The 56,970-nt window shown below is 44.2% G+C and carries 59 protein-coding genes (1 of these 59 only partly in view); 30 read left to right on the top strand and 29 right to left on the bottom strand.

Going from position 1 to position 56,970, the window contains the following annotated elements; genetic code table 11:
* The 3 genes from uvrA to BLQ60_RS10020 form a co-directional block, all read left to right on the top strand.
* Positions 1-287 carry the final stretch of an excinuclease ABC subunit UvrA gene (gene uvrA / locus BLQ60_RS10030; protein ID WP_092619759.1) on the top strand. Its footprint begins 2,545 nt before the window's first position, so 287 of the gene's 2,832 nt are visible here — the last part of the coding sequence; the start codon falls outside the window, past its left edge; it ends in the stop codon at positions 285-287.
* A gap of 119 nt (positions 288-406) precedes the next feature.
* Complete coding sequence (locus BLQ60_RS10025) at positions 407-934, top strand: M23 family metallopeptidase (protein WP_092619756.1); 528 nt, start codon at positions 407-409, stop codon at positions 932-934.
* 39 nt (positions 935-973) lie between these two features.
* Complete coding sequence (locus tag BLQ60_RS10020; protein ID WP_092619753.1) at positions 974-1,231, top strand: hypothetical protein; 258 nt, start codon at positions 974-976, stop codon at positions 1,229-1,231.
* 26 nt (positions 1,232-1,257) lie between these two features.
* Here BLQ60_RS10020 and BLQ60_RS10015 read toward each other — a convergent pair whose 3' ends face one another.
* The 4 genes from BLQ60_RS10015 to BLQ60_RS14285 form a co-directional block, all read right to left on the bottom strand.
* On the bottom strand, positions 1,258-1,893 hold the full coding sequence (locus BLQ60_RS10015; RefSeq protein ID WP_092619750.1) for a hypothetical protein: 636 nt from the start codon (positions 1,891-1,893) through the stop codon (positions 1,258-1,260).
* On the bottom strand, positions 1,883-2,677 hold the full coding sequence (locus tag BLQ60_RS10010) for a DUF6502 family protein (protein ID WP_244516020.1): 795 nt from the start codon (positions 2,675-2,677) through the stop codon (positions 1,883-1,885). The genes BLQ60_RS10015 and BLQ60_RS10010 overlap by 11 nt, the downstream gene beginning before the upstream one ends.
* Before the next feature lie 77 nt (positions 2,678-2,754).
* Positions 2,755-3,282, bottom strand: a complete 528-nt coding sequence (locus BLQ60_RS14290) for a cupin-like domain-containing protein (protein WP_378235174.1) — start codon at positions 3,280-3,282, stop codon at positions 2,755-2,757.
* Complete coding sequence (locus BLQ60_RS14285) at positions 3,282-3,974, bottom strand: cupin-like domain-containing protein (RefSeq protein ID WP_378235175.1); 693 nt, start codon at positions 3,972-3,974, stop codon at positions 3,282-3,284. The genes BLQ60_RS14290 and BLQ60_RS14285 overlap by 1 nt, the downstream gene beginning before the upstream one ends.
* A gap of 106 nt (positions 3,975-4,080) precedes the next feature.
* Between BLQ60_RS14285 and BLQ60_RS14075 the strand changes: the two genes are divergently transcribed.
* Positions 4,081-5,754, top strand: coding sequence for a PT dipeptide repeat lipoprotein (locus tag BLQ60_RS14075; protein WP_171259096.1), 1,674 nt, complete (start codon positions 4,081-4,083; stop codon positions 5,752-5,754).
* A gap of 72 nt (positions 5,755-5,826) precedes the next feature.
* Here BLQ60_RS14075 and mutY read toward each other — a convergent pair whose 3' ends face one another.
* The 3 genes from mutY to BLQ60_RS09980 form a co-directional block, all read right to left on the bottom strand.
* On the bottom strand, positions 5,827-6,972 hold the full coding sequence (mutY, locus tag BLQ60_RS09990; protein ID WP_244516019.1) for an A/G-specific adenine glycosylase: 1,146 nt from the start codon (positions 6,970-6,972) through the stop codon (positions 5,827-5,829).
* A gap of 245 nt (positions 6,973-7,217) precedes the next feature.
* Entirely contained in the window at positions 7,218-7,436 is a 219-nt protein-coding gene (locus BLQ60_RS09985; protein WP_092619739.1) for a dodecin family protein, read from the bottom strand.
* Between the two features lie 284 nt (positions 7,437-7,720).
* On the bottom strand, positions 7,721-9,076 hold the full coding sequence (locus tag BLQ60_RS09980; protein WP_092619736.1) for a PGAP1-like alpha/beta domain-containing protein: 1,356 nt from the start codon (positions 9,074-9,076) through the stop codon (positions 7,721-7,723).
* 448 nt (positions 9,077-9,524) lie between these two features.
* On the opposite strand from BLQ60_RS09980, the gene parE reads away from it, so the two are divergent.
* Positions 9,525-11,405: a DNA topoisomerase IV subunit B gene (parE, locus tag BLQ60_RS09975; protein WP_092619733.1), complete on the top strand. Its 1,881-nt coding sequence runs from the start codon at positions 9,525-9,527 to the stop codon at positions 11,403-11,405.
* A 65-nt stretch (positions 11,406-11,470) separates the two neighbouring features.
* Here parE and BLQ60_RS09970 read toward each other — a convergent pair whose 3' ends face one another.
* Positions 11,471-12,058: an isochorismatase family protein gene (locus tag BLQ60_RS09970; protein ID WP_092619730.1), complete on the bottom strand. Its 588-nt coding sequence runs from the start codon at positions 12,056-12,058 to the stop codon at positions 11,471-11,473.
* 130 nt (positions 12,059-12,188) lie between these two features.
* On the opposite strand from BLQ60_RS09970, the gene BLQ60_RS09965 reads away from it, so the two are divergent.
* Positions 12,189-13,085, top strand: coding sequence for a LysR family transcriptional regulator (locus tag BLQ60_RS09965; RefSeq protein ID WP_092619727.1), 897 nt, complete (start codon positions 12,189-12,191; stop codon positions 13,083-13,085).
* Here BLQ60_RS09965 and BLQ60_RS09960 read toward each other — a convergent pair.
* A complete protein-coding gene (locus BLQ60_RS09960; protein ID WP_092619724.1) occupies positions 13,072-13,716 on the bottom strand; it encodes a hypothetical protein in 645 nt (214 codons plus the stop codon). The two genes, BLQ60_RS09965 and BLQ60_RS09960, sit on opposite strands and share 14 nt — an antisense overlap.
* A 129-nt stretch (positions 13,717-13,845) precedes the next feature.
* The gene (locus BLQ60_RS09955; RefSeq protein ID WP_092619721.1) at positions 13,846-14,733 is read right to left on the bottom strand and encodes a LysR family transcriptional regulator; all 888 of its coding nucleotides are present in this window, start codon (positions 14,731-14,733) and stop codon (positions 13,846-13,848) included.
* Between the two features lie 129 nt (positions 14,734-14,862).
* On the opposite strand from BLQ60_RS09955, the gene BLQ60_RS09950 reads away from it, so the two are divergent.
* From BLQ60_RS09950 to BLQ60_RS09925, 6 genes are all read left to right on the top strand, one after another.
* Entirely contained in the window at positions 14,863-15,636 is a 774-nt protein-coding gene (locus BLQ60_RS09950) for an SDR family oxidoreductase (protein ID WP_092619718.1), read from the top strand.
* A 99-nt stretch (positions 15,637-15,735) separates the two neighbouring features.
* A complete protein-coding gene (locus BLQ60_RS09945; RefSeq protein WP_092619715.1) occupies positions 15,736-16,005 on the top strand; it encodes a hypothetical protein in 270 nt (89 codons plus the stop codon).
* 140 nt (positions 16,006-16,145) lie between these two features.
* Positions 16,146-17,243, top strand: coding sequence for a right-handed parallel beta-helix repeat-containing protein (locus tag BLQ60_RS09940; RefSeq protein ID WP_092619712.1), 1,098 nt, complete (start codon positions 16,146-16,148; stop codon positions 17,241-17,243).
* Between the two features lie 49 nt (positions 17,244-17,292).
* Positions 17,293-17,889: a Crp/Fnr family transcriptional regulator gene (locus tag BLQ60_RS09935; protein WP_092619709.1), complete on the top strand. Its 597-nt coding sequence runs from the start codon at positions 17,293-17,295 to the stop codon at positions 17,887-17,889.
* 177 nt (positions 17,890-18,066) lie between these two features.
* Positions 18,067-19,065, top strand: coding sequence for an aldo/keto reductase (locus BLQ60_RS09930; RefSeq protein WP_092619706.1), 999 nt, complete (start codon positions 18,067-18,069; stop codon positions 19,063-19,065).
* Between the two features lie 156 nt (positions 19,066-19,221).
* Positions 19,222-19,617 (top strand): hypothetical protein, encoded by a 396-nt coding sequence (locus BLQ60_RS09925; RefSeq protein ID WP_092619703.1) that lies wholly within the window; start codon positions 19,222-19,224, stop codon positions 19,615-19,617.
* A 112-nt stretch (positions 19,618-19,729) separates the two neighbouring features.
* Here the strand turns inward: BLQ60_RS09925 and pyrE are convergent, their stop codons facing one another.
* Positions 19,730-20,377 carry an orotate phosphoribosyltransferase gene (gene pyrE / locus BLQ60_RS09920; protein WP_092619700.1) on the bottom strand — a complete coding sequence of 216 codons (648 nt, stop codon included), beginning with the start codon at positions 20,375-20,377 and terminating at the stop codon, positions 19,730-19,732.
* 52 nt (positions 20,378-20,429) lie between these two features.
* Here pyrE and BLQ60_RS09915 point away from each other — a divergent pair, with 52 nt between their 5' ends.
* The 6 genes from BLQ60_RS09915 to BLQ60_RS09890 all read left to right on the top strand — a co-directional run bounded on the left by BLQ60_RS09915 (position 20,430) and on the right by BLQ60_RS09890 (position 27,686).
* A complete protein-coding gene (locus BLQ60_RS09915; protein WP_092619697.1) occupies positions 20,430-21,251 on the top strand; it encodes an exodeoxyribonuclease III in 822 nt (273 codons plus the stop codon).
* Between the two features lie 179 nt (positions 21,252-21,430).
* On the top strand, positions 21,431-22,396 hold the full coding sequence (locus BLQ60_RS09910; protein WP_092619694.1) for a carboxylesterase family protein: 966 nt from the start codon (positions 21,431-21,433) through the stop codon (positions 22,394-22,396).
* A gap of 108 nt (positions 22,397-22,504) precedes the next feature.
* Positions 22,505-22,990: a hypothetical protein gene (locus BLQ60_RS09905; protein ID WP_092619691.1), complete on the top strand. Its 486-nt coding sequence runs from the start codon at positions 22,505-22,507 to the stop codon at positions 22,988-22,990.
* A gap of 300 nt (positions 22,991-23,290) precedes the next feature.
* Positions 23,291-24,550, top strand: a complete 1,260-nt coding sequence (locus BLQ60_RS09900) for a hypothetical protein (protein ID WP_378235179.1) — start codon at positions 23,291-23,293, stop codon at positions 24,548-24,550.
* A 136-nt stretch (positions 24,551-24,686) separates the two neighbouring features.
* On the top strand, positions 24,687-25,295 hold the full coding sequence (gene rrtA, locus BLQ60_RS09895; protein ID WP_092619688.1) for a rhombosortase: 609 nt from the start codon (positions 24,687-24,689) through the stop codon (positions 25,293-25,295).
* Between the two features lie 210 nt (positions 25,296-25,505).
* Positions 25,506-27,686 (top strand): TRAP transporter large permease subunit, encoded by a 2,181-nt coding sequence (locus BLQ60_RS09890; RefSeq protein ID WP_092619685.1) that lies wholly within the window; start codon positions 25,506-25,508, stop codon positions 27,684-27,686.
* A 75-nt stretch (positions 27,687-27,761) separates the two neighbouring features.
* Here the strand turns inward: BLQ60_RS09890 and BLQ60_RS09885 are convergent, their stop codons facing one another.
* The 4 genes from BLQ60_RS09885 to BLQ60_RS09870 form a co-directional block, all read right to left on the bottom strand.
* Entirely contained in the window at positions 27,762-28,640 is an 879-nt protein-coding gene (locus tag BLQ60_RS09885) for a DMT family transporter (RefSeq protein WP_092619682.1), read from the bottom strand.
* A 109-nt stretch (positions 28,641-28,749) separates the two neighbouring features.
* Entirely contained in the window at positions 28,750-29,229 is a 480-nt protein-coding gene (locus BLQ60_RS09880; protein ID WP_092619679.1) for a hypothetical protein, read from the bottom strand.
* A gap of 28 nt (positions 29,230-29,257) precedes the next feature.
* Complete coding sequence (locus tag BLQ60_RS09875; RefSeq protein WP_171259095.1) at positions 29,258-29,464, bottom strand: YheV family putative zinc ribbon protein; 207 nt, start codon at positions 29,462-29,464, stop codon at positions 29,258-29,260.
* 150 nt (positions 29,465-29,614) lie between these two features.
* Positions 29,615-31,639, bottom strand: coding sequence for a M3 family metallopeptidase (locus tag BLQ60_RS09870; RefSeq protein WP_092619674.1), 2,025 nt, complete (start codon positions 31,637-31,639; stop codon positions 29,615-29,617).
* A 254-nt stretch (positions 31,640-31,893) separates the two neighbouring features.
* Between BLQ60_RS09870 and mscL the strand changes: the two genes are divergently transcribed.
* Positions 31,894-32,331: a large conductance mechanosensitive channel protein MscL gene (gene mscL / locus BLQ60_RS09865; RefSeq protein WP_092619671.1), complete on the top strand. Its 438-nt coding sequence runs from the start codon at positions 31,894-31,896 to the stop codon at positions 32,329-32,331.
* 182 nt (positions 32,332-32,513) lie between these two features.
* A complete protein-coding gene (locus tag BLQ60_RS09860; protein WP_092619668.1) occupies positions 32,514-32,855 on the top strand; it encodes a gamma-glutamylcyclotransferase family protein in 342 nt (113 codons plus the stop codon).
* A gap of 24 nt (positions 32,856-32,879) precedes the next feature.
* Here BLQ60_RS09860 and BLQ60_RS09855 read toward each other — a convergent pair whose 3' ends face one another.
* A complete protein-coding gene (locus BLQ60_RS09855) occupies positions 32,880-33,170 on the bottom strand; it encodes a peptidylprolyl isomerase (RefSeq protein WP_092619665.1) in 291 nt (96 codons plus the stop codon).
* The gene (gene mutM, locus BLQ60_RS09850; protein WP_092619662.1) at positions 33,167-34,051 is read right to left on the bottom strand and encodes a bifunctional DNA-formamidopyrimidine glycosylase/DNA-(apurinic or apyrimidinic site) lyase; all 885 of its coding nucleotides are present in this window, start codon (positions 34,049-34,051) and stop codon (positions 33,167-33,169) included. Before mutM ends, BLQ60_RS09855 begins: the two co-directional genes overlap by 4 nt.
* Before the next feature lie 267 nt (positions 34,052-34,318).
* Here mutM and BLQ60_RS09845 point away from each other — a divergent pair, with 267 nt between their 5' ends.
* Positions 34,319-35,275 (top strand): AEC family transporter, encoded by a 957-nt coding sequence (locus BLQ60_RS09845; protein ID WP_092619659.1) that lies wholly within the window; start codon positions 34,319-34,321, stop codon positions 35,273-35,275.
* A gap of 104 nt (positions 35,276-35,379) precedes the next feature.
* Here BLQ60_RS09845 and BLQ60_RS09840 read toward each other — a convergent pair whose 3' ends face one another.
* The gene (locus tag BLQ60_RS09840) at positions 35,380-36,090 is read right to left on the bottom strand and encodes a DsbC family protein (RefSeq protein ID WP_092619656.1); all 711 of its coding nucleotides are present in this window, start codon (positions 36,088-36,090) and stop codon (positions 35,380-35,382) included.
* 209 nt (positions 36,091-36,299) lie between these two features.
* Here BLQ60_RS09840 and BLQ60_RS09835 point away from each other — a divergent pair, with 209 nt between their 5' ends.
* Entirely contained in the window at positions 36,300-37,190 is an 891-nt protein-coding gene (locus tag BLQ60_RS09835) for a pirin family protein (protein ID WP_092619653.1), read from the top strand.
* A gap of 112 nt (positions 37,191-37,302) precedes the next feature.
* Here BLQ60_RS09835 and BLQ60_RS09830 read toward each other — a convergent pair whose 3' ends face one another.
* On the bottom strand, positions 37,303-37,632 hold the full coding sequence (locus BLQ60_RS09830; RefSeq protein ID WP_143005211.1) for a hypothetical protein: 330 nt from the start codon (positions 37,630-37,632) through the stop codon (positions 37,303-37,305).
* A gap of 255 nt (positions 37,633-37,887) precedes the next feature.
* Between BLQ60_RS09830 and BLQ60_RS09825 the strand changes: the two genes are divergently transcribed.
* Entirely contained in the window at positions 37,888-38,385 is a 498-nt protein-coding gene (locus tag BLQ60_RS09825) for a lipocalin family protein (protein ID WP_092620009.1), read from the top strand.
* An 84-nt stretch (positions 38,386-38,469) separates the two neighbouring features.
* Here the strand turns inward: BLQ60_RS09825 and BLQ60_RS09820 are convergent, their stop codons facing one another.
* Both BLQ60_RS09820 and dkgB read right to left on the bottom strand, forming a co-directional pair.
* Positions 38,470-39,651, bottom strand: coding sequence for an MFS transporter (locus BLQ60_RS09820; RefSeq protein WP_092619647.1), 1,182 nt, complete (start codon positions 39,649-39,651; stop codon positions 38,470-38,472).
* Between the two features lie 53 nt (positions 39,652-39,704).
* Entirely contained in the window at positions 39,705-40,508 is an 804-nt protein-coding gene (gene dkgB / locus BLQ60_RS09815; RefSeq protein ID WP_092619644.1) for a 2,5-didehydrogluconate reductase DkgB, read from the bottom strand.
* Between the two features lie 133 nt (positions 40,509-40,641).
* Between dkgB and BLQ60_RS09810 the strand changes: the two genes are divergently transcribed.
* On the top strand, positions 40,642-41,538 hold the full coding sequence (locus BLQ60_RS09810; RefSeq protein ID WP_092619640.1) for a LysR family transcriptional regulator: 897 nt from the start codon (positions 40,642-40,644) through the stop codon (positions 41,536-41,538).
* Positions 41,539-41,579: 41 nt separating this feature from the next.
* On the opposite strand, the gene BLQ60_RS09805 is transcribed toward BLQ60_RS09810, so the two are convergent.
* Positions 41,580-42,596, bottom strand: coding sequence for a CorA family divalent cation transporter (locus tag BLQ60_RS09805; protein ID WP_092619637.1), 1,017 nt, complete (start codon positions 42,594-42,596; stop codon positions 41,580-41,582).
* Positions 42,597-42,751: 155 nt separating this feature from the next.
* Here BLQ60_RS09805 and BLQ60_RS09800 point away from each other — a divergent pair, with 155 nt between their 5' ends.
* The gene (locus BLQ60_RS09800) at positions 42,752-43,333 is read left to right on the top strand and encodes an LOG family protein (RefSeq protein WP_092619634.1); all 582 of its coding nucleotides are present in this window, start codon (positions 42,752-42,754) and stop codon (positions 43,331-43,333) included.
* A gap of 107 nt (positions 43,334-43,440) precedes the next feature.
* A complete protein-coding gene (locus BLQ60_RS09795; protein WP_092619631.1) occupies positions 43,441-43,857 on the top strand; it encodes an NUDIX hydrolase in 417 nt (138 codons plus the stop codon).
* A 550-nt stretch (positions 43,858-44,407) separates the two neighbouring features.
* Here the strand turns inward: BLQ60_RS09795 and BLQ60_RS09785 are convergent.
* The 5 genes from BLQ60_RS09785 to BLQ60_RS14070 all read right to left on the bottom strand — a co-directional run bounded on the left by BLQ60_RS09785 (position 44,408) and on the right by BLQ60_RS14070 (position 48,094).
* Positions 44,408-44,701, bottom strand: coding sequence for a type II toxin-antitoxin system RelE family toxin (locus BLQ60_RS09785; RefSeq protein WP_092619624.1), 294 nt, complete (start codon positions 44,699-44,701; stop codon positions 44,408-44,410).
* A complete protein-coding gene (locus BLQ60_RS09780) occupies positions 44,691-44,936 on the bottom strand; it encodes a type II toxin-antitoxin system RelB/DinJ family antitoxin (RefSeq protein ID WP_092619622.1) in 246 nt (81 codons plus the stop codon). Before BLQ60_RS09780 ends, BLQ60_RS09785 begins: the two co-directional genes overlap by 11 nt.
* A gap of 94 nt (positions 44,937-45,030) precedes the next feature.
* A complete protein-coding gene (locus BLQ60_RS09775) occupies positions 45,031-45,696 on the bottom strand; it encodes a ComF family protein (protein ID WP_092619619.1) in 666 nt (221 codons plus the stop codon).
* A complete protein-coding gene (gene recG, locus BLQ60_RS09770) occupies positions 45,683-47,743 on the bottom strand; it encodes an ATP-dependent DNA helicase RecG (protein ID WP_092619616.1) in 2,061 nt (686 codons plus the stop codon). The genes BLQ60_RS09775 and recG overlap by 14 nt, the downstream gene beginning before the upstream one ends.
* A 177-nt stretch (positions 47,744-47,920) precedes the next feature.
* Entirely contained in the window at positions 47,921-48,094 is a 174-nt protein-coding gene (locus BLQ60_RS14070; protein ID WP_171259094.1) for a hypothetical protein, read from the bottom strand.
* Here BLQ60_RS14070 and BLQ60_RS09765 point away from each other — a divergent pair.
* Complete coding sequence (locus BLQ60_RS09765) at positions 48,093-49,082, top strand: putative solute-binding protein (protein ID WP_143005210.1); 990 nt, start codon at positions 48,093-48,095, stop codon at positions 49,080-49,082. The two genes, BLQ60_RS14070 and BLQ60_RS09765, sit on opposite strands and share 2 nt — an antisense overlap.
* A gap of 145 nt (positions 49,083-49,227) precedes the next feature.
* Here the strand turns inward: BLQ60_RS09765 and plsB are convergent, their stop codons facing one another.
* Positions 49,228-51,810: a glycerol-3-phosphate 1-O-acyltransferase PlsB gene (plsB, locus tag BLQ60_RS09760; protein WP_092619610.1), complete on the bottom strand. Its 2,583-nt coding sequence runs from the start codon at positions 51,808-51,810 to the stop codon at positions 49,228-49,230.
* A 419-nt stretch (positions 51,811-52,229) separates the two neighbouring features.
* Between plsB and BLQ60_RS09755 the strand changes: the two genes are divergently transcribed.
* The gene (locus BLQ60_RS09755; RefSeq protein ID WP_092620006.1) at positions 52,230-54,317 is read left to right on the top strand and encodes a TonB-dependent receptor; all 2,088 of its coding nucleotides are present in this window, start codon (positions 52,230-52,232) and stop codon (positions 54,315-54,317) included.
* A gap of 320 nt (positions 54,318-54,637) precedes the next feature.
* The gene (locus tag BLQ60_RS09750) at positions 54,638-55,519 is read left to right on the top strand and encodes an acyl-CoA thioesterase (RefSeq protein ID WP_092619607.1); all 882 of its coding nucleotides are present in this window, start codon (positions 54,638-54,640) and stop codon (positions 55,517-55,519) included.
* Positions 55,520-55,692: 173 nt separating this feature from the next.
* On the opposite strand, the gene pcaU is transcribed toward BLQ60_RS09750, so the two are convergent.
* The gene (pcaU, locus tag BLQ60_RS09745; protein ID WP_092619604.1) at positions 55,693-56,517 is read right to left on the bottom strand and encodes an IclR family transcriptional regulator PcaU; all 825 of its coding nucleotides are present in this window, start codon (positions 56,515-56,517) and stop codon (positions 55,693-55,695) included.
* A 271-nt stretch (positions 56,518-56,788) separates the two neighbouring features.
* Between pcaU and BLQ60_RS09740 the strand changes: the two genes are divergently transcribed.
* Positions 56,789-56,970 (top strand): CoA-transferase (locus BLQ60_RS09740; RefSeq protein ID WP_280137878.1); only part of this gene is annotated, 182 nt, incomplete at its 3' end.

The raw sequence follows: 56,970 nt of genomic DNA, 5'->3' as shown, positions 1-56,970 counted from the left end.
GTGATACAGGCAAGACTTTGTATGTGTTGGATGAGCCAACCACAGGCTTGCATTTCCATGATATTGCCAAGTTGCTGGATATTTTGCATACGCTTCGTGAAAAAGGGAATACCATTGTGGTGATTGAGCATAATCTCGATGTGGTGAAAACAGCCGATTGGATTATTGATCTTGGGCCAGAAGGTGGCTCGGGTGGCGGTGAAATTATCGCTGAAGGCACACCAGAGCAAATCGCAAAAGTGAAAAAGTCGCATACAGGGCATTTCTTAAAGCCATTATTGAAGTAAAGCAAGTGAACAAATACGGGGGATAGAGAGGTTGCTATCTCAAGGATTCAGTCGGGAGGAAAAGAGTGTCTAAAATCATATTGCAACCCGACTTTGGGTGGAGCAAAGTGAAACGTACCATGAAGCCTGCATTCACATGCTGTATCACAGCATTACTGGTCGTTGGTTGTGCATCCAAGCCAGTCAAGCGCACGCCACTTGATCCCAATCAAGTCGAAAAATTACAACATCAACATTTGGCAAATCGACTTCCTGTGCCCGTTGCGGGGGTGTCTCGGCAAATGTTAAAAGACACATGGGGCGCTTCTCGCAGTAGTGGTCGCACACATGAAGGCATTGATATTCTTGCTGAGCGTGGGACCAAAGTGTATAGCACGACCTCAGGTGTAATCGCGGATCTGCGGGACAATCGTCTGGGTGGCAAGGTGATTTGGGTGATGGGCCCTGCGGGATCATGGCATTATTATGCGCATCTCGATAAACATAAGCGTGGCTTGGATGTTGGTGATGCCATCAAAAAGGGCGATGTGATCGGCTATGTTGGCAATACGGGTAATGCACGGCATACTTCACCACATTTGCATTATGGGATTTATCTGGGTGGAAAAGGGCGTAATGCGGTGAATCCATACCCATATTTGCGTTAAACTATTGCAAATTTTTCAATCCGTTTAAAAATCCAAAGTATGAACACTGAACAGCTCGTTGAGCGACTGATTGCCTTTGCCGAAGCAGGCAATCAACAAAAAATCCAGCTTGAAAATGGCACCATCATCCAAGGCTGGGTGATGGAAATTACTGATGAAGCGCTACTGATCAGCTCGGGCTATTCGGATAAAGTTGGCAAAGACCAATGGATTAATCATCAAGACCTGCTCACGGCAAAATTATTTTATTGGGATAATCAGTGCGATGCATGGCAAGCATTCCACATCGCACAGTGAGCTCACTTTCTAGTTGAAGGGCTGAATTATTCAATCACACTAAACTGGATCGACAGAATATCACATGGTGAAAAAGTCCCATTTTGATTCGCATAGCTACTTTCTTCACCATAACGCCATTCGCCATCCATTGCTTGTTTTGAGAGATAGTGGTGGATGTAAAATTCTTTGCTTTCGTTCGGTGCATACGTTACACGATAGGTGCTTTCGCAATATTGCTCTGGGAAAAAACGTTCCTTTTGTAAGTGGTTATACATTGAGATCGGCACATAGCATGTTGGCTGCTCTTCGATCAGCTCTTGTCGTGTCAGGTTGGTCACGGTTAAGCGGACGACCATATTGCTCATGGTGTTATTAGATGAGCCATCAGTGAGCTTTTGCGTGGTTTCCACATCAATAGGTGTGCCTTGTGTCGGATCTATAAAAGTCAATTCACGTTGTATCCCTTGGCATTCGTCCCGCACGGGTGCCGACATCTTCAGATCAGGCTGTACCGAAAAATCCTCCCCATCCGTAGCACCATTGCCATTACCAGGTTGTGTGTTGTTCGGGTCGCCTGTCCCGCTAATGGTGGCACCCCCAGCCGACCAATTTTCACCGCATGCGATACAGCACAGACTCAGCATAGCGATGCAGAATAAAGTATAAATTTTACTCATCATATTGATAGGCTCCGAAGGCGAATTTTTTTGTGGCATCTGCTTTGTCGTTATCAATTTCACAGCGCTCAATCGCCATTTTTAAAATATGTATGGATAATTTTTCCCACAGTTCTAGGCTGGCTTTTTGGAGAATTTCCACTGATTCCGTGGTGAGTCCATCTGCACGAACCGCTTGCTCTAAAAAAGGGGTTTGATCACTACCATATATATTATGAAGCCCTGCCGCAAGATGCATTTTAACATTTTGGCTTAAGATCGAACGGGCTTCTTGGGCTGCACCATCAGGAATAAAGTGGCGCTGTTGCAAGATCACCTGCCCATCTTCTTCACGGACAATATCCAATCGAATCAACTCATTACACACCGAACGTGGATGACGCTCTGATGAAATACGTTTCACCAAATCTTCAAAATTCAAACCGTCTTGACTGCTAAACGGCATGCTTGGCGCTAAACCTTCCGCTAACCATAAACCAATGACCCGAGAAGGCACATTAATCGGTTCTGAGATTTTGGCTTGAGTGAGTTGCTGTCCATTTTCCTGCGCCAGCTTGAACGCAGAAACATCCTTGCGATGTAATCCCGCCAATAAGCTGATCGAAGAAATGGTGGCTTTTTGTCCGATGCGTTGTAATTCTTGTTCGGCTTGTTGATAAAATATCGGCTTCAATGCGGCGCTAAACTCCGTATAGCCAATGCCAGAACGTACCAACCACTGTGTTAAATGTTCCATGACCATTAACACGTGTTGCAGTTCGAGACTGCTCGGAGAATCACTAGGCATTGACAAGGCATTTTATCCTTATAAATAGTTAACCTAATATTGTTACACCATCTCAGTAAATACACAATTTGCAAAGGTCACTGCTCTTTAGGAAAATTGAGATAAAATTGATTCGGTGCATTAAAATGTGTAAATGAAACACTGATCGACACATCCAAACTCTCTACCGCATGCCACCAGCCAATCGGAATAAATAATGCCTCACCAGGTTCGAGAATGCATTCAATCGGGGTGAGTTTTTTGGCAAGTGGGTATTGCTCCACATCGATCTGATTGGGATCTTTTAACTGGCTAAATACCCAGAGATCATTATAAATATGTGGGGTTTGTAGCGCAGGAATCAACGTGACTTTCTTGCGTCCATAAATCTGTACCAACATATTATTGGTCAGGTCATGATGGATCGGGGTGAAGGTGCCTTTGGGACCAAACCAGAGAAAGCACAGCTGATCTTGCAGGGAAAGGTCACAATAACCATGTCCAAAATCAGCAATGTCTTGATAAAGCACTTTGGTAATATTTTGATTTTGTGAGGCATTATTCGCCGTCATATAAAAATCATTCGAACAATCGGTGTGCTTGATCTTCTCCACAAAATCTTTCATCAAAATCTTTCATCAAAATCTTTCATCAAAATCTTTTGCTTGAGCTTTGGCGAATTGACTTCAAAGTTTTGATCTTGCTGACGATCCATCTGCACTTCGATCTGCTCATGTCCAACACGATCGGCAAAATAATCAGGGTGCCATTTCTGCAAAGCATTCCAGTGGCGAATGCCATTTTTCAGGATCACAGGACGATGTTGACTATAAAACTGTCTGAGAAATTCTTGATAAGGCGGTGTATCAATACGAGGCACAGTCTGATAGCCATCACCAAGCTGAGCCAATTGATCCAAACACGCCATCAGCCAATTTCGTTTATTCAGTTGATGCTGGGTTTTTTGCAAATACTGATAACTCACACTGCTCAGGGTGACTTCAATAAACTGTCGCACCGCCACAGAAGAGACACCCATTTTTACACAAGATGTGATGATCTGATCGTGATGATCACCGCCTAATAAACATTGCAGAATATGCTCTTGCACAGCGCTAGAGAGCGCTTGAACAGCCGTTGGCATCGCTGTCGCCATCGACGTATCTTGCCTGCGAAAGCCATTTTTTTCTAATACTACCGCCAACTCGTTGGGGTCACAGCCACGTTCGATATTGTCTTGCAACCAGCTTTGCCAAGGCGCTGGGAGTTGTTGAAACCATTGCTCAGCGTATTGTTGCGTCTCTTGCTCCATGCGCATCGTTTATTCTCCCTGATTGATAAGTAAGCCTTTACACATCGATTATAATTGATTTACTATAAATATGCGAATTTTGCGCAGATAAGTAGACAAAAGGAATGAACCAATGAATAAAATCATGACAAGTGGCGCCTTAGTCACTGTATTTTTAGCCTTATCGGGTTGCTGGTGGGATTCTGATGACTCATCATCTGGCGGCTCTACACCAACACCAACACCAACACCAACGCCAACACCGACTCCAACACCAACACCAACGCCAACACCGACTCCAACACCAACGCCGACTCCAACACCAACGCCAACGCCAACACCGACTCCAACACCAACGCCAACACCGACTCCAACGCCAACACCAACACCTACACCTACACCTACACCAACACCTACACCTACACCTACACCTACAGCTGTTGCGGATGAGTTTGCGGGAACGTGGAAGGTGGGAGAGATTGCATGTCTTGGTGGCGTCCAATATCTGCATAATGCAAAAACATCAGATACCAGTTTTGATATGACCTTAGAAGGAGAATCTTATACAAATGAAGATGACTGCACGGGTGCAGTGATTTCAGATTACGCACACTCGAATGCCTATGCGGTAACGACGTCGATTAGTGACGCCAAGACCGCAGGAGCATATACCTATTATGAAACCAAGATGCAGTTGATGGAGGGTGGCGAGCCAGGACAGGAGTACAATGCGGTATTAGGATTTAAAAATGCCGATCAGTACTGTATGGTACCGAGTAATGTGGCTGCAGAAATTAAGACCTATTTGGATCAAGTTGATCCAACGAAAACAAATATTTGCTATACCCGTACCGATAAAGTCACCAATGTGATGATGCCACCGACCTCGAAAATCGCTACGGCAACCTATGCTTTTGAAAATCGCCCATCTGGTTATAATGCAAATGTCACTCAGTTTAATGCCCGTGGTCAGCAAGGCTATGCCTTGGTCGACATCGATTATGGACTAGATGGTGACCCTGATCAGAATCTCTTTGTTAAACAATCGGGTTCGACAGACACCTATACCTATATCATGAGCAATGTCGTCACCAACATTGTTGCCAATCGCTATTTGTACTGGGTTGATGAGCTGAAAAAACAAGGTGCATTGGGTTATCAATATAAATTCTACTTGGGCGAAAATGGTAGCAATACCCGCGCCTATTTATTCATGAAGAATGATCAAAGTGGTGCATCCTTCACCTATGACAACCGCTTCCTCACCAGCAAAAATGTCGATACCGTTCTCGCGACGTTCAATCAGCTCGGTGCGCAAGGCTGTCGAGTGTTTTATGCGAAAGATGCCTTCACCTTTAATGGTACGGATAATGACAGTTTTTATGTGCCAACCTGCGTGAATAGTAGCCTACACAACGGCACCTATAGCTATCGCTTCGTGGAAGCACCTGCAGAAGATGGTGATAGTAATGCAGAGCGAAATCGTAATAAAGTCAAAGCCATGAAACAAATTTTTGCCGAGCAAGCAACCGCAGGCTATCGTCTGGTCGATGCAGATAATGCCATCGATTTTAGTTTTGGTAATACGGGCTACTTATTTGAACGGGACAGTCTCAATACCACGCCGATCGAGTATAAAGTCTATACGTTTCGTATGATTGGAAGTGGAGAGAGTCTCTATGAAGTGGTGAGTCGTGTACAACAACAATCCGCACTTGGGTGGTTTATTCTTGGTAGTCGAGGGGACATTTTAACGAATGCGCCATTGGCAACCACTTTGGGAACACAGACAGTGTTTGGTAAATAATCGACGTTAAAAATACGATTCATTCCTTGCGTTGTGCCGATAACTCTGCGGATTTATCGGCATTTTTCATGCTTATTTTGTGTGAAAGTGATCTACCACTTTTTGCATGGCGGTTGATATCGCAAGCTGTTTCAGATCATTGCAAGAAACAAACTGCACAGAATCATCTGCGGGAAAATGGTTTTTAAGTTGATCAGCTTGATCTGCCGTGACAATAAAGCGATGACAGTTTAACAGCCACGTAAAATGGGTAAATTGATGTTTAATCTGAATCGTATCGGTTGCTTGTAATTGATGTTTTTCAATCAATGCTTGTAATTGATCATCTTGCGGATGGCTGTGCTCAATCATGGGCAAACAATGCAATCCTCCCCAGATCCCTTGATCTGGACGCTTGTACCATAACCATTGCTGTTCAAATTCGATGATGAGCACATCTGCATGTTTAATTGGCACGGCTTTTTTGATTTTTTTCTGCGGAAAATCCAGCACTCGATCTTGCGAAAATGCTTGGCAATCACCATGCATCGGGCAATACATACACAGCGGTTTTTTCGGTGTACATAGCGTTGCCCCGAGATCCATAATGGCTTGAGTGTAGTCTGCATGTTGTTTTTCTGGGACAAGTGCGGTGGCGAGTTGCCAAAGTAATTTCTCATTTTTCGAGCTACTTAGATCTTCGGCAATGGCAAAAAAACGGGAAAGCACACGTTTGACATTACCATCCAAAATCACACCAAATTGTCCCAAACCGAGCGACATCAGTGCACCAGCAGTGGAACGCCCGATACCAGCAAGCGCCATCCAACCGTCTAAATCAGTTGGCAAACTGCCTTGTGCATCGACTTGCCGAACGGCTTTATGTAGATTGCGAGCACGTGCGTAATAGCCCAAGCCAGCCCAATACGGTGCAACCTCGTCCCATTCTGCTTTTGCCAAATCGTGTACCGTCGGAAAACGCTGAATAAAACGGTCAAAATAACGCAGTACAGTTTTGACTTGGGTTTGTTGCAACATGATTTCGGATACCCAGACTTTGTAGGGATCGTCTTGGACTTGCCACGGCAAATCATGGCGACCATGCTTTGCAAACCATGTCAGTAAGTTTTGGCTAAAAATCTGTTGATAATGCAGAGGTGATGCAGTCACTTGCGCCACCCATTGTTCTAAGTCTTGGTTTGGGGAGTGGGGCATAGCGTGGCGAGCGGATTTGGACATAACACGTTGAATAGATAGTACAGATATTTTAGTTGGAAATTTTAGCATGCATTTAAAATGCTAATCTAAGAATGCAATATGAAAAATCGGTTTCTGCCTCATTTCTTTTATTTCATGCTTGCTGTTTCATTCTTGTTATTTCATTGGTGCTGATTCATTCTTGCAAAAAACCGAGCAGATGCTCGGCTAATTGACTAAATAAAATCACACGGAATACAATCACGGGGATTGATTCACATCGATACTTATTTCAAATCATCGTCACCATCAATGACGAAACTGACGATCATCATCACATTATAGCTAGTGATATTGCCGTCTTTGATGCGGACTTTTTGTTCTTTGATCCATGCGCCTTCGACGTTGTTGACGGTCTTATTGACACGGGCGATCCCTTGTTGGATGGCATCCTCAAAACTTTTTGTTGAGCTACTGCTGATTTCGACATTCTTAGCAACTGACATGATACAACTCCTTGTTGTTTATAACTCTTTTTTACAAGCCATAAGTTTACAAGCCATGAATTTATTGGCGATCCAATACATTCAAAGATTGAAACATTTATGATTGTCCAAGATACTTTTGCTTGGTACGAAAATTAAACTAACAGGATTGAACAGTTATTAAAAATACAAGATGTAAATAACGTAACAATAGACCCGATTTACAGTGCGCTTGCGTAATTTGTCGCAAGCGTCTGTGAATGTTGCTATGCGTTTTGCATCATTCGATGATTTGTGAGTAGCCTTTAGGTTTCGGCGATCCCATTCATGGCATACATTTCTTCACTCTGCACATGTGCATGATCTGCCTGTGTGAGATTTTCGATGCGCTTTGTCGGTTCAGCCAAATTCTCAGGGTAAAACCAGCGGGTGATTTGCTCAGCGACTTGCGAATGGTATTGGATTTCCATGTGGTTTAAGCCATAGAACACCGCTTTGTGTGGTTCGGGCACATTGAGCTTATATTTTGGGTTGGGGTGTTCGCCGAGCGCACTGCTGACACTGACCAAATAGTCGCCGACCACTTCCAGCGCTTTAGATTGTTTCGGGCGTGTTTCGATACTGCCCGCCACCAAGAAGCTATGAATTCGACTTGGTAGCGGTGCAGATTTACGCACATCGGCATGGGTGCCTGTGCGCACTTCGAGGTGTTCCCAGTCATCGTCACGGACACTGCCATAACGTAGATCCAAAATACCATCACTACGAATCTGAGTCAGACGTCCGACACGGTTGAGAATCGGGAAACGCCCCAAACGATCTTGCAACATGAAGCCAAGTCGCTCAAGCACTGCACCATGATGCGGTGAACCGATACAGACCAGATTGCCGACTTTATTCATCCAGTGGTGTACATTTTGCTTGCCGTAAAACAATGCACTGCGTGACACTAGTCCACCCATACTATGCCCAATCAGGTCGATACTGGTGATATTAGGATTGCGCTGTAGCAGGCTTTCTAATTGGCGGGCAAGGGTTTTGCCATTGGCAGAAATGCGCCGTCCCGTATTGTAGTTGAGATACAACATCGTATTATTGTCACGCTGTGCAAGCAGGTGCTCACCGATGCCTGCGTGACTGCCTTTTGCCCATGTCAGATGATTCATACATAAGCCGTGCACCAGAATCACCACGCGACCTTGTAATTCGCCTTGTTGTAACTGCCCATAATGATCATAAAACACCATCGGCAAGGCAATCGGATTGTGATGCGTGCGCAGATAATTGCCCATCACACCATTAATCGCCCCCACCAAATAGTGCATGGCAGGTGACATACTTTTTTTCTGTAACTTGGGAAAACGAAAATTAATCTGACGCAATGCAGGCGCAAGAATATGCGTACCGTAGTTTTGCGCAAAGCTATAGCCTTGGCGAAACATCTGCTGGACTAAGGGCTTTTCTAAAATATGATTGGATTGATCTTGGCTAAAGCCTAAGGTTTTCAGCAACACTTCACGGTGAATGAGCTGCATGGTATCGTGAATGCCGAGTAAATTCACCGTCACCAGCTGTGCCAAACCCTCAAGCACGTCGGCTTGATGTGGCGGTGTAGAGTCCCATCGACAATAGGTCTCTTGTAACGGTGTTAAACTTGCCATAGTGTGTCCCCAAAGCGAGGTTTATGAGTCTCCGACACGTCCTGTATCTACTCACAAATCTTATTTTTTGAATCTTCCAATAAAACATAGCGCAATAGCGGTGATTGAGTCGGTGATTTTGTTAGACAATTCAATATACTCGTATTGATCGTGTCACGCATCATCTCAATGACCGTATATCTGCTACTTTTTGCATAAATTAATATAGCATTTTTTTAATATTCAGCAAGTTCGACCAAAGTGTGTGCAATCATTACACCGTGATCTCAATCATCCTGCCTTGCCTTTCATTGACGTTTTTAGCACGATAAAAGTTCAAGATCGGTCATCATTTGTCGTCTAAGCCTTAGGATCGGCGAGAAAGCCTTTTAAATGCGGATAAATTCCTGTAAAAATACGCACAGTGCTTCACAAAAGCCATTTTGTCTTGCAAAGGAATCACCCGAACGTGTCATATACCGCCCAATCGCTCGAAGTTTTATCTGGTCTTGACCCTGTACGCCGTCGCCCAGGCATGTATACCGACACCACACGACCAAACCATTTGGCGCAGGAAGTGATTGATAATGCGGTCGATGAAGCATTGGCAGGACACGCCAATAAGATCAAAGTCATCGTCCATGCAGATGGTTCGCTCTCTGTCGAGGATAATGGACGTGGTATGCCTGTTGATATTCATCCTGAATACGGACAAAGCGGGATTGAAATTATTCTGACCAAACTACACGCAGGCGGTAAGTTCAGCGATAAAAACTATGAGTTCTCAGGTGGTTTGCACGGTGTTGGTATCTCCGTTGTCAATGCGCTCTCAACCCAAGTCAACGTCACGGTTCAACGTGATGGCAATCTGTACAAAATGGACTTTGCTGATGGCGAGCCGACTCAACCCTTACAAGTGTTTGAAGGCAAAGCACCAAAGCGTGCCACAGGGACAACGGTTCATTTCCTACCGAATCCAAAATATTTTGATAGTCCAAAATTCGCCTTAAAAGCACTGAAACATAATCTCAAAGCTAAAGCAGTCCTCGCCGCAGGCTTACACATCGAATACATCGATGAAATTAACAACGAAAAAATCGAATGGCAATTTGAAAATGGCTTGCTCGACTATCTTCGAGATGAAGTGCAAGACCGAGATATTCTCCCTGAAATCCCCTATGTATCGAGTGGCAAAGTCGATAAATCTAGTTGTGAGTTTGCCATTTGCTGGAATGTCGAAGGTGGTGAAGCTGTCCAAGAAAGCTATGTCAATTTGATTCCAACCGCACAAGGCGGGACGCATGTGAATGGTTTGCGCTCAGGCATTACCGATGCACTGCGTGAATTTTGTGAATTGCGTAGTCTACTGCCAAGAAATCTAAAAATTTCCCCTGAAGATGTGTGGGACGGCGTGAACTTTATCCTGTCTTTGAAATTCCAAGAGCCACAATTCTCAGGGCAAACCAAAGAACGTCTGTCTAGCCGTGAAGCTGCGGGCATTGTGCTGAATATTGCCAAAGATGCTTTTGCGTTGTGGCTGAATCAATATCCAGACATCGCTACACAGCTTGCCGAGCTTGCCATTGCCAAAGCAGGACGACGACTCAAAGCCGCAAAAAAAGTCGAACGTAAAAAAATTACTTCAGGGCCTGCATTACCAGGGAAATTGGCAGATTGTGCGGGCTTAACCCGTGAAGATTCAGAGCTGTTCATCGTCGAGGGTGACTCTGCGGGCGGTAGTGCCAAGCAAGCTCGGGATAAGAACTTCCAAGCGATCATGCCGATTCGAGGCAAGATTCTGAATACTTGGGAAGTGGCTTCGGATGAAGTGCTTGCCTCGCAAGAAGTGCATGATATTGCCATTGCCATCGGGGTCGATCCGGGGAGTGATGATCTATCCGAGTTACGATACGGTAAAATCTGTATTCTTGCTGATGCGGACTCGGATGGCTTGCATATTGCCACCTTGCTCTGTGCGTTATTCGTGCGTCATTTCCCAAGTTTAGTGGAAGAAGGGCATCTGTATGTGGCGATGCCACCGCTATATCGGATTGATATTGGTAAAGATGTGCACTATGCGCTGGATGATGATGAGCTAGATGGCATCCTGAAAAATGTCAAAGGTAATAGAAATCCGCAAATCACTCGATTCAAAGGATTGGGTGAGATGAATGCGATTCAGTTGCGTGAAACCACGATGGATCCTGATACACGTCGTTTGGTGCAACTGGATTTGGATGATATTCACTTTACTGCAAGTTTACTGGATAAGTTACTTGCCAAAAAGCGTGCACCAGATCGTAAGCAATGGCTTGAGCAAAAAGGCAATTTGGCGGATATTGGGATTTGATTACCCTAAAGTCTTAAGCCAAATAAAGCATGGTAAAAGTACCATGCTTGTACACACCATTCAGTTTAGCCTTGCAATGCGGGCATAACGACTTCTTGTACAATCCGCATGCCTTCAGGAGTGCTCCAACTCCCTGTGAGTTCGGCGATTAATTGATTGGTGCTAGTGAGAGTTACCCCAGCTTTGAGCATGCGTTGTAATGCAATATCATCAGCCATTTTACTTGGCGATCCGCCTGCATCGGCTACAACTTGAACCTCATAGCCTTGATCAAGTAAGGTTAATGCTGGGTAAACAGTACATACATCGTTAGTAACACCTGCAATGATAATACGTTTACGTTGAGTTGCTTTTACTGCTGTTGCAAAATTCTCATCATCCATAGCATTGACGATGCCTAAGCGCTGGATGCGTGCTTCAAATTCTGCGGGTAAAATTTCCTTTAGCTCATCCATTAAAGGACCTTGGGCATACTCTTCCATACTTGAAGTCAGAACAGTCGGAATATTCAATATTTTTGCAGTTTTAGCGAGCATAATGGCGTTGCGCTTCATGTATTCAAGTGGAATTGAATTAACCCAGCTCATGGTACCAATTTGATGGTCAATTAAGAGTAGTGCGGTATCGTCACTTGTAAATCGTTTAAAAGTCATTTTGATGTCCTCTATCGGTTTGTGGGGTAGGAAGTGTGGCTTCCTGTGTATGAATCTATTATGTATTGATTTACTGTGTGGATAAATATATTAAAATGGAATTAATTGATGCATAACTGGGATAATTAAGATGGAACTTTTGAAAGATATGTCATTATTTGTAGAAGTCTGCAAAGTCATGAGTTTTCGTAAAGCCGCAGAAAATTTAGAGATGCCGAGCTCAACACTTTCTAGAAGAATTAGTCATTTGGAAGAAGAGATAGGGTTACGGTTACTGCATCGTACGACTCGAAAAGTTGAGCTGACGGAGGCTGGGAGTATTTATTTTGAACGCTGTAAACGTATTGTCAGTGAAGCAAAACTTGCACATGAACAATTAGGTGAGATGCTATCTAAACCAAGTGGAATATTACGAATCTCTTTACCTGTTGATTTTGGAACCATTTTTTTAACACCATTATTAGTAGAATTTGCAGAACATTACCCAGGTATTAATTTCGAAATTGATCTTACTCCTAGATTGGTTGATTTGGTTGCACAAAATATTGATGTGGTCATTCGTATGGGAAATCTGCCTGACTCACATCTCATTGCCCATAAACTTATGCAATTTCAAGGACAATTATTCGCTTCCCCAGAGTACTTGGAGCAACATGGGATACCTCAGCACCCGAATGCTCTTGTCAACCATGAGTGTTTGAGTTTTCCAAATAATATGCACTGGAAACTTTCTAACAAAGGAGAAGTGGTTGACGTCACAATAGGATCTCGATTTGTGCTCAATAATGTGGGCATGACTAAACAACTCGCAATACTTGGAAAAGGGGTTATTTTTACACCGTATGATGTGGTTCGAGATGATGTGAACAATACTCGCTTAGTTCCCATCCTACCAGAGTGGTTTGGTGATGCCTTACCTGTGTATGCGCTGACAGAGACACGGTTGCTACCTGCCAAAGTGAGGGTGTTTCTTGAATTTTTAAAAACCCGTCTCGTATCAAATTCAGGAATAACTAGCGAAATATGATGAGTAAAAGCGCAATCACCACAATCAGCATAGCAATGATGATCCATTTTTTCCCTGAGGATTTGGTGAGATCTTCGACGCCTGCTTGACGGCGCACAGGTTCGTTGTCTAGATCTTGAGCAGATTGAAAACCGATACTGCTGCTTTGCTGATGTGAGCTGATTCGATCACCAGCACGCGCATTCAATGCATCTTGGAAAACCTTGCCAAATAAATGTGAATGTCGGTTTTTATCTTGAAATACAGCGTCGACATTGGGGTAAGTTTTATTGTAAAAATGCTGCATGATCTCATCCCATTTTGGGTGTGTCTCATCGATTTGCGCTTTACCACCTTGTTGAAAATGCACAAATAATTGGCGGGTGTCATGTTCCAGACGCAGGGTTTTAAACTCGCTCGGTGCTTGCACTTCATACAGCTCAAAATTACCGTTTGGCTCATCAGAATGTTCAAGTTTATTGTACAGTTCGCCACTTTGTGCAAGCATATCAACGATGTCTTTGGCATCTTTTAAGCCATAATCACTATGCTCCCTCAAATGCTTAATTGCTACAATTTTCCCTTGGCTCGCAATCAACTGCATCAATTCATCAAGTAATTCTTTTGGCAGTTCAGCATCGATATTTTGCATGATCTATTTTCCTCATTGATTTTTATAAATGGCTTTTTTACAAGTGGCTATTTGCAGTGACTTTCAAGCAGTAAAACATAGCACGCAAAAAAGAAAAGTCGTGCTTCTGTAACCATATCGAGTGATGAGCTAACACAAGTTTTTGATTAACAATGGTTGTAACCACTCGACAAAATCTTGCAAATATTTAGGGCGATATTTGCGGTCAGCGAGCAAAATGTTAATTGGCAATTTGAGCGCAGGTATCTCGGTAAAGATTGGAACCAATGCGCCATTGTCGATATGACTTTTGGCATCAAAATAAGGAATCTGGATCATGCCATGCCCAGCCAAACCTGCATGAATATAAGCTTCGGTATTTTCAACTAACAGCCGATATGGGATTTTGACTTTTTGATCATGAAAGTCCAAAACGCTAAATTCCGCATAGTTCTTCGCTACATGATAGTCCACAGCAAAGTGCGCTTCGAGTGCGTTTAAGTCAGTGGGTGCGCCCAATTTTTCGATATAGCTTGGCGAAACAAGCGTTGAAAATGAAACCTCTGTAACAGGGCGACGAATCAAATAATCATCTTGCACAGCACCGACTCGTACTACGCAATCCAGCTGATCTTCAAGCAAATTGGAAAAGTCATCACTGCCATTGATCAAGACTTTAACATCAGGATATTTTTCATAAAATTCATGTAGATGTGGAATGAGGATTTGCGTTGCCATGCGCTTTGGTAAGCCAATACTGATCTTGCCTTGTTGGTGGCGAATTTGTGCTTTAAAGCGATTGAGCTCTTTGAGCTGGCTGATAAGTCGCATTGCCTCGTCATAAAAAAGTTCACCTTCATGGGTGAGTGTGACTTTGCGTGTGGTGCGATAAAACAATAGCACTTCATATTCTTTTTCTAAAGCCTGAATGGTATAGGTCACAGTCGAGCGTGGTAAGCCAAGTTGATTGGCAGCTTGGGCAAAGGATTGTTTATCTGCAACCAAGCAAAAAGTTCTCAAGCGTTCAATCGTTTCCATAATGTGCTCAAAATAAAGCTGAATGATTATGCAGACATTTTGAATAATATATTCAATTTTATCCACTATGAAGGCAATAAATTGTGATCTAGTATAAAAATCCTCCATAAAAATGTAGAAGGATTCAACATGTCACAACACGACATCACAGGTAAAACTATACTCATCGCAGGTGGCGCAAAAAACCTCGGTGGTTTATTGGCGACTGATCTCGCCAAACAAGGTGCTAAAGCCGTTGCTATTCATTACAACAGTGAAAGTTCAGCTAAAGATGCAGAGAATACTGTCGCAGCGATTAAAGCAGCAGGCGCAGAAGCATTTGCCTTTCAGTATGATTTACGTCGTGCGGATGCAGTGGAAAAGCTCTTTGCTGATGCAAAACAAGCCATGGGCTCAATCGATATTGCGGTCAATACCGTGGGTAAAGTGCTGAAAAAGCCAATAGCGGAAATCAGTGAAGCCGAATTTGATGAAATGAGTGATGTGAACTCAAAAGTTGCATTTTTCTTCCTCAAAGAAGCAGCGAAAAATGTCAGCGACCAAGGTAAGATTTGTACCATTGTCACCTCATTACTTGGTGCGTATACACCGTTTTATGCAGCCTATGCAGGCACCAAAGCCCCTGTAGAACATTACACCCGTGCAGTCTCAAAAGAAGTTGGTGATCGTGGTATCTCTGTCACCGCCATCGGACCTGGTCCTATGGATACGCCATTTTTCTATCCTGCGGAAGGCGAAGATGCTGTGGCATATCACAAAACTGCTGCAGCACTTTCACCACAGTCTAAAACCGGTTTGACAGATATTGAAGATATCGTGCCGTGGATTCGCTTCTTAGTCTCTGATGGGTGGTGGATGACTGGGCAGACGATCTTAGTCAATGGTGGTTATACCACAAAATAATTGAAAGATTTTCGAGAGCGGTCATCATCTCGGTGACCGTACTTTTTCGAAATAAAAAACAAACAGTAAGCTAATCATGATTTAAAAAGGAGATTGAACATGCATATGGCAATGGTGATCGGCGGTGGCATTGTATTGCTCGGCGTGTTTTTGCTCTTTGGGAAATTATGGGGTGTCGACGCACCGCAATATGCTATGGCTGCAAAAGCCTTTATTCCAGTATGGCTTGTGGTGAGCTTGATCAATATGTGGATCGGTGTATCAAAAGCGGGCTATAGCGTGAGTCAAGAGCTCCCTATTTTACTGATTGTATTTGCTGTACCTGCGATCATTGCAGGCTTAGTGATTTGGCAATTTCTAAAACACTGATTTTAAAAATCTTAATCAAAACAATACAACTTTAAAAACACTGGTTTCAGACCGAAGCCATCAAGGAATAGACAGTATCTCCCTTGTATTGTTGGTCATTTCTGCTAAGTTAAAAAAATCAGATGTGAATTGGATGAACCATGCAAAATCATAAGAAACATCAACAATGCCTAGGAAAATTGGCGGGATGTGCTGTTTTATTGGTGAGTAGTTCGATCAGCTTTGCCAAGGTGGAAAATTGCATGGCACAGGTTTTAAACGATGTGCTGGCACCAGCGACCAAGCAAAATACGTCGGTCAAAATCAATTGTCATTTAACATTACCCAAGCATGCCAAAGTCGATAAGCAACTGATCTTTGAAGGAGACACTGCCTCGAATACCAGCCTTGATTGTCAAGGTGCAAAACTACAAGCAAAGTTTGCATCGCCATCAGTATTGATTACATCGAAACAAAGCAAAACGGGTTGGTCTGTACCGCATGATATTCAGATTAAAAATTGTGACATCAGTAATGCGCTACGTATACAAGGTATGGCGAGAAACGGTCAAGGTAAATTGCTTAAACAGTCTTCGCAACAGGCGGGACATAGCAAACGCGCACAAGCCGCTGCACCACACACCATTACCTTAGATCGGCTGATCCTGCGGGCAGGCGACAGCAATATGATGTATTTTGCACCTGGAGTACATCATGTCACTTTGCAAAATAGTCAATTTATTGGGCAATCCAAGGCATTGGCACTCTATCTGGATGCAGAAAGTGCAAATAATTTGATTAAAAACAATGTCTTTAATGTGCAGACCAAATCCCGTGAAGTGCTTGCGATTGATGGTTCGGCGTACAATGTGATTCAAGATAATCGCTTTATCAATGCCAAAAATGGGGCAATTTTTCTCTATCGGAACTGTGGTGAAGGCGGTACGATTCGTCATCAAGCACCGACTTTTAATCGTATCTTGAACAACGTGTTTGTGCTGGATCAAGTGAGCAAACAGCCACAAATTTGGCTGGCTTCACGCAATGGCAATCGACGTTATTGTAATGCCGATCGAGGTTTTGCCTTTGGTAGTAGTGAGAATAATCGAGATTTGGCAACCCATAATGAAGTGCGAGATAATCAGATCAAGTTTTCCACCATGCAGAGTTTTGCACCAAAAGCCAAGGCGCTGATGCGCAACTTTATCCGAGTGGATGAACAGCCGAATATGTTAAAAAATAACACGATGGGACAGTAAATTAGCCTAGACAAAGGCTAGAACGTATTTATTTTAGAGTTGAATAACGATGTTAAATACAGTGAATCATGCACAGATGTTAAAAGCCCATTTACAGCAGTATGTGGACTTCGATGATGTGCAATTTCAGCGTATTCAATCCTATTTCCACCTGCATCACTTTAAGAAAAATCAAATCATCATTCATCAGCATGATCAGGTGCGTTTGCGCTTTTTGATCAGCCAAGGCGTGATGAAATTGTCCAATCTTTCGACTGAGGGCAAAGAATTTATTACTCAGTTTGCGCTCGAAGGGCAGTGGATCACCGATCTTGAAGCCTTCGAGTGTCACACCGCTTCTAAATTTAATGTGGAGTGTATCGAGTCTTGTGTCGCTTGGAGCCTTTCCTTTACAGATCAACAGCAGTTATGTGCTGAGTTTCCAGAGATTAAGGCATATTTTTATCAGCTCGAAAAAGCCTCAAACATGCTATTCCAAAAGCGTATTTTATGTTTTGTACGTGGGCGAGCACAGGAACGATTACATAGTTTACAAGAGGATTATCCTGGACTGATTGATCGCATTCCCAAAACCATGATTGCGTCGTATCTAGGGATTTCTCGGGAGACCTTAAGCAGAATCATCAGTGAGCAGGCAGCACTGTAAAAGCCAAGCATTTACTTCAGAATATCAGCATCTTAATTTTCACTTTAAATCGTTAAAAATCAATATTATATATTTGGCATGTGATATTTATCACATCTTGGCTGTGACATAGCTCCTTTGGTCAGGCTGAGGTGCAGGGTAGATTATTCAGCATTCCAATGAAAAAGGGTGAGGAACATGATCTATCGTAATCTTGGCAATTCAGGTTTGAAAGTGCCTGCGCTGAGTTTTGGTACAGCGACATTTGCAGGCAGTAATGATTTTTTTGGCAAATGGGGACAAACCGATGTACGAGAAGCAAAACGCTTACTTGATATGTGCTTTGCGAATGGAGTGAACTTCTTTGACACTGCCAATGTCTATTCTCAAGGTGACGCTGAGGCGGTACTCGGTGAAGCACTCAAAGGGCGACGTGAACAAGCCATCATTAGTAGCAAAGCGACATTTAAAATGGGCGAAGGTGCAAATGATCAGGGCTCGTCTCGTTTTCATTTGCACAATGCCTTAGATGCCAGCCTGAAACGCTTGCAAACGGATTATATTGATCTGTATTTGATGCACGGCTTTGATGCCAGCACACCGATTGAAGAAACTTTACGCACTTTAGAGTCGATGGTGCAAAGTGGCAAGGTGCGCTATATCGGCTGTTCCAATTTTGCCGCATGGCAATTGATGAAATCTTTGTCAATTTCAGAGCGATTAAATCTTGAAAAATATGTGGTTTATCAGGGCTATTACTCACTGATTGGACGAGATTATGAGCAAGAGTTACAACCATTATTGATCGATCAACAGATGGGGTTGATGGTATGGAGTCCGCTGGGTTGGGGGCGCTTAACAGGGAAAATTCGTCGTGATCAGATAATGCAACAAGGGCGTATCCAGTCTGGTGGAGATCTTGGCGCACCGCCAATTAATGATGAGTTACTGTTTGATGTGGTGGATTTATTAGAAAAATTGGCTGAGATTTATCAGGTGAGCATTGCACAAGTGGCTTTAAACTGGGTTTTACAGCAACCGACCGTGAGTAATGTCATTATCGGTGCGAGAAATGAAAAGCAATTGCTCGACAATTTGAATGTGATCAATTGGCAACTCGACGAGGAGCATCTACAGCAATTGAATGATCTCACAAAGCAACAACCGATTTATCCGCATTGGGTCGGTGCACGTTGAAATTTGGCGCACAGTCGTTTGGATTCCCAACAAATGTGATCACATGATGAAAGCTCAGCTTGAGAAATCAGACTGAGCAGTTCTGTCTAAATACTAGACATTTTTGCAGAGTGACTTATGATTTGCGAATTGTTAACTTTTGTAAGGTGACTTCGCATGAAATTCAAACAAAAAGCTGTGTTCTCCCTCGCATGCTCAGCGCTATTGACTGTGGCAAGTACTTCAGTATTTGCTGGCGCAGCAGATGGTTTCTGGGCTTATAACAAAGTCGACGATGGCATTGCCAACGTGACTGAGCTTCGTAATGGTAAAATCACCATGTATGCATTCGACTGCGAAGATGCATCAAACGAACCCGTCGATCAAGAAGAATATGACTACACCGTGAATGGCAAAAATGTCGAAATCCGTGAAGATGGCGAAGTGACGCAAACCTTGACCATTCATACTTTGAGTGCGACGGATTTGATCCTTGAGCAAAGTCTACCAGAAGGTAAATCTGCACAGCTGAAATATAAGCGTGTTGAAAAACTCGCACCTGTTTGCTCATAAGTTTTCAAAATATTCGTTCTGCAAAATCTTGAGCGCATTAAAAAACCACAGCCGAACTATCGTGCTGTGGTTTTTGCTTTTCAAATCATTGATTGTTAATAATTAAAAATCCTTAAATACCATATTGGCGACGATACGCCTGCATATTTTCCAAAGACGACGTTTCACCTTTTTGCTCTAAATAATCCATCAAATCGGTCATGGTAATCAAAGCATGTACTGGAATATTCAGTTCTTTTTGCACTTCTTGAATCGCGGACAATTCACCTTGACCACGTTCTTGGCGGTCTAACGCCACCAATACACCTGCGATTTCTGCACCTGCATTTTTTAAGATCGTGACCACTTCACGAATCGCTGTGCCTGCGGTGATCACATCATCAATGATCCAGACTTTTTTTCCTGCAACGCTGGCACCAACCAAGACACCACCTTCGCCATGATCTTTGGCTTCTTTGCGGTTAAAGCCCCACGGCACGCTTTTTTGATGATTCTGCGCCAATGCCACAGCGGTTGCTGCTACAAACGGAATGCCTTTGTACGCAGGTCCAAAGATCACTTCTACACCTTCACAATGCATGAGTTGATCGGCATAGCCACTGGCAAGCAGTGCTAATGCTTCACCATCATTGAGCAAGCCTGCATTGAAGAAATACGGGCTGACACGACCAGACTTTAAGGTAAATTCACCAAACTTGAGCACACCACGGGATAATGCCAATTCGATAAATGCTTGGGCTTGAAAAGTATTGGTCGTCATGTGTTATGCTCCAGTTTTGAAATGTGAATCTGAAATAAGGATACTGCTCGGCATGATACCAAAGGATAGCTATCCAAGTGAGACAAAAATTTTACGTGTGGTTTCAATCAATGTGAATGGACTGCGTGCTGCACATAAAAAAGGCTTTTTTGAATGGCTCGAACAGTCCGAAGCCGATGTGGTCTGTATGCAAGAAACACGCATTAGCGAACATCAATGGACGGATGCGTTTAAGCCTGAAGGCTGGCATGTGCATATGTTTGAAGCAGAAAAATCAGGCTATGCAGGCACAGCGGTGTATAGTCGTCTGCCTTTTGTCAGCATCACCAATGGTTTAGGTTTTGAACTTGCCGATACACAAGGGCGTTTTGTCAGTGCCGAGTTTGATTTAGGTCTACCTGAAAATGTCTTTATCTGTTCATTGTATTTGCCATCTGGCTCATCGGGTGATGAGGCGCAAGCTCGCAAAGAGATTTTTTTAGAAAAATACGAACAAATTCTAAGTGATTGGCGTCAGCAAAATAAATCCATCATCGTCTGTGGCGACTACAACATCGTGCATAAGCGCATCGACATTAAAAACTGGTCAGGCAATCAAAAATCGTCAGGCTGTCTGCCACACGAGCGTGCGTGGCTGGATCATATTTATGATGATTTGGGTTATGTCGATACTTTCCGTGTGGTTCGTGAAGAAGCCGAGCTGTATTCGTGGTGGTCGAACCGAGGTCAAGCCCGTGCCAATAACGTCGGTTGGCGCATTGATTACCATGCTTGCTCACCTGACTGGAAAGACCGCACCGTCAATGCTTGGGTGTATAAAGAACAATGGTTTAGCGACCATGCCCCTGTGATCATTGACTATAAGATTGCTTAATGGTTGTTGAGTTGAGTTGAGTTGAGTTGAGTGCTTTGCTGATATGATGAGAAGCATAACGTAGAACACACTAGATCAGAGGAGACCGACATGGATAAACGATTCAAACGAAAGTTGGGTTTAGGTTCGGTGTCACTACACATGATGCCACTGTCTATAGCACTTTTGGGCTTGACGGCATGCCAGTCAAGTACAACTTCTCAAAGTACGGCAACAACTACGATGACGACAGCCAACACAGCGACAGACAAAGCAACATCTTCACAAGCACGTGGGATCGATCGTATGGTGGTGTGGATAAATCTTATGATACCACGCTACTCAAGATGCGAGCAGAGATTGCACCGCAGTTTAAAACCCTGTCATTTCAGGATAAAGTGACGGGCAAGACCATGATGTACAACTTGTATATCCCAAAAAATTACGATCCATCCAAACGCTATCCGCTGGTGCAGTTTATTGCGGATGCCAGCACGGTAAGCAAGGGTGCGATTGCGCCACTAATGCAAGGCTATGGGGGAATCATTTGGGCGACTGAACAGAGCCAAGCGCAAAATCCAAGTTTTGTCTTGGTGCCTGCATTTTCTGGACCTGAAGCAGGTGTCAATGACCAATGGCAAACCACGGATGAGGTCGATATTTCATTTCGCCTGTTAAATGCTGTGATTGCACAATATCCGATTGACCGAAATCGCATCTATACCACAGGGCAGTCGATGGGTGGCATGATTTCCTTTTATTTGAATGCGACACATCCTGATTTTTTTGCCGCATCGCTGTTTGTTGGCAGCCAGTGGGATATTAATGTTTTACAACCACTTGCCAAGCAAAAATTCTTTTATATCGTCTCTGCTGGTGATGAAAAAGCATCAAAAGGCATGCGTGAAGTGGGCGCAATGTTGAACGCCGATCAGGTTGAATTTGCCCAGACTGAGTTTTCGGCACAGTTACCTGATCAAGAAAAAGAGCAGAAAATCCAAGCCTTAATCAAGCAAGGTAAAGCGATTAATTTTGTGCAATTTAGTCCAAATACAGTCCCACCCAAAGGTGCAACGGGTGGCGGTACAGAGCACATGTATTCCTTTGATTATGCCTATCAACTCAAAGGTGTAAGAGATTGGCTATTCCAACAACGAAAAAAATAGAATCAATTGTCATGGTCGATAAAATGAAATATCTATATATTTCGACAACGTACTCAACTGTGATCTTGGGCTTTATGGGTAGTTGTACAAAATGAGCAGGTGAACAAGATGATGAAATTCATGCTGTTGCTACTTTTTTTATGCGTCCACAATACGACTTTTGCCCAAACATGTAGTACGCAGTACATTCGCTTGGACACGTTGCGCTATCCATATTTGATGTTGATACGCAATGTGAAAGGACAGGTGATTTATCAAGGCAAGTTTGATACTGCCTATGCCTTGCCCGTTGGCACGCATTATTATTTCAATGATGCAGGGCAGATCAAGTCATTCATCGAATATTCATTTTCCGAGGAGCAGTTTGAAGGTGTGCCAATCGTCATTCAAAAAAGTTATCACTTTAACCAGCACCAAGAGCTTGAACAAATCACGCTAGCTAGTCGTTGCAATGAGTGCGAGTACGAGCCGATCGGCGAATGGCAATGGTATACACATGGCAAACTGACCAAAACGGTTGATGCCAGCCAGACCGATACGCTACAGATCGAGGCGGAAGAACGATATTGGCAACTTGAAAAGCAATGCCGTTAAACGTCATCTCCTGAATAATTCAAACACGAACCTGAAACATTAAACAGCAACATCAAGAAGCAAACATCAAAAAGCGAGTATCAAAGCACTAACATGAAAACTTGGTAAGTAAAAATAAGAAAAAAGCGACTTTTTGCACAGAAATTATTGTTGATGAATATTTGAACTAGACGTTAAATTGACTATACTGCCAGTGAACTTTGACAAAGCGGTCTTTTCAACAAAAATAGGCTTTGTTATGTTAGTTCGCATAGGGAAATTTGAAAAATAATGATGAATTGAGATAGAGGACGTCTATTTATGTTTAAGGTCCAACGAATGTGCCAAGGTCTGGCGCTGGCGGTTACTGCTGCGGTCACCTTCTCAGGGTGTTCGCATGTCATCAAGTCTGGAGCGAATGTTGCCCTACGTTTTAGTGAAAATCATATTGTCCCGCCGATTCTGGCGATGGATGATGCGGATATGGCATGTGCATCGGGCAATGCCTTGACGCCAGCCATTATGGCGACCAAGGATATGGGCGCTGATCCCACCAAAATGGCGGTCTTACTCTACACCTCAGCAGGTATGTGTGCAGAAAGTGAGGCTTTAGAATCCGAATTACGCTATTTACGGGCAGCCAAAGCGGGCAATGTCGCTGAGGCACAAGATGCACGCATCGAACAAAAACGTTGGTCTGCGATTGCAGCAAAACGACAATATACAGGCTATCAGCTTTTTGCTGAGCGCTGGGAAAATAAGTATAAATTCAGATTGGGTGACTCTTGCCCAAGTATGAAAAAGGACATTGATAAAACCGTCTATCTGCTTGGCATGCTGAGCGGATTACAAGCCGTGACTAATGACATCAACTCTGGTGGCGAAGTCGAAGTGCCTAAAGATATTGCAGCGATTGTCGAACGAGGCATGGCGTGTTTGGACAATACGCAATTTTGGGGCGCACCGAATGCGACTCGTGCAGTGATTTGGCAATTACTGCCTGGTGCTGAGGAAGGTAAACCTGATCCACAGCAGACCTTGCGAGATTCGATGGCGATCGGTGAACGCACAGGTGTACGCCTACCGCATGCGCTTTACGCCGTGGCAGCTCAAGCCAGTGGCGACCCTGCTCGTATTCGTGAGGCATTACGTGCCTATGGCAATTCACTCGGTGAAGACAAAGCCGTCAATCCAGACTATCGTTTGGTGAATACCATGTCGGGGCTGATGGTACGTGCTGTTGCCGACCGCTATTGGACAGAAAATACAGGGGTGCGTATGGCAGATGGTGGCTATACCACATTTTGGGATGAACAGCCTGATGACGGTCTGGGTGATTTAGGTAACGATCTATTCGATGCAATGGGTGCGGATGCCTCAACTGATGCAGTGGCGACTACTGAAGTGACGGATAATACGGATACGGTCTCAGATGCAGTTGCAGATGCGAGCGTTTCTGATGAAGCTCAACCAATAGAATCCCAACCAGTGGAGGCAGACAGTGAGGAAGTGTCTGAAGCTGCCGAAGCAGTCAAACAGGCAGCGGATGAGGTCGAATCGACCACACCAGCAGGAGAATAATCTTCACGGTTTTGGCATAGGTAGACCGATACAGTTTGTGTTATGCTAAAAAATCAAAGATTGCGTTAATATTTTGATTTTTAAATATATCTATTCAATCTATTTACGCAAAATGGCTGATTCAAGTAGGTTGCGCATGAAACGAGAACAGGGCAAATTGATATTGATTACACTCAGTGCAGCACTGAGTGCGGTCTTACAATTTGCGCCTGATCTGTTTATTTATTTTCGTGAGTTGATGCCGAGTCAGCCTTGGCGCTTTTTGACAGCGCATTGGGTGCATGTGGGTTGGATGCATTATTTGCTGAATATGATTGCGTTTATTTGTTTTCCTTTTATTTTTCATCATATTCGAGCCCGTGTATTGCTACTGATGATCGTGGTTGTGCCGATTTTGATCAGTTTGGCATTTTATTATGGCTTTCCTCAGATTGAGGCGTATGTTGGATTTTCTGGGGTGTTGCACGGTTTGTATGCGGTTGCCGCTTTATTATCGTTACGATTTACCCGTGAGCGCTGGTTCGCTGGCTTAATATTATTGGGTTTGACGGCGAAATTGCTTTGGGAAGCGACGGTTGGCGAGCTGTCGGCAACGATGCGCATGATTGGGAGTCCGATTTTAATCGAGGCACATCAGTTGGGTGTGTTGATGAGTTTGTTGGTACTTGCGCTGATATTGGTCTGGAATAAACTGTGTCCAAAATGGGCGCTGGCTTTATTTTATACCTTTCAAAAACCAAAATAGTGTGTCGCAGTGCCACTGTGGCTCGGATTGACTCAAATAACTGAAATAATTTGAAAATGACAATGTTCAAGCTCTAAAAACTCATGCAGATTAGCATGTACTGGGAAGATTGATGCTGGGATAAGCATCGAATGGAAGTAAAAAACAACAAGCACATGCTCAGCGTAGGGATGATGTCCTACGACTGACTTTTGCAATAGTAGGACACTTATGCAAGACAATCATTCGCACGATGCGCACAAAGATGATCCAGGTAAGCCTCGCAATGGCTTTGAATGGTTATCGACCATTGCGATCTTTTTCTTATTGTTACTGACTTTGATTATTGGCACGGGGGAGATGATCCACGGTCAATTACTCCGAGTCGGTGAACAGCTCTATGGCGATCCTGATACGGGAATGCAATATTCATTTCTACGGGCAGAGCCACAACAGCCAAGCTGTGAACGCAATATCGATGTAGATGCTGCGGTACAACGGCAGATGGCAGAAAACAAAAATGATGAGTTTGCGGACTTCTTTGGTGTGGCATCTGAAGAAGAGGTGCGTGAATCGATACTCGCAGGACAGCAGTCTTGTGAAGAAAAGCATCAATTTTATGATCGCACTTTGCAACATATGGATGCACATCCAAGCGTGCGCACCTATCGGGCGTTTGAAACGGGCTTCTCATGGATCGTTAAATTCGGAACAGATCACGCTTCAATCGTTTTAATGTTGATGTTTGCGATTTCATCTGTTGTTGCAACATTGAATATTCACCATATTGGACTAAGAGCACCGAGCACGAAACTAGACTATAAAGTTTATGGTGTGGCTATGGTGATCGGTAATGCATTCTTGTTGAGTGCAACATATTTCCAATATCGATCAGAATTGAATTCGGGTCTAGAAATTGAAACTGGTCTGAACATTATTTACTTAATCTGGTTTGCTCTATTTGGGCTTCTTACTTTGATTAGCCTAGTCAAGCTCATTCGACCACCAACATCTGCAACTGGAGGTGGTCGGATTGGTTTAGCTTTCTTAAGTGTGCCACTCTATGCTTACATGGCAATTCTTACAGGTATTGTATTTACCTTTTTTATGAATTATCCAATGGGGCAGGCTATTCGACTTTTAAAGCTCATCGAGTTTTCAAGTATCTTTTTGAGTTTATCACTCTTCATTTGGGTAGGGATGCTGCTCAAGCGTACTCGAGTGGTCGATTTATTTCTCAATATTTTGCGTCCGTGGAACTTTGCCCCTGAGACATTGACGTGGTTGATTCTCTTGGCAGCAGCTTTGCCAACAGCTTATACAGGCGCATCGGGCATTTTCGTGATTGCTGCAGGTGCGATCATCTACCGTGAAGTGTGGAATGCGGGTGGTCGCCGTCAATATGCGATTGCCGCAGCGGCAATGTCAGGCTCACTGGGCGTGGTGTTACGTCCGTGTTTGCTGATCGTAGTGATTGCTTCTTTAAATAAGCAAGTGAAATCTGATGAACTTTATCATTATGGCGTTTGGGTTTTTGTCCTCACTTCAACTTTGTTTTTGATTATTTCTTTGATCCTCGCCAAAGAGAAATTCCGTATCGCTTCGCCTGCGGTGGCTTTTCCAAACTCTGCCAAAGCCTTGGTACCTGTGTCGCCATATATCGTGATTGCGATTGCAGTTTGGGCATTTTATAAGTTTGCCTTGGACACCAATCTGAATGAATTTACTGCACAAGTGATCATGCCGATTATTCTATTGGCAATGGTGCTGTTTGACTCACTGCGCAAAGCACCTGAGCCTCAACCTGCAACAGGGCATTGGGATGAGTCTTTACAAGACTATGAGCATGCCAATGCACCGACACATGAGCCGCGTGAAAATATTGGTTTCTTTAAATCGGTCAGTTTTGCGACCTTTGAGACCATTGGGCATATTGGTGCGTTAGTAATACTCATGGCACTGTCGGTAAGCGTGGGTGGCTATTTAGAAATGATAAAAATCATGGAAATGATGCCAACCGATTTAAATAGTATTTTAATGGCACTGACCATGCTAGCGATCTTGATGGTCTTTGTTGGCATGGTGATGGATCCATTCGGTGCGGTGATTTTGATCTCGGCAACGGTTGCGCCTGTGGCATATCAATATGGAATTCATCCGATTCACTTCTGGATGATTGCCTTGATTAGCTTTGAGCTCGGTTATGTTTCGCCACCTGTGGCACTGAATCAGCTATTGGCACGGCAGTCGATCGGAGATGCAGAGGTCGCCGAAGCCGATGCTGAGGTACGTCACATGTCATTCTATTATCGCTTTGAGCGCTGGCTGTTGCCACTGATGGTGATGTTCCCTGCGATGTTGATCGTGACCTTTATGCCATATCTGTTGAAATTATTTGGCTGGTATCAATAATTCAAATGCGTCAACAATAAGCATCTTCGGGTGCTTATTTTTTTGCATCCAATTTTACTGAAAATCGTAGAACAACTACGTCCATAAGCGTTCGATTTTGCGCTGGATCTGCGGAGAACACATTAATAATGCCATTAAAATCAAACTAAAACCAATCAGGTTCAATCCATCAGGATATTCTTGCCACAGCATCGCCGCCCACATTCCCGCAAAAATAATCGCCAAATAATTGGCAGGTCCAATCTGACCCGCAGGTGCGAGCTTGTAGGCATGTGACATGCACAGTTGGCTTGCCGTTGCCAAAATCCCTGCACCGCATAAATAAAACAGCTCGGTCGGACTAAACACTCGCCAATGCCAAAACATCGGCAGCGCAGAAATGATGGTCGCAATCAGGCAAAAATAAAACACAATCCGCACAGGCGGTTCGGTATTGGTCAAGGCACGGACTGTGACAAATGCCATCGCTGCACAAAAGCTCGCCATGATACCAATCGCTGATAATTGATTAAACAAACCGCTATCGGGTTTCGCCACAAAAAGCACACCGACCATGCCGAGCAGTGACGTCCACAGCATCCATGTCGTGATACGCTCTTTTAAAAATAGCCAAGCAATCAACGGAATAAAAATCGGTGAGGAATAGGTAAATACCATGGCATTGGACAATTTCATATGAGCAATGGCGTAGAAAAAGCCATACATCGCTGTCAGTCCGATCACCGCTCGCCAAGTGTGCATCCAGAGCTTTTGCGTTTTGAGATTGTGTATGCCTGAACGAAGCACCAGTGGCAAGATAAAGAGCAGTCCCACAGCATTACGGAAAAATACGATGGTGGCATTATCCACGGTTTGCGAGGCAAAACGAATGAGCACCCCCATGCCAGAGAAAAGCAGGGCGGAAAGGGTCAATAAGAGTAATGCGGTACGGATATGAGCGTTGCTGTCGTGCATAAAGAAAAATCGGCACAATAAGCGCTATTGTACCGAAATTCACGATTTATACTATCGAATGCGATCAGGATTCAGCAGAGATAAAAACGATCTCAACATCGAATGCTGGTTATTGGGCAGTCGTCTGCGCTGGCGGATGATTGCTTTTTAGCTGTGCTTCGAGTTCGGCAAGCTGTTGTTCTTTCAATTCAAGCAATTTGTCGGCATCTTGGTGCTGTTGCTCAAGTAAATCTTTTTGTTCACCGAGCTGTTTTTGCACCTCTTCCAGTTGCGCGATTTCATCTTTTTTCAGCGCTTGGTCTTCAGCGATCGGCTGTTCAAGCAAAGACTCATCGACTAGCTCAGCAAAGTCTTGGCTGTTCTCTTGCATTTGCTCAGTTTGTGCGGTGGATTGCTGGGCAATTTCAGTCATCTGCTCCTCGCTGAGCCCGTGCTCATTCAGTGGGCGGGTTGTCGCCGATGTTTCTGGATTGAGCTCATTACTTGGCTGATTATCTTGTAAGGCAACATAGGCGCCAATGGCAAGCACCACGATGCAGATCACAGTGATGATGATCCATAAGTTTTTATTTGATTGTTCACTCGACATGCGTTGAAACCTATTACTTTTATTAAATTTATTGGCGTTGCCGTGGTTTAAATTGTATTACCCCAATATCGTCAGGCGCTTCAGGTGCAACGTAGCTGTCTTCGCTCGGGCGTTGCTCTGTATAGTCGCATTCGATACATTCGATCCATTCATCATCATCGCTGGTGATCATGACGACACGATCCTGTGCCTGACATTTTGGGCATTTCGCCCCTGCGATAAAACGTCGTTTCATGAACACAACCTATGACTTTTACAATTGATTTTCACAATGACATGCTTTGCAATCACTGGATCAAGGTTAAGTGTAGCGAATTCACCTCACCTCGTCCAATCTTTCAAAATATTTAAATAGTGTGGCAATGACACAGCACCAACAGCGAAATTAAGCGGCAGTCCAGCCATTATGACGCAGTAAGGCATCTATGCTTGGTTCACGACCACGGAAGTCGGTGAAGGCTTGTAAGGCTTCAACTTGCCCACCGACAGCGAGAATCGCTTTGCGAAAGGCTTGACCTGTTTCCACATTAAAAATCCCTTCTTGCTCAAAGCGATCAAACGCATCACTGGCAAGCACTTCCGCCCATTTGTACGAGTAGTAACCCGCCGCATAACCGCCTGCAAAGATATGGCTAAAGCTGTGTTGGAAACGGTTGTCACTTGGTGTTTTGAGTACCGCAACTTGACTCCGCACCTCATCCAAAATCTGCTGAATCTGTGCTGTTGTTGGTGCAGGGCTGTGCGCATGAATATCCAAATCAAACAAGGCAAATTCGACTTGTCTTAAGGTCTGCATGCCTGTCTGGAAGAAACGTGCGGCAAATAATGCCTGTAAAAGTGATTTTTCCAGTGGTTGACCTGAGTCGATATGCGCACTGATCAAGTCTAAACCTTGTTCTTCCCACGCCCAAAATTCCATAAACTGACTTGGCAGTTCCACCGCATCCCACGCCACGGCGTGCGTACCTGCCACACCAATATGATCGGCTTCAGTCAAGATATGGTGCAAACCATGCCCAAACTCATGGAATAAAGTGGTGATTTCATCATGGGTGAGCTGTGCAGGCTGATCACCAACAGGTGGTGCAAAGTTACACACCATAAACGCCACAGGTTTTTGATCGAGTTGCTGATCTCTGACTTTAGAACGGAAGCCACTCATCCACGCACCGCCACGTTTATTTTCACGAGCATACAAGTCAAAGTAGAATCCACCAATCACTTGACCATGTTCTTCCACTTCGTAATATTTAGCGTCGGGATGCCAAAAGTCGGCTTGCTTCTCAACGATGTTCACCGCATAGAGTTTTTCAGCGATTTGGAATAAACCATTGACTACTTTTTGAATTGGGAAATACGGCTTTAAGGCTTCTTGTGACAGATTAAAGTTTTGCTGTTTAATTTTCTCCGCATAATACGCCGTGTCCCATGCTTGAAGTTCTGTGATGCCATCCTTTTCGGCAAAGGCTTTGATTTCCGCCAGTTCTTGCTTAGCAGGCGCTTTGGCTTTGTCGGCAAGATCAATTAGAAATTCACGGACTTTTTCTACGCTTGGTGCCATTTTTTTCGCCAAAGACAATTCGGCATAATTGGCAAATCCAAGTAACTGTGCTTGTGATTCACGTAGCGCCAAAATCTCTTGCATGATGGCGCTATTGTCAAATTCAGGATGGCCACCAAGCTCTGAGGCCCGTGTGGTATAGGCGTGATAAATGGTCTTGCGCAGTTCACGATCATCGGCATAGGTCATGATGGCGAGATAGGCTGGAATGTCTAAGGTTGCGACCGCTTGATCTAAGCCTTTTTGTTCACCGTACTGGCGTAGTAGCGCTTGGCTACTGGTAGGAATGCCTTTGAGCTGTGCATCATCAAGTTGCAAATGATATGCTTGCGTGGCATCGAGCACATGATTGGAAAAGTCCGATGACAGCTGAGATAAACGTGCGACATTTTCCGCATAAATCGCTTTTTTCTCAGGTGGCAGTGCCACACCAGAGAGTTTAAAATCTTTGATGGCATGTTGTATTGCGCTTTGTAGTGCAGGACGCAAGTTGGCAAATTCGACTTGATCAGCGATGAATTGGTAAGTTTGATACAGCGCTTCGTTTTGCCCTGCTTGGGTATAAAAGTTACTAATCTCAGGCAAGAGCGATTGATACACTTCACGCAGTTCAGGCGTATTCATCACTGCATTAAGATGTGACAGCACACCAAATAATTCACTAAATTGATTTTCAAATTCATCAAATTGTTGGACGGTGTGTAAACTGTGCTGAAAATCCTGTGGTGTTTGCACTTGCGCAAGCAGGTTCAAACCACGTTGAATCAAGTCGAGAATGTCTTGTTTTAATTGTTGAATATTGATTTGACTAAATTGTGGTAAAGGCAAAGTCGCAGGGCTTAAAGGCATCATCTTGCTCATATAAAAATTGTGATTGATATTTTAATAAGTGCAATGCGGGCAAAAATCAAGATCAGATTCGGAAAACGACGTTTTAAAATCCAATATGCATTAAAAAAAGTAAGAACAAGTCGATGTTTTTTGTATCATTCTGTCGATTCCACTTGGTGCAATTACAAAAACCAAGTAAATTACTCGTGATTTCTCTCTGCTCGAGAGATATAACATAAAGTTGTGTACTTTTTAATCTGGAGATTGTGCAAATGGGTATGGTGCAAGAGTTTAAGGAATTTGCTTTAAAAGGCAATATGATGGATCTTGCTGTCGGTGTGATCATCGGTGGCGCATTTGGTAAAATTATTGATTCATTGGTCAAAGATGTGATTATGCCTTTGATTTCATGGATCTTGGGCGGTGAAGTAGATTTCACCAACATGTTCTTGATCTTGGGTGACAATCCAAACAATATTCAAACTTTAGAAGCCGCCAAAGAAGCAGGTTTGAATATTTTCCATTATGGTAACTTCATTACGATCTTGATTAACTTCATCTTGTTGGCATTTGTGGTGTTCTTATTGGTGAAAGCCATGAACAACATGCGCCGTAAAGAAGAAGCTGCGCCAGAACCAGAAGCAACGCCTGAAGACATCGAATTGCTTCGTGAAATCCGTGATCAATTGAAGAATCGCCCACAACCTTAATGGTTTGAGGTATTCACGATAAAAAACGGCAGACATGCCGTTTTTTTATTCGCTGTTAAATGTATGACAGTGAAACTATATGACAGCGAAAATGCATGATAGTGTAAATGCATGACAGTGGAAATGACTGTGCAATCTGTTTAATATGCGCACAACTTAGCATAGTTGTTTGAAATGGTGTTATGAAAAATCTTTTTGTTTACGGGACATTGCGCCCAAATCAGCCGAATGAACACGTCCTTGCGCCACTTGGTGGGCGTTGGCAAAAAGGCTATGTACATGGCGTGGTGCATACTTTAAATTGGGGTGCAGACATTGGATTGCCTGCGATTGTGCTAGATGCGCAAGCGGATCGTGTAGAAGGATTATTCTTTATCCATGAGCAATTGCATGATCATTTGGACATGATTGATGAATTTGAAGGGGCGCAATATCAACGGGTCAAGGTACAGGCGCAGGATGAGCACGGTCAGTCACTCGATGCTTGGATTTATGCCATGAAACATGCACAGGCAGAACAATAACAATCACTTTGACACATAGAACGATTAGCGGAAGCCATCCATACGAAATTTAATTTCTACCAGATGAAAGCCAAATTGGCTTTTAATCGGACCATGCAGTTTACGTTCTTCTGCGCTAAATACCAATTTGTCAATCACAGGCACCAGTTGTCCTTTTTTCACCTCACCAAGTTCACCACCACGTTTTGCAGAGTTACAGGTGGAGTGTTGTTTGGCGATTTTGGCAAAGTCAGCGCCAGCTAAGATTTTTTGCTTGAGCTGTTCCGCAAGCACTTTGTCTTTGACGAGGATATGACGGACGATGGCGGTTTTCATTTAGTCGCTCCTTGAGGCTTTTTTGTGCTGACTTGAGTTTTCTTTTTTGTCGATTTGGTTGTTGCTTGGATCTTTTTTAATGGCTGACATTGCGGACAAAAGGCGCTGGCACGTTGTCCGAGTTTGATATTTTCGATCGGTGTTTCACAGTTGACGCACATTTCTCCGACACGCCCATAGGCGAGTAAAGTCTGCTGAAAGTAACCATTTTCACCGCTAGCATTGCTATAGTCTCGAAGCGTTGACCCACCAAGTTGGATGGCATGCGCCAACACTTTTTTGATCTCTGCGACCAAAGCAGTTACCTGCGCTTGACTTAAACTATTGGCAAGCTGTGCAGGATGGATACCTGTGTTAAACAGACATTCGGTGGCATAAATATTTCCCACACCGACCACCACATGATTGTCCATCAAGGCGACTTTGATGGCGACCTGTTTGCTTTTTAATTTTGTCCATAAATGTTCGGCGTTGAACTCATCTGATAAGGGCTCAGGGCCAAGCGGATCAAGCAACTTCTGTTGATGCATTTCATCCAGCCAAAGCAAGCAACCGAAGCGCCGTGGATCGTGATAGCGCAAATGAATCTCACCAAAGTCAAATACCACATGATCATGCTTGCGCAGTTCGGTATGTGGCGCACAAAGTCGAAAACTGCCCGACATCCCGAGATGCCAGAGCATCTGCTGACCTTCAAAATCGGCGATAATATATTTTGATCGGCGCTGTAATTCAGTGAGCGTCAGTCCGATCAACTTGGAGAGATCGTCAGGCACCGCCCAGCGTAAAGAGGCTTGGTGTACCGTGACATTGACTAAGCGCAATCCAAGTAATGGTGCGAGGCTGGCTTTGGTGGTTTCGACTTCGGGCAGTTCAGGCATGGTTCTATTCAAGTAAGAGGGGGCGTTATTTGGCTAAAGTAATCGTGTGCAGACATCATCTGACACAGTGGTAATGATAGCATTGAATGAACATGCTAAGGTCGAGTTGCTCAAAGTAGCTGAAACAGCATAACATAGCAGGCACTTCGCATCTTATATCGTTTTGCCGTTCTACATAGACCAGATAGACCAGCAAAAGGATCAACATAAAGATCAGCAAACCGACCAAGACAGAGCTCAGTAAAGGGATCGATAAAAAGGTATCACGTGGTTATTTCCGTCATTCTTCCGTTGGTGTTACTCACGCTCATCGGTTATTTTTCTGCCAAACTCAAGTTGGTTGAACGGTCGCATATTGCCGCCCTCAGTAACTTCGTCATTAAAATTTCCTTGCCTGCATTCCTGCTCTACGCTTTGGCGGATAAGGACATTTATGCCTTGTGGCAACCGAGCTACTTTTTGGCGTATGGTTTGGCTTCATTGCTGCTCTTTGGTGCTGCATTTTTTATGTTTCGGCATTATTTTCAGATGTCGATGACGCACAGTGCGGTGATGTCGATGGGTGCGTCGATGTCCAATACTGGCTTTATCGGTACGGCGATTCTGACCATGTTGATTGGCAGTCACGCAGCGATTTATATTTCCCTGACCTTGCTGGTGGAAAATCTAATGATCGTGGTGCTGATGCTGTGCTTGGCGGAAATAGGTCTAAGCCACGGTAAATCATTGGCAGAACAGGCGCAGTCAGCACCCAGTCCAATACAGGTGCTGTTAAAAACCCTTAAAGGCGTATTACTTCATCCTGTGATTGTGTCGATTATGTTGGGGTTGATCTGTAGCTTGATGTCATGGCAGTTGCCTGAACAACTGCATAAAGTGTTGACCATGCTTGGCAATACCGCAGCGCCGATCGCCTTATTTGTAATTGGCGCCAGTCTGGTCGGTGTGGGTTTAAAAGCCTTAAATCTGGGCACGTGGCTGTTGGTGAGCATGAAAGTCGTGCTGATGCCACTGCTGGTGTTTGGCTTTTTGAGCATGCTACCCAATGTCAGTCAGGAAATGTTGTATGCGGGCACCTTGATCGCCGCTTTGCCGATGCCTGTATCGTTTGGCATTTTTGGACAGGCGTATGGACTTAATGAAAAAGCCTTGACGCCACTGATGCTAAGCACCATCTTTGGCTTTGCTGTGATTAGCCTATTGATCGTGCAGTGGTATAGTTAATCTAAATCCAAAACAGTAAAAAAAGATGATCCATCACTGCGATGAATCATCTGCTTATGTACGTCTGGAAATTTGCTTGTAGCATTCTTTTGACGTATCAGCGATTATTTCGCTGAGTTCAGCAAACTTTCTAATTCTGCCGCAGAACGTCCACCCGAGATGCGCTCCCCATTATTTAAAAATAAAGTCGGCGTACCTGAGATATTCAGACTATTGGCAAGTTCGAGATTTTTCTGAATCGGATTACTACAGTTGTCGCTGGCACTTGGCATTTTTTTATGCAGTAAATAATCTTCCCATGCTTCATAGCGATTTTCAGAACACCAGACTTTTTTGGCAATGCGCTCGGCATTCGGATGTAAAGCGGTCAGTGGCATCATAAAGGTATAAATCGTGACATTGTCCACTGTGGTCAACTCTTGCTCTAAACGCTGACAATACGGACAATCTGGATCACTAAAGACATAGAGTTTGCGTTCACCTTTGCCTTTGACATTTTTGATGGCATTGGCAAGCGGTAGTTGACTGATGTCGATTTTATTGAGTTGTTGCTCACGTTGTTCAGTCAAATTGACTTTGTTTTGAAAATCCACCAAGTTGCCGACAAAGAAATAACGTGCATCTTCATCGGTATAGACCAAGCTCCCCGCCATTTGTACTTCATAAATATCATCGACTGGACTTTCACCGACCACTTTGGCGCTGAGCGTAGGGTAGTTCTTTTTGAGATTTTGACTAAGTGTATTCACATCAGCGTAACTGGTACTGCTGAGTGCCAGCATCATTGCAGTCAAGGTACTTGCTAAGGCTTTCATATCATTGCTCTTTTCAATGTTTTACACATCATGCAGAAACATCAGCAATTTTACAAGAAAGGATTGTGCTGAAAATATCATCAAAAAAGCGATGAATAATAATTCAAGGCTTAAACTGTTTCATATATAGAACATTGTGTTGATGTGGTTGTCTATTTATTGTGCAAATGCAGCTTTATAATAGCCTCATAACGAATTGGAGATGAATCATGAGAAAAGTGATCGCAAATATTAACAACAACCAAATGCATTGGGTCGGCGATGGATTCCCAGTACGCAACTTGTTTTCCTATGATCGTTTAGGTCAAGCCATTAGCCCATTTTTGCTTTTGGACTATGCTGCGCCTTATCCATTCCAACCAACCACTGAGCAACATGGCGTGGGTTCACATCCGCACCGTGGCTTTGAAACCGTGACTTTGGCGTATCAAGGTGAAGTGTCACATCGTGACTCCAGTGGCGGTGGTGGTACCATCAAATCTGGCGATGTACAGTGGATGAGTGCTGCCTCTGGCGTGGTGCATGAGGAGTTCCACTCAACGGAATTTGCTGAATCAGGTGGAACCTTTGAGATGGTGCAACTTTGGGTGAATTTGCCAGCCAAAGATAAAATGACCGCACCAAAATATCAAGGCATCACAGCGGATCAAATTCCAGATGTGAAACTTGATGATGCAGGTAGCCACTTGCGTGTGATTGCAGGGACTTACCATGATCAAACTGGGAATGACCAAAAAGGTGCGGCGTCGACCTATTCACCTGTGAATATGTGGGATGGCGTGCTCAAAGCAGGTACCACGCATCGCTTCTTTGTCCCTGTGACGCATAATGCGATGTTGGTGGTCTTGGATGGTGAAGTGGTGGTCAATGGTGATCAAACCGTGAAATCTAGTAGTGTTGCAGTTTTGGCACGAGATGGTGAAGCTGACTTTGAAGTGGTGGTCAATCAAGATGCAAAATTCTTGATTCTCACAGGTGAGCCATTGAATGAGCCGATCGAAGGCTATGGACCATTCGTGATGAATACGCAGGCTGAAATCAAACAAGCCTTTGTAGATTTCCAAAGTGGTAAATTCGGTGAAATCCCTGTCGAAGCCTAAGTTGTATCATCAGCTATTGATAGCAAATAAAAAAACGAGGTCGAGAGCCTCGTTTTTTGTGTCTGATTTTTTGGTGCTCTGGGTAAATTGGCAATTTCAAAGCATGTAGAACTTAGTCGACAATCACCCAACCATTTTCACTTTTTGCCACCCGTAAATCGGTGGTATTGTTTTGCGCACCTAAAAATGGCATCTCGACCGTGACATTGATCCGACAACTGAGATCCTTACTTTTGTCAATTTTATGACAATCCAACTTCTCAAACTTACTCACTTTCATGAGCTCGCCTTTCTGTTGTGTCAGGCGCTCAGCAAGCGCATTGGTCTGCTGAATTTTCTCCTGATACAGCGTTTGTAGCTGTTCTTGGCTGGGCTCACGGCTACATCCTGTGAGGACTAAGGTGGCGGTGATGATGGCGAAACTGAGTATTTGCTTTTTCATTTTTTTCGTGGAAATAGGTGACAAGATCATCATCATTGTAAAATGTTTAAACGATGTTGAATAGTTTCACTACAGAAAATCACAGATTGTTTTGTTTTAATGGGTTTTGCTTTAATTGAATTTGCGCTTATTGATTGTATTTAAATTTGATGATGAGGTGCTAAGGTGACGAAAAATAAAAAAATCTGGCTGACTGCAGTCGCTTTGACAGGATTGGCAGTGTGGGTGAATGTTGCGCAAGCAAAAAGTAGCGCAATGCAAACGCCAACAACTGCACAGCCCAAAGCTGTCGATGCCATTGATGTACAGAAATATCTCGGGACGTGGTATGAAGTGGCACGACTGCCGATGTACTTTCAGCGCAACTGCGCCAGTGATGTGCAAGCCGAGTATAGTCTAAATGCCGATCAAACCATTCAGGTCAAAAATCAGTGTATCAATACCGATGGCAAGCTGGATGTGTCAGAAGGCGTTGCTTATTCACAAAATGATGGTAACAGCCAATTGAAAGTCAGCTTCTTGCCGAAAGGGCTGCGTTGGGTGCCCTTTAGCAAGGGCGATTATTGGGTGCTTCGTGTCGATGAAGATTATCAAGTGGCATTGGTGGGCGGACCATCGCATCGCTATCTGTGGTTATTGTCACGTACTCCTGATGTGGATGAGGCGGTGATTGAAGATTATCTCAATACCGCCAAAGCACAAGGCTATGATTTATCGACACTGATTCGAACCAAGCATAGCGCCGAGAAATAATTGATCTATGGATCAATGTTGATAAAAATCTTTTCAGCAAAAATAACGCCTCACAGATGAGGCGCTATTTTGAAGTTTATGAACTTAGCTAGAAGTGCAGGGCTGTGCTTCAGTTGCTGTATTAGATTGACGGCGCATTTGCCAAAGCACTAACAGTATCGCAATGCCTGCCAAGATCGCACCTGTGATGGATACTGCGACATAGCCAAGACCAAGACTGAGCACCGCACCACCTGCTGCTGCACCGACCGCATTACCCAAGTTAAATGCACCGATATTCACAGAAGATGCCAAACCTTGCGCTTCGTGTGCCACTTCCATAACACGCATTTGTAATGGTGGCACCACGGCAAAAGTCGATGCACCCCAAATCACCAGTGCAATACCCGCACCAATCGCTGTTTTTGCCAAGATCGGGAACAACAGCATCATTACGATCAATAAACTCAAGAAGCCTAACAACGTTTTATCAATCGATTTATCTGCAAATTTACCACCGAGATGGTTACCAATCGAGAAGCCAATGCCAATCATCACCAACATGAAGGTGATCAGTGTTGGGCTAGCATGAGTGAAAGTTTGCAAACTTGGTGCAATGTAAGTGTAGAGAGTAAACATCGCACTGGCACCAAGCACTGTCGTCGAAAGCGCAAGGAGCACCGCAGGACGTGTAAGTACCGCAAGCTCTTGTTTGACATTCGGTTTATTACCTTTTTGTCCTTTTGGCAGTACCGCCCACAGCGCAAGCATGGTGACCACACCCAGCCCAGAAATCACCGCAAAAGCATTACGCCAGCCGACATTTTGACTAAACCATGTGGCAAGCGGAACACCGCCGATATTGGCAACGGTCAGTCCCATAAACATCATGGCGACCGCACTGGCTTGTTTCTCTTTCGGCACAAGGCTAGCTGCCACCACCGAACCGATGCCGAAGAATGCACCATGATTCAAACTGGTAATGATTCGTGCACCCATCAGGCTGACATAATTTGGCGCAAATGCCGCCAAGATATTGCCAATGGTGAATATCGCCATTAGTAAGATCAATGCCTTACGACGTGGAAATGAAGACAAGAGTAGTGTCATAAATGGCGCACCAATCATCACACCCACAGCATAAGCGGTGATCAACATCCCCGCTTGCGGAATAGAAATATCCAAACCTGCGGCAATCTCAGGTAAGAAGCCCATCGGTGAAAACTCGGTGGTTCCAATGGCAAATGCACCGACCGCAAGTGCCAACAGGGGAAGATTCGATTTCATTTTGATTCTCTAAATAAGATGTCGCTAAAAATCTCTGAAAATGTAGTTAACGCTTAGTCCCAGATTGGGGCAAGTTCTTCAGGGTTGACTTCACGCCCGTTACACTCCAGTTGTGCGATACGTTGCATCTCCTCGGCACTGAGCTCGATCTCTTGTGCTTTGAGATTGCTGATCAGATTGTCACGTTTGGTCGAAGATGGAATCACCGCAAAGCCACGCTGTAATGCCCACGCCAATGCAATCTGTGCCGTTGTTGCTTGATGCGCCTGTGCAATCTCAGTTAAGGTCGCATCACCCAACACTTTGCCATATGCCAACGTCATATAAGAGGTCACATCAATCTGTTTAGATTGCAAAAAATCGACCAATTTTTGATTTTGCAAATATGGACTCAGTTCGATTTGATTGGTGGCAATGTGTTCTACACCAATGCTATCAATGGCTTGCTGTGTTAGCTCAATATTAAAATTGGAAATTCCAATATGCTCGGTCAGTCCTTGTTGCTTGGCTTCGAGCAAGTTTTGCATCACCTCAGCGATGTTTACGCCTTGCTTTGGCGCAGGCCAATGGATCAACGTCAAATTGACCGCATCAGTGCCGAGCTTGTGTAGACTGTCTTTTAGACTTGGAATCAGCTTGTCAGCGCTATAGTTGTCCGTCCAAATCTTGGTGGTCAGGAAAATATCCTGATGCGCCACGTTCGACTCACGAATCGCCTGACCGACTTGTGCTTCATTGCCATAAATCTGTGCGGTATCAATGGCACGATAACCGACGTCTAGGGCTGTTTTGACTGAATCAATCACCACTTGGTCTTGTAGACGGAAAGTGCCAACGCCGAATTTTGGAATGATCATCTCTACCTCAAAAATTTTTAAATAGGTTGTATTTTGCGATGTGGCTATTCTCTCTAAAAAAGGCTTGTTGAAAAATCGGACTTTAGGCAAAATATTGTTGACTATAAATCAATAATTGTTGTGATCAATACTGATGAAATCCTCCATTGAAGAACTGATTGCCTTTGTCACCATCGTTGATAGTGGGGCGATCGTCTGTGCAGCGGCACAACTGGATCAGACCACCTCTGGTGTTAGCCGTGCCTTGCAACGCCTTGAGTCTAAACTCGGTGTGACCCTGCTCGAACGCACCACACGCAAGATTAGCCTCACGCAAGAAGGGCAAATCTTTTTAGAAAAAGCACGGCAGATCCTACGGGATTTGGAAGCTGCCGAAGATGCCTTACAAACTTTTGATCAAGAGATTTCAGGCTTGATTCGGATCGACTCGGCGACACCGTTTATTTTACATGTGGTGGCACCGTTGATTCAGGAATTTATGCAACTGTATCCTGCAATCGAAATCGAGATGAATAGCAATGATCAAGTGATTGATTTGTTAGAGCAACGCACCGATGTGGCATTTCGCTTTGGGCAACTGCAAGATTCCAGTTTGCACGCCAAGTTGTTGTGTCGCAGTCGCTTGTATATTGTCGCCAGCCCAGAATATTTGGCAAAGCATGGTTATCCTGAATCGCCAAATGTCTTGGATCAGCATCAATTGATTGGTTTTAGTAAAGTCCCGGCACTGAATACGTGGCCTTTAAAGGTGGACGAACGAGCACTGACCATTCATGCCAAACTCAAAGCCTCTAATGGCGAAACGGTGCGCCAACTGACTTTGATGGGCAATGGGATAAGTTGTTTGTCGCAGTTTTTGGTGTCTAAAGACATTAAGCAGGGACGTTTGGTCACCTTATTTGAAGATGAAATTACCGCACATCATCAAAATATCCATGCGGTGTATTATCAGCAAGATCATTTGCCGAAACGGGTTCGGATTTTTATTGAGTTTTTGGCGGAAAAATTGAAAAAATATCGAGAGAGTTAAGGAGCGTTAATTGGGAATATTTCAACACCATTGCTGAAATCTTAAATCCACTTCTTCCAACGGAAATAAATCATCGGACCGATAAAGAACAACACGATCAAAATCGAGACCACAATAAAGCTCATGGTGCCATGTGCAAAAGGCAACACATCGGTATTCATGCCATAAACACTGGCGATGAGCATCGGTGGCGCAAGCATACTTGGCAAAATCGAGAAGCGTTTGATGGTGTCGCTTTGTTCGGTGTTAATGAATCCCGAGGTGGTGTCCATCAAGAATCGAATCTTTTGGAATAAGAAGGCATTGTGTTCTACGAGTGAGCGGACATCTTCGTTGAGCTCTCGAATATCGGCGTCATAGATATGACTACCCAGCGCACGTGGACGAGATAAGAATGTCAAAACACGACGTAAATCGATCAAACACAGTTGTGCTTTTCCGTGCATATCTTCTTGATGCGCAAGGCGTGTAATCATGTCATCTAAGTCAAGAATCTGCTCACGATGATGGTTATTCAGCACTTCTGTGGAGTATTTTTCCAAGTCCTTGTGGATATCTTCCAAGATATCCGCAAGCTCATCCAGCTTGGCTTCGAGTAAGCCGAGCAGAATCCACACAGGATCTTTAAAATCCATGTCGTAATCATTACGACGGGCACGGGCACGAAATGCACGAAACGACACCAGCTTCTCACCACGAAGGGTAATTAAACGGTCTTTGGTGAGAATAAAAGCAACGGTCTGAATGGTCGCCGCCAGCATATTTTCAAATTCTTCAATTTCACCATCCGCTTGGAAATTTTTATTTTTGGTGAGGAAGTAGGTGCTGATATGCAAGATGCCTTCATCATCACGATAAAAACGTGCTGAGGAAGAAATGTCTTCTAAGGATTTGAGTGTTGGTAGATTTTGATCATATGCTTCAAGCACCCATTCTTGTTCTTCGTGGGTCGGCGCAATCAGGTCAATCCACACCAACTCTGGGTGCAGGTCAAAGCCACCGTTGATGGTTTCATCTTCTAAACTACCGCGATCGGTGGCGTAAAACGCTTCAAGCATAGTCGTCCTCCTTGCGCTAGTTGTGGGATTAAACAGTTCGCCTATTGTAATCAAGCTACTGCAAAAAATGCACTATAAAATATCACTTTTTGCAAAAAAGCGAGTAAAGTTATACTCATCCTTTATCCATAATTTATGAATTTCCGAGTTTAATTATGCAAGCAGTCGCTATTTTTTGTGGTTCTTCTTCTGGCAATGATGCGCACTATGTCGAGTCGGCACAGTTGGTTGGTGAGTATCTCGCCAAGCATCAACTTACTCTTGTTTATGGCGGTGGAAAAGTTGGGCTGATGGGGGCTGTGGCAGACAGTGTACTTGCCAGTGGTGGCAAAGTGATCGGCGTGATGCCTAAAGATTTGGTCGACCGAGAAATTGCCCACCAAGGTTTGACTGAACTGCATGTGGTGGAAAATATGCACGAGCGCAAACAGAAAATGGCGGAACTCGCAGATGGCTTCATCGCCTTGCCAGGTGGCGCAGGGACATTAGAAGAAATCGCTGAACAATGGACGTGGGCACAGCTTGGTATTCACCAAAAGCCGTGCGCTTTTCTGAATGTGCTTGGTTATTATGATCCGTTGATCGCTATGGTGAATCAGATGGCGAATAAGCATTTCACCAAACAGATGTATGCCGATATGTTGATTCACAGTGATTCGATCGAAACCATCATTGAAGCATTCCAAAACTATCAAGCACCGTATGCCAAGTGGACAAAAGGGGCGGTGGAGCCGTGATTTTTTAGGTCAAGTTTGCAACATTGAATGTGAAATCATCTCGATTTCGCAATGCTGTTGTCGCCACATAACTGTATTTGTCACTTTTTGAGATTCGGAAAAACTGCATGAACATCATCGAAGTCGCCTCAGCAATTATTATTGATCAGCAGGGGCGTTTACTTCTGGTGCGTAAGAAAAAAACGCAATTTTTTATGCAGGTGGGTGGGAAGCTCGAAAGCGGTGAGCATCCTGAGCAAGCCTTGGTTCGAGAGATTTTTGAAGAAATTGGCTGTCATGTACAGTCACTACAATTCATTGCCAAAGTCGAGACGCAAGCGGCAAATGAACCCGATCATCAGTTGATCAGTCACACTTATTTTGTCGAGTTGGTCGGCACTGCACAGTTACAGGCAGAACTGGCGGAAATGGTTTGGCTTAAGCCAGAGCAAGTGAGTGATTATTTGCTTGCACCGCTGACCAAGGAATTTATTGTGCCTTGGTGGCTAAAACACACATTGCCTACTGGTCAACAAGCGATTTAAGTTTTACGGATTTATGCTGATTTGTTGATTCACTATGATTGGATCGAAACCATCATTGAGGCTTTCCAAAACCATCAGGCACCGCATGCCAAGTGGGAAAAGAGGCAGTGGAGCTGTGATTTTATTTAAGGATTTTCGACTTGGTATACCTCATCCGATATAGGATGATAGAAGGTATTATCAAGATTCAAATCGATAATTTTTCCCTCGAGGCGTACAGCAATAATAGTAATATCATAGGTTTTACATATACTATCGATTGCGGTTGTATCTATCTTCTGAGTTATGGCGTCAACTTGGATTGATTCTAGTGTTTTTATATTCGTTGCTTTAACTTTACAATTCATGGTTTCAACTCCGTGCTGTAAGAGTTTTAATTATAGATAGTTGTAAAATGCATTTGAAGATTAAATCTTTATTGGGCGACATTTTGTGTCGCTATAATTTTTTATATTTTACAATGATCTGTTTTGAATAATCCTCTCATCTTATTTGGTTAGTGAACTTAATCATTTACAAATGACTAAAACCAGAAATGTCTATGGTGAGTTTAAGTTTGAATACGCTTTTTAGCATCATCATAGACGACACTGTCTGCACGTTTGCCAACGGTGATGAGTAAGATCACCACTTCATCATCTTTGACTTGATAAACCAATCTCACGCCAGCTTTGAGCAATTTGATCTTGTAACAACCTGCGAGATCACCTCGAAGTAGATTCTTCGGAATATGCGGTTGTTCAATGACTTTGGCGAGCTTTTTCTTGAGTTGATCACGGATGGCGACAGGGAGATTGTCCCATTCTTTCGCAAAATCCTTATGTCGTAATAGCTTATAAGTCATCTAAAGTGACTTCCTCAAACATCTCCTTTGAATCATTGATACGTTTGCGGACGATTGCCAAAAGCTCGGCATCTTCCTCAGAAAGTACAGCCTTTTGCACAGGGAGCTTTCCAGTGGTAGCAATATATTCAAGCATGTTGGTAAAGAATTCGGTTGGTGCAATACCTTGCTCTTTTAACACAGCATAAGACTTTTTCTTGAGTGCTTCATCCACTCTAAAGTTTACAGTCGCCATTTTTATACTCCTGAAAGCATTCAATAAATCTATTGTAATGCAATTTGCATTACAGGTAAATTAATTGGCTTATTTTCAAATTTATCAATCAATTCTAATGCCTCGCATCACACAAACACGCTACCTGCACATTGTTACAACCAAGCTCGTTGAGTAGATTCTTCACTGCTAGCACACTTGCGCCAGTGGTGATCACATCATCCAAGATCAGTATCGAGTTGTAGCGTTTCTCCGTGGTATTCAGCATCATCTGCGCCTCGGCATGAACCAGTCGCTCACTACGATCTGCACCACGTTGGCTGATACCGGACTTACGAGAGATCGGTCGCCAAATCGGCAGTTGCCATGCTTTGCTTAATGCCTGTGCTAACAGTTCGGATTGATTAAAGCCTCGAAAGATCAGTTTTTCCGTAGAGATCGGCATCGGCACGATGGCTTGTACACGAGGTTTGGGCATGGTAAGTAAAGATGCAACCAGTAGGTCAACATAGTGCAATTGGGCTTGATCTTTATACGCATGCAGGATGCGATTCATCGGGAAACGATATTCACACGCCACCCAACAAGTGACCTCATGACGTTCGATCAACTGCTGTTTCCACGGCAGGGTCTGCCAACATTGATGACAGACACCATGTTGTTTGGCTCTTGAAGTTTGACACAGTAAGCACGGTTGCAAACCAAAAGTCGGTAGCCGAAAAGTCGCTTTGGAAAAAGCGTGCTGTAGCTTTTCAAACAAAGACAGATTAGATAAAGGCATAGCGTGGTGCCTCGGGTAGCCAGCGTTGCATCAGCGCATCAGCATGTTGTGGATGGGTCTGTAAAATCTGCTCAGCCACTTGATGGGCACGTGCCAGTAAATAGTCATCCCGTTGCAGATCAGCGACTCGAAAGCTCAAGCTCCCTGTCTGTTTTGTACCCAGCACATCACCTGGCCCACGGAGTTCCAAATCACGCTCGGCAATTTCAAAGCCATCATTGGTCTGACGTAAAATATCTAAGCGAGCTTGACCATTTTGCGACAGTGGCGACTTATACAGCAACACACAGAAGCTTTGCTGTGAACCTCGCCCAACCCGCCCACGGAGCTGATGCAGTTGCGAGAGTCCGAGCCGTTCTGCATTTTCAATCACCATGATGGATGAATTTGGCACATCGACACCGACTTCGATCACGGTGGTGGCAATCAACAATTGTAAATCATGATTTTTGAATTGTTGCATGACTAATTGTTTTTGTTCAGGCTTGAGTTTGCCATGCGCCAAACCGATTTTTAAATCAGGGAATTTCTCAGAGAGTTCTTGAAAAATCGCTTCAGCAGCCTGCGCATCTAAAGTTTCTGATTGTTCAACGAGGGTGCAGACCCAGTAGGCTTGCTTGCCCTCCATGCAGTTTTTATAAATGCGTTGCAGTACCTCTTCACGGCGTTCAATCGGCATGGCAACGGTCTGGATCGGCGTACGCCCAGGTGGCAGTTCATCAATGATCGAGGTATCCAAATCACCATAGGCACTCATCGCTAGCGTCCGTGGAATCGGTGTGGCAGTCATTACCATCTGATGTGGTGTCATACCATTTGCACCTTTATCCCGCAAGGCGAGACGTTGATCAACACCAAAACGATGTTGTTCATCAATGATGACTAAGCCCAAACGCTTAAATTCAACTTGCTCTTGAAACAGCGCATGTGTACCAATCACAATCTGTGCTTGTCCTTGTTTGATCTGTTCAAGCACCATGTTTTTTTGTTTGGTACGGAGCTTTGAAGCCAAAAATACCACTTCCAATCTGCTATTTTCAGCATCGATCTCACGAAACCATTGATCAAAATTCAGGTAATGTTGCTCAGCTAAGATTTCCGTCGGTGCCATGATCGCCACTTGCCAGCCTGATTCTAAGACATGACAGCTTGCCATCGCAGCGACTAAGGTTTTGCCTGCGCCCACATCGCCCTGAACAAGGCGGAGCATTGGTTTGTTGGTTTGCAGATCATTTAAAATCTCTTGGCTGACCCGTTGCTGTGCATTGGTCGGTGTAAAGGGAAGCTGTGCCAAAAGTCCTCTGAGTAGATTTTTACTGGGTGACATTTTTGGCGCTTGAATCTGCTGTATATAATGACGTCTTTGCAACAGGCTGATTTGATGGGTGACCAATTCTTCAAAGATCAGCCGTTGCTGTGCAGGGTGGCGTGCTTCGCGCAGCTGTGCCACATTTGAGCCTAAAGGTGGATGATGGATAAAGTTTAAGGCTTGGATTAGGTCAAACTTCTTGGCAATGCCTTCAGGCATCAGCTCTTGTAGGTCGTGCGCATATTGTTTTAAACATTGATCAATGATCTGACGGAGTTTGGCTTGTTTGAGTCCATCTGTACTCGGATAGATTGGCGTAAGTTGAGCATTTGCTTGGACTTGTGCAGATTTAGAAATGATCTCAGGGTGATACATTTCCAAGCCACGTGCGCCAAGACGCACCTCACCAAAGACACGAACGTACTCGCCGACCGCCAATTGTTCGGTCAATGCCTTATAAAAATGATAAAAGCGTAAAGTGACTTTGCCCACACCATCAGAGAGTAGCACCGCCATGGATCTCTTTTTGCCTGCGGGGAAGTCGACTGATTTGACCTCGCCCTCGATCAGCACCGTGCGACCAACTTGCAATGCCTGCATATCGAGCAAGGTACTACGATCTTCATAATCACGGGGCAGATGAAATAAGGCATCGTGTGTGGTGAATAGGTTGAGCTTTTCCAGTTGCGCAAGGTTGGCATCGGTGATTTTGGCAAGCTGGGAGAGCGGGATATTCATTGATGATTCATTCACTTATTCATCGTTTCTGAGCAATTATCATATGCAAGCACCACACAAAGTGCAATGCAAAGCCGTACGCAATATTTTTCACAATGTTGTTTAAATTAATGCAGTATTTATTGCGATTTGGTCACAATTGTCAATTTCAAAAAAGATCAGATCAGTTATGATCAATTAAAAGATGATCAATATATTGCCTAATAATGTATTGTTGCCGAGGCTTTTGGCATACATCGACGACAGGGTGATGTACATAGGGCAGATCGGGATTGGCTGACCACCAGTGAGCTCACCATCACCAAGCAAAACAAAAATATTGCAAGAGCAAAAATAGAGAGGGACGATCATGCGAATAATTCATTCGTTGGCTACAGGAGTATTCGGTCTGATGGCGCTGAGTAGCGTTCAGGCAGCATCTCAGCAGATATGCGTGTTTGACATCATGGGAAGTAATGGCGACATCATGGCGATTGCCAAAGACTACACCTTGGTCGCCAAGCAATGGGGTGTCGATATTGAGGCGAAAACCTATACCAGCTTAGAGCAAGCGTTATCAGATTTTGAGGCGAAAAAGTGCCAAGCCATCATTGCAGACAATTATGCCACCAAAAAGTACAATACGTTTATGGGAACAGTCGGAGCAGTTGGCGCAGTCCATAATCACGATTTGGCGACAAAAATCTTTTATGCGCTCGGCAGTCCCAAACTCGCTTCAAAGCTCAAAAGTAAAAATTATGAAGTTGCAGGCTATATTCCTTACGGCTTAGCATATATTTTTACCAAAGACAAAACCATTAACTCGGTAAAAACCATGCGCGGAAAACGCTTAGGTGTGCTTGGCATTGATCCATCGCAAGCACGTATGGCGACACGGCTCGGCATGACACCTGTAAATATGAGCTTTGATAGTGCTGCGTCAGATTTTCGCAAAGGTAAAATGGATATTGTCCCTGCACCTAAAGTGGTTTACAAACCCTTTGAAGTACAAAAAATTATCGGGAGCCAAGGTGGTGTGGCAAATTATCCATTAGCATTTATGAGTATGAATCTGATCATGCATCGAGATGCTTTTCCAGCAAGCCTTGGACAAAAAAGCCGAGCATGGTTTTCCAAGAAAACACCACAAATGATGAAAATGGTCGAGCGTTGGGATGCGACCGTACCCGCACAAGTCACCTATGGCATTCCTGAGGAGGATCGGCAGAGTTATGACTTGCTACTTTCTCAGCTACGCAAAGAGTTTATTGCCAATAAAACCTATGATGCGGCGATGATTACTTTGATTCGACATTTACGCTGTAATCAAGATCCGAGCTTTATTGAATGTAAAAAGTAAGGTCTTTCCAGTGAGTTGCCGAAACCATGTTTTGAATGCATGCTCATCAAGACACGTTAGTCAAGACATCCAGTGAAGCAATCAAGGCGCCCATATGGGCGCCTTGATCTATGCAGGTATACATTTAGGTGGTGTTTGCCACCGCTTACTTTTTCTTGGCTTTCTTGCGTAGGCGAGAGGTCTTTTGCTGAGCCACCGCTTCTAATGCCGCTTTGAGTTCATCATCATCAAAGGTGGTGATGTGCTCGAGCATGTGCAGCGTATCTTCATCTAGCACCAAATGCGCATTTTGGGCAATGTTGCTGAGACGTTCACGATAGTCGATCAGCCCCTCATTGATTTCAATATAATTGAGCTGTGTCAGCACTTTTAAGAAACCTTGGAACAGTGCCTTATCAAAGAACTCTGGTGAATTGAAGTCGTACAGCACCGATAGACGCTGACCCAGCAGATGACTGAGTTCTTCGACCTGTTTGGTGCTGATTTTGCCACTACCACGTTGTGTGATCAGGGTAATGGTCATGAAATAACGTTCAAGACTTTGCTTGACAGGTTTCGCCAAAATCAACAATTGCTTATGTTGTTCGCTATTTGGCGTTGGGCTATACAAGGTTTGCTCATGATCTACCGTCATCAACTTGGCTTCTACCAACGCATCGGCATATTGATCGATGATCGGCTCAAGCGCTTTGCTATCCCATTTGATAAAGAATTCCGCTTGCAAGAACGGATACAGTGCCTTAATCACATTGATTAAATCACTGCGCTCCAACCGTCCATTATGCTCAACCAATGCTGCAATCAGTGACGGCAAGATATACAAGTGCAAGATATTGTTGCGGAAATAGGTAAGTAGCACTGCTTGATTGTCTTCAATGCCGATGATGTCGCCCAGTGCATGTTTAATGCGTTTGATCAGCTTGAGTTTGAGACCATAGGCAATCATTTCTTTGCCTGATAGCGGTGTCACTTGCGAGCGCTCATCATAAGGCAGTTGCTGTGCCAATTTCTGATAAATATCCAACTGCGCCGCACAAGTATCTTCATCCAGCGTATGTTTTGATGTCGCCAGCAATACCAAAGACAATAAGGTCACAGGATTGATCACCGCCGCACGGTTGATGTTGACGATGATCTCATGCGCTGCCGTGCTGATCGCACCAGACACTTCGGGTGGCAAACTGTCTTTGTTATTGTGAATGACGGTATTTTCCACGCCATGCTGTTTGAGCACATCATCTAAGAATACAGGTTCACCAAAGTTGACATGCACTTTACCGAAGATGCGTTCGATTTTGCGTAAGGTTTTGACGATACCAAAAATCGATTCCGCTTCTTTAGGTTTACCTTGCATTTCACCGATATAAGTACCGCCTTCCATCAGCCGTTCATAACCGATATAGGTGGGAATAAAGGCAATCGGCTTGGCACGCTCACGCAAGTGACTATGCACAGTCATCGCCAGCATGCCCGTTTTCGGTGGTAGTAAGCGTCCAGTACGTGAACGCCCACCTTCGATAAAGTATTCCAGTGGTGTGTTGCGAGACAAAATGCTGAATAAATATTCTTTAAATACCGCAGTGTACAGTGGCGCACCTGTAAAGCTACGACGAATAAAGAAGGCACCGCCACCACGTAATAACTGACCAACAAACGGCAAGTTGAGGTTATCACCCGCAGCGATATACGGCACCATCAAGCCACGTTTGTAGATTACATAAGACAATAATAAATAGTCGATATGACTGCGATGACATGGGGTGTAGATGATTTCGTATTTATCCGCCAGTTCACGCACTGTACTAAAGTTATGCACTTCGACACCATCGTAGAGCTGTGTCCACAGACGTGTTAGCGTGCTTTCGGCAAAACGAATCGCAGAATAAGAATAGTCCGAGACGATCTCATTCAAATGACCAATCGCCAGACGCTCAGCTTCTTCCACACTGATTTTTTTGCGGATACTTTCTTGGATGATGGCTTCTTGAATATCACGAGATTTGATCAAGCTCTGCATCACATTACGACGATCGGATAGATCGGGGCCGAGCACCGCTTCACGGCGACTATCGAGATAATCATTGAGGTGACTGACCACAAAAGTCGCAGGAGAAAGGTTTGGATGTTGCACTTTGGCATAGTCAACGAGCTGACGCAGTGAACGCCCTTCATGGAACTCAATGTAGGTCTGACGCCCATGAATGCCGATATTCGCCAATTGTTTGATTTTACTTGGTGTGCTCCATGAATCAGTAAACAACAGCTTTAACCATGAATCTTCTTTATCAGGTGCACGTCCCCACAGAATCGTGACAGGCACCAGCTCGATGTCCAGCTCAGGATTGGCATCAAGCGCTTCGATCAGGCGAATCAACCGAGGTGGAAAATTGTGCGCAGGCGGATTAAGCAGATTATTTTCATTGCGATGTTGCAGGAAAATGACCGATTTCTTTTCATGCACATTGGCAAAATTTAAAGGGTATAGCGCACGATCAATGCCTTGTCGCTTGGTTTCATTATCGAGCAAAATGGCATTGCTACGTGAATAATTTTGCAAAACATACAAGGTCAGCTTGGTCGACGGTGCAGTTTCAGTCTGTGCTTCTGATTGTTGATTTTGTGTGCTTTTTTGCTGCGGTGCTTCGCCCAAAAGATGTGGCTTTACCGCAAAATTCAATAATTTACTTGAAAGTCGGCGAGACAGTTTTGTAAAACCAGACTGATCCACTCGAGGACTCCTGTGATTGGTCATGTGCAAATATCGGCTATTTTGCCGAGATTGGTTTAAAAAAGAAGGGTATTTTATGCCAATTCAGGCAAAAAATCTGTCAACATTCAAATTTGTTACAAGTTCATCGCAAGATTAAAATGCAAAAATAACAATATCTAAAATTGACAAAGTCTAACGCTGAGCAACGCTAAAGCTGGAAAAGCCCCATGCACTTGCACAGCGATTGGGCTGACGGTTGCGCTGTGACAGGCTACAATAGCGCTGTTTTGATGTTGTTTTGAAGTCGAGTTGAAAGGTTAGGGGAAATTATGAAGTATTCTGTGTCGATGTTAACGGCGATGATGATGGCATCTGTGCCTGTATATGCAGCAGATATGCAGTCCAGTGAATTAGCCAGTGATGCCACTGCAACAGCGATGCCAGATACTCAAATATCAGAAGGCTCAACATCAGACATCCAAACATCAGATCGCCAAACCGTGCAACAGTTACCTGTTATCACCGTGACCGCAACGCATGAAAGTCGAGATATTTTAGATGTGCCGACAGCCATCTATAAAGTCGAGATGCCTGATCAACAAAATGATGCCAATATCGATCTTGCTGAAGTCTTGCAAGGCGTGCCTGGATTACAAGTCAAAGACCGTGAAAATTTTGCTCAAGATTTACAATTGTCGATTCGGGGCTTTGGTGCTCGTTCGACCTTTGGTGTGCGTGGGATTCGCATGTATGTGGACGGTATTCCTGCGACCATGCCTGATGGACAAGGGCAAACCTCAAATATTGATTTAAATAGTTTATCCAATGTCGAAGTGCTGACCGGTCCATTTTCATCATTGTATGGCAATTCTTCGGGCGGGACGATTTTGACTGAAACTCGCACAGGTGAAGGGCGAGATAGCGTCACGGTCGGTGTCGGTGCGGGCAGTCATGATCAGCAACAAGTCACCTTGTCGGCGCAAGGCGGTGCAGATCAAGGGAACCAGCCAGCCTATTACATCAGCAATAGCTATATGCAAACTGACGGCTACCGAGAGCATAGTGGTGCGGATAAGATCTTGCAAAATGCCAAGCTGACGTGGGATTTAGATGACGGCAGTGAAATCAACTGGGTGGTGAATCGGGTCAAAATCAATGCCGATGATCCTGCAGGCTTAACCCGTAGCGACTGGCAGTCCAATCCGAAGCAACAAGCCAGCTATCTCAAGCAATTTAACGTGCGTAAGGAGATTGACCAAACCCAAACAGGGCTGACATGGAAAAAGCCAATTTCTGATCATCAATCCCTGTATGCCATGACCTATCTTGGTCAACGTAAAATGACGCAATATCAGTCTATTCCAGCATCGACCCAGTCCAACCCCTTACATGCAGGTGGTGTGATCGACTTTGATCGTAAATATTATGGCGTCGATCTGCGCTGGATGGCGGAGGATCTGTTTTCACATTTAGACTTGGCGCTGGGTCTGGCGTTTGATCGCATGGATGAAGATCGTCAAGGCTATGAAAACTTTGACTCATCTGGAACATATGGAGTCAAAGGCGATTTGCGCCGTGATGAAGACAACACCATGTGGAATCTTGATCCCTATCTACAAGCCTCTTGGGCATTTAATCCAGCATTCAGTGTCGATGCAGGATTGCGTTATAGCAATGTACGCTATGACAGCGATGATCACTATGTAACCACGAATAATCCTGATGACAGTGGTGATGTGGATTATGATCAGTTGCTACCTTCTGTCGCATTGAACTGGAAAATTTCAGATCATCTAAACAGCTATATCGCTTATGGCAAAGGTTTTGAGACGCCAACCTTTACCGAAATGGCATATCGTCCAGATGGTTTATCTGGGGTCAATACCGATCTCAAAGCAGCGACCAGCGACACTTATGAGCTCGGCTTAAAATCACGAAGTTATCTCGGCTTGATCACAGGTGCGCTGTTTTATACTGAAACCCAAGATGACATCGTTTCAGCGGATGCAGTGAATGGACGTAGCACCTATCGCAATGCCGATCAAACCTTGCGTCAAGGCGTGGAACTGGCTTGGCAAAAAGAACTGTGGAAAGACTTGAGTCTACAAGCCAGCTATCACTATATCGATGCGACATTTGATGCAGACATTGCGGCGACCGCCAATAATGCGGCGATTGCCAAAGGCACTAACATCCCAGGCATTGCCAAGAATCAAGCCTATCTCGGGCTGAACTGGCAAGCGAGCGAGGGTTTGCGTGCTGGGCTAGATGTGCGCTATGTGGATCAAGTCTATGTCGATGATGACAATAGCGATGCGGCGCCGAGCTATACCATTGTTGGGATGAATGTGGGTTATACATGGATTTTGGACAATTGGCAGATCAATAGCTATGCCAAAGTGAATAACCTCTTCGACCGTGATTATGTTGGTTCGGTGATCGTCAATGACCGCAATGGGCGCTATTTTGAACCAGCGGATGGGCGTAATTTTAGTGCTGGTGTCAGCCTGACCAAGAAATTTTAAAGCCGAAGCGAGACGATATTTGTTCGTGGTCTGGCTTGAGTCACAACGGAATGCTTTCGAGTGGCTACTATATTGATGTAGCTATTGCTTAGATGTAGCTATTGCTCAGCTGTAGCTACTGCATCGGTAGTGACTCGATAGTTTTTCTGGATGTGCTCTGCTGGAAATCATGATAATTTTATCGTGATTTGATAATTGTTAAAATTAATTTCATTATCCGTAGACACCGTTTGGATTTACGGCATAATGTGTTGATCTTGACAAGATGCATTTCCTACTTTTATATAGTCGACATTTCAAGCACGCAGGGCAGGTATTCCATGACTTCACTCACCAAAGAACTGATTGATCTTCTGACGCTGGAGCGAATCGAAGATGGGCTGTATCGTGGGCAAAGTCGTAACCTTGTCGGCAAGCGTGTCTTTGGCGGGCAAGTGCTTGGTCAAGCGTTGATGGCAGCCTCTTATACTGTGGATGATCGTCCTGCGCATTCACTGCATGCTTATTTTTTGTTTGGTGGTGATGTCAATGCGCCGATCGTGTATGAAGTGGATAAACTGCGTGATGGTAAGAGTTTTTCCAGTCGCTCGGTCAAAGCGATACAGCATGGTCGGGTGATTTTTCAGGCGATGGTGTCCTTTGCTGTGCCTGAAGAAGGCTTGGAATATCAGATGGATGCGCCAGATTATCCACTAGCAAAAGATATTCCGAATGAAGAACAGCTCAAGGGCTCATTAATTAAGTATGTGCCTGAAAACTTGCGTGCCGCATTCCAGCGTCGTCGCTATGTTGAAATTTCGCCGATCAATCCAACCAATCCCTTTGATCCTCAACCTGAAGCACCGACCCAGGCGCACTATATGCGAACTTGGGATAAAATCGACGCTGAGCATGACAGTGTGGCATTGCATCAAGCCATTACTGCGTTTTGCTCGGACTTTACCTTGATGACCACGGCGCTTCGACCACATGGCTTGTCGTGGATTTCACCAAGTTTGCAATCGGCGAGTATTGATCATGCGATCTATTTCCATAAGCCACTACGTGCCGATGATTGGTTGTTACATGATATGGAAGCCACACAAAGTGCAGGCTCTCGTGGGCTGAACTTTGGACGCATCTGGCAAAATGGTGAATTGGTCTGTAGTACGGTGCAAGAAGGCTTGAATCGGCTCAGAGATATTGATTTAAGCCGTGCATGAAAGGATGCGTAAGTCCGCAAACAATCTCAGCTCGACCCGTGGTCGGGCTTTTTTGTGCGCAAGACGGTTGTGTTGAGTTTTTGTGCTAAGTTCTATGCTGGGTTTTATGGTTGAAGATTTAATATCGAAAATTTAATTTTAAGGATTTAATGTAGAAACATTTATATTGAAAATCATAAGATATTCCTCAGCTCCCGTGCAGTGTCTTGAAGTAGTGGCAAAATTTGCTGAATCAAATATTCTTTACTGGTGCGCATGGTCGGAGAAACAATATTCAGCGCAGCGATGACTTTGGTATTTTGTGCATAAATCGGCACAGCCAATGCGTGTACGCCAAGCTCATGCTCCTCACTGGAATAGCACCAGTCATCGGCTTTGACCTCATCCAGTAGTGCTAAAAACGCCTCATTTTCGGTGTAAGTGTATTTGGTCATTGATTTGAGCGGGTAATGTTCTAACCATTCTAATTGTGCGTTTTTCTCCAGATGCGCCAATAATATTTTCCCTGCCGAGGTGGCGTGGGCGGGTAAGCGGTTGCCAAGATTTAAACCATATGGATTGACCCGATCGGTTTGTTGATGGGCAGCACTGCGGGCAATGGTAATCGCTTCATAACCATCAAGTACCATTACCGAATAAATCAATGAAGTTTGATTGGTCAGTAAGTTTAACAAGGGCTGAGAGAGCTTTGGTAGCTGTGCCGCACCAAGATACGCCCCTGAGAATTTCAGCACTTTAGGTGTGAGCATATAATATTGCCCATCGGATTCAAGGTAGCCGAGATACTCCAAAGTGAGTAAATGGCGCCGAGCTGCTGCTCTCGTCATGCCTGTGCGATCTGCGACCATCGTCGTATTCAGCCGATGTCGATCGATGCCAAAACTATCTAAAATCGACATGCCTTTGCTGAGTCCTGCAATAAAGTCTTCAGGACGGATCGTTTTTTTATTTTCTTTGTTTTGCAATATCTTAGCGTCATCATCTCGTTGTTTTGGCATGCGATATTCTCAGTGCTGAATCCATGTTAGATGTAATGAATATAACTGAAGTTTTCAACTGCTCTGTAAATAAATGTGCGATATACGCACAATGAAATCTAATATCGCACAAAATGAATTGTTTTGGGCTACCCCTTTCTGTAGAAATGGTAAAAAATGATCAACACAAGGAAGCTACTATTTCGAACATTAGGGAACATTCGAGCCACTTTTGTACGCAAGCCATAGATTCCAAGCATTCATTTAATTCGATCGATTTTGGAGTGTTCAGATGATAGACAAAAGCCAGCGCAGCATGCAGGAGGTATTGTCCCAGATTACAGATGGCATGACCATCATGATCGGTGGCTTTGGTACGGCAGGACAGCCCGCAGAACTGATTGATGGCTTGATTGCATTGGGTGTCAAAGATCTGGTCATCGTCAATAACAATGCAGGCAATGGCGACTATGG

Origin of the sequence: Acinetobacter marinus, assembly GCF_900096915.1 — a bacterium.
In the GTDB taxonomy this organism is placed as follows: Bacteria; Pseudomonadota; Gammaproteobacteria; order Pseudomonadales; family Moraxellaceae; genus Acinetobacter; species Acinetobacter marinus.
This window is presented reverse-complemented; position numbering and strand designations above follow the sequence as displayed.

Bases quoted from the DNA above. Each gene is read 5' to 3' on its own strand.
- pyrE (WP_092619700.1), bottom strand. From the start codon at position 20,377: ATGACGACCAATACTTTTCAAGCCCAAGCATTTATCGAATTGGCATTA.
- BLQ60_RS09965 (WP_092619727.1), top strand. From the start codon at position 12,189: ATGGAACTTTTGAAAGATATGTCATTATTTGTAGAAGTCTGCAAAGTC.
- BLQ60_RS09900 (WP_378235179.1), top strand. From the start codon at position 23,291: ATGTTTAAGGTCCAACGAATGTGCCAAGGTCTGGCGCTGGCGGTTACT.
- BLQ60_RS09875 (WP_171259095.1), bottom strand. From the start codon at position 29,464: ATGAAACGACGTTTTATCGCAGGGGCGAAATGCCCAAAATGTCAGGCA.
- mutY (WP_244516019.1), bottom strand. From the start codon at position 6,972: ATGTCCAAATCCGCTCGCCACGCTATGCCCCACTCCCCAAACCAAGAC.
- BLQ60_RS09800 (WP_092619634.1), top strand. From the start codon at position 42,752: ATGCAAGCAGTCGCTATTTTTTGTGGTTCTTCTTCTGGCAATGATGCG.
- BLQ60_RS09970 (WP_092619730.1), bottom strand. From the start codon at position 12,058: ATGACTTTTAAACGATTTACAAGTGACGATACCGCACTACTCTTAATT.
- BLQ60_RS09950 (WP_092619718.1), top strand. From the start codon at position 14,863: ATGTCACAACACGACATCACAGGTAAAACTATACTCATCGCAGGTGGC.
- dkgB (WP_092619644.1), bottom strand. From the start codon at position 40,508: ATGATCATTCCAAAATTCGGCGTTGGCACTTTCCGTCTACAAGACCAA.
- BLQ60_RS09880 (WP_092619679.1), bottom strand. From the start codon at position 29,229: ATGTCGAGTGAACAATCAAATAAAAACTTATGGATCATCATCACTGTG.
- pcaU (WP_092619604.1), bottom strand. From the start codon at position 56,517: ATGCCAAAACAACGAGATGATGACGCTAAGATATTGCAAAACAAAGAA.
- BLQ60_RS10020 (WP_092619753.1), top strand. From the start codon at position 974: ATGAACACTGAACAGCTCGTTGAGCGACTGATTGCCTTTGCCGAAGCA.
- BLQ60_RS09980 (WP_092619736.1), bottom strand. From the start codon at position 9,076: ATGGCAAGTTTAACACCGTTACAAGAGACCTATTGTCGATGGGACTCT.
- BLQ60_RS09935 (WP_092619709.1), top strand. From the start codon at position 17,293: ATGTTAAATACAGTGAATCATGCACAGATGTTAAAAGCCCATTTACAG.
- BLQ60_RS09780 (WP_092619622.1), bottom strand. From the start codon at position 44,936: ATGGCGACTGTAAACTTTAGAGTGGATGAAGCACTCAAGAAAAAGTCT.
- BLQ60_RS09915 (WP_092619697.1), top strand. From the start codon at position 20,430: ATGATACCAAAGGATAGCTATCCAAGTGAGACAAAAATTTTACGTGTG.
- BLQ60_RS09835 (WP_092619653.1), top strand. From the start codon at position 36,300: ATGAGAAAAGTGATCGCAAATATTAACAACAACCAAATGCATTGGGTC.
- mutM (WP_092619662.1), bottom strand. From the start codon at position 34,051: ATGCCTGAACTGCCCGAAGTCGAAACCACCAAAGCCAGCCTCGCACCA.
- BLQ60_RS09985 (WP_092619739.1), bottom strand. From the start codon at position 7,436: ATGTCAGTTGCTAAGAATGTCGAAATCAGCAGTAGCTCAACAAAAAGT.
- BLQ60_RS09855 (WP_092619665.1), bottom strand. From the start codon at position 33,170: ATGAAAACCGCCATCGTCCGTCATATCCTCGTCAAAGACAAAGTGCTT.
- BLQ60_RS14285 (WP_378235175.1), bottom strand. From the start codon at position 3,974: ATGCGCATGGAGCAAGAGACGCAACAATACGCTGAGCAATGGTTTCAA.
- BLQ60_RS09940 (WP_092619712.1), top strand. From the start codon at position 16,146: ATGCAAAATCATAAGAAACATCAACAATGCCTAGGAAAATTGGCGGGA.
- BLQ60_RS09890 (WP_092619685.1), top strand. From the start codon at position 25,506: ATGCAAGACAATCATTCGCACGATGCGCACAAAGATGATCCAGGTAAG.
- BLQ60_RS09830 (WP_143005211.1), bottom strand. From the start codon at position 37,632: ATGAAAAAGCAAATACTCAGTTTCGCCATCATCACCGCCACCTTAGTC.
- BLQ60_RS10010 (WP_244516020.1), bottom strand. From the start codon at position 2,677: ATGCCTAGTGATTCTCCGAGCAGTCTCGAACTGCAACACGTGTTAATG.
- mscL (WP_092619671.1), top strand. From the start codon at position 31,894: ATGGGTATGGTGCAAGAGTTTAAGGAATTTGCTTTAAAAGGCAATATG.
- BLQ60_RS14290 (WP_378235174.1), bottom strand. From the start codon at position 3,282: ATGAAAGATTTTGTGGAGAAGATCAAGCACACCGATTGTTCGAATGAT.
- BLQ60_RS14070 (WP_171259094.1), bottom strand. From the start codon at position 48,094: ATGATCGTCCCTCTCTATTTTTGCTCTTGCAATATTTTTGTTTTGCTT.
- BLQ60_RS09925 (WP_092619703.1), top strand. From the start codon at position 19,222: ATGAAATTCAAACAAAAAGCTGTGTTCTCCCTCGCATGCTCAGCGCTA.
- BLQ60_RS10015 (WP_092619750.1), bottom strand. From the start codon at position 1,893: ATGATGAGTAAAATTTATACTTTATTCTGCATCGCTATGCTGAGTCTG.
- BLQ60_RS09870 (WP_092619674.1), bottom strand. From the start codon at position 31,639: ATGCCTTTAAGCCCTGCGACTTTGCCTTTACCACAATTTAGTCAAATC.
- BLQ60_RS09820 (WP_092619647.1), bottom strand. From the start codon at position 39,651: ATGAAATCGAATCTTCCCCTGTTGGCACTTGCGGTCGGTGCATTTGCC.
- BLQ60_RS09930 (WP_092619706.1), top strand. From the start codon at position 18,067: ATGATCTATCGTAATCTTGGCAATTCAGGTTTGAAAGTGCCTGCGCTG.
- BLQ60_RS09750 (WP_092619607.1), top strand. From the start codon at position 54,638: ATGACTTCACTCACCAAAGAACTGATTGATCTTCTGACGCTGGAGCGA.
- BLQ60_RS09860 (WP_092619668.1), top strand. From the start codon at position 32,514: ATGAAAAATCTTTTTGTTTACGGGACATTGCGCCCAAATCAGCCGAAT.
- BLQ60_RS09825 (WP_092620009.1), top strand. From the start codon at position 37,888: ATGCAAACGCCAACAACTGCACAGCCCAAAGCTGTCGATGCCATTGAT.
- BLQ60_RS09805 (WP_092619637.1), bottom strand. From the start codon at position 42,596: ATGCTTGAAGCGTTTTACGCCACCGATCGCGGTAGTTTAGAAGATGAA.
- BLQ60_RS09810 (WP_092619640.1), top strand. From the start codon at position 40,642: ATGAAATCCTCCATTGAAGAACTGATTGCCTTTGTCACCATCGTTGAT.
- BLQ60_RS09945 (WP_092619715.1), top strand. From the start codon at position 15,736: ATGCATATGGCAATGGTGATCGGCGGTGGCATTGTATTGCTCGGCGTG.
- BLQ60_RS09840 (WP_092619656.1), bottom strand. From the start codon at position 36,090: ATGAAAGCCTTAGCAAGTACCTTGACTGCAATGATGCTGGCACTCAGC.
- BLQ60_RS09785 (WP_092619624.1), bottom strand. From the start codon at position 44,701: ATGACTTATAAGCTATTACGACATAAGGATTTTGCGAAAGAATGGGAC.
- recG (WP_092619616.1), bottom strand. From the start codon at position 47,743: ATGAATATCCCGCTCTCCCAGCTTGCCAAAATCACCGATGCCAACCTT.
- BLQ60_RS09960 (WP_092619724.1), bottom strand. From the start codon at position 13,716: ATGCAAAATATCGATGCTGAACTGCCAAAAGAATTACTTGATGAATTG.
- BLQ60_RS09765 (WP_143005210.1), top strand. From the start codon at position 48,093: ATGCGAATAATTCATTCGTTGGCTACAGGAGTATTCGGTCTGATGGCG.
- rrtA (WP_092619688.1), top strand. From the start codon at position 24,687: ATGAAACGAGAACAGGGCAAATTGATATTGATTACACTCAGTGCAGCA.
- BLQ60_RS09910 (WP_092619694.1), top strand. From the start codon at position 21,431: ATGCCAGTCAAGTACAACTTCTCAAAGTACGGCAACAACTACGATGAC.
- BLQ60_RS09955 (WP_092619721.1), bottom strand. From the start codon at position 14,733: ATGGAAACGATTGAACGCTTGAGAACTTTTTGCTTGGTTGCAGATAAA.
- BLQ60_RS14075 (WP_171259096.1), top strand. From the start codon at position 4,081: ATGAATAAAATCATGACAAGTGGCGCCTTAGTCACTGTATTTTTAGCC.
- BLQ60_RS09755 (WP_092620006.1), top strand. From the start codon at position 52,230: ATGCCAGATACTCAAATATCAGAAGGCTCAACATCAGACATCCAAACA.
- BLQ60_RS09885 (WP_092619682.1), bottom strand. From the start codon at position 28,640: ATGCACGACAGCAACGCTCATATCCGTACCGCATTACTCTTATTGACC.
- BLQ60_RS10025 (WP_092619756.1), top strand. From the start codon at position 407: ATGAAGCCTGCATTCACATGCTGTATCACAGCATTACTGGTCGTTGGT.
- BLQ60_RS09795 (WP_092619631.1), top strand. From the start codon at position 43,441: ATGAACATCATCGAAGTCGCCTCAGCAATTATTATTGATCAGCAGGGG.
- BLQ60_RS09775 (WP_092619619.1), bottom strand. From the start codon at position 45,696: ATGCCTTTATCTAATCTGTCTTTGTTTGAAAAGCTACAGCACGCTTTT.
- BLQ60_RS09905 (WP_092619691.1), top strand. From the start codon at position 22,505: ATGATGAAATTCATGCTGTTGCTACTTTTTTTATGCGTCCACAATACG.